Here is a 57,671-nt window from a genome sequence, read left to right on the forward strand (position 1 = left end):
TCCTTCTTCATCAAGCTTCTGAATGTATTCCTTCTGAAGTATCTCTGTAAACCCATCTATTGCCCTCAAAGGTGCTCGAAGATCATGAGAGACAGAATAGACAAATGCTTCAAGTTCCTCGTTGGCAGTTTTTAGCTGGACTGTTCGCTCTTCAACTAATCTTTCCAGTTGTTGTTTATACTTTTGCAATTCTTCCTCTGTCCTCTTACGCTCTGTGATATCCTCTGCAACTCCCTCAATCCAGCCTTTATCATGGTAAATTTTTGCTGAATACTTTGCCCAAAAAATAGAGCCGTCCTTCCGATAAAAGCGAGCTTCAAAATTTTCAACGAGCCCTTTTTCCTTTATCTCCTTTAACATCTTTTCCCGAGTCCCAGGGTCAACATAATTGGGTGATGTGACATATTCTCTAATAAATTCTTCCCTGCTATCATAACCAAACATTTTTGCAAGTTGCTCATTACTTTCAAGAATTTTCCCATCTGAAATCCTTGTTCTAAATAGACCTACTTGTGCATTCTGAAAAAGATTGCGATATGTCTCTTCGCTTTCCTTAAGTGCCTTTTGTGTTTTTCGTTCTTGAGTCTGATCCCTGAATACAAGCACTACGCCAGTATTGCCTTCTTCATCATGAATAGGTGCTCCACTGTCAGCAATAGGAATTTCTCTTCCATCTCTTGAAATTAAAAGAGTATGATTTGCAAGTCCTACAACTAATCCTTCCCTTAAGACCCTCTGAACAGGATTTTCAACCTTAGAGCGGGTATCTTCGTTAATAATATGAAAGACCTCTTCAAGCAGTTTGCCTGAGCCTTCTGTTTCTTTCCAACCTGTCAACTCTTCTGCAACCTTATTCATATGCCTGACAATACCTCTTGTATCGGTTGTAATGACTGCATCGCCAATACTGTAGAGTGTTGTGCGAAATTCTTCCTGAGCTTCTCGCAGGTATTTTTCTTTTAAAAATAAATCCCTGTATAAATCCTTTTGTCTGGAACGATATAACCATGACGTTCCTGTCGCAATCAACAGTACCATCATAATAGTAAAACCAATGATTGTTCCTGTTCGATAATAAAGCTCAGAATATATTTCCTTTTTATCGACTTTTGCAACCATATACCAGGGAGTCCCCGGAACACCGCGTATATAAGCAATTACCTCAACATCTCTATAGTCTTTACCTTCAAAAATACCTTCATACCCCAGGACTGCTTTTACTGATGGTATATTTTTTTCTGTAAGGGGTATACGTAATTTCATGGCAGTATTTTTTCTATGGCGTAGTTCGTTTAAAAAAAGCACATTTTCTCCTTCTCTCCGGACAAGTATAGTCTCTGCTGTTTTACTTGGTATTGGCCATGACTGGATAAGTGGATAAAGATAGTCTCCAGGAGCAATGCGGAATATTAATACGACAAACGGCACCTTCTTTCCGTCAAATACAGGAGCAAACATATCTATATGGATTCTGCTGTGCATAGAACAATAATAAAAATCAGAAAAAAGAATCTTTCCTTTCCTAATTGCTTCTGAGATTTTTTCTGATGTAATCGGATCAAATTTTTTATTTTCTGGAACGATTGAAAGTAGCAAATTCCCTTTTAAATTAGAAAGAAAAATATCTTCATATCCCCAATTGTTTTTAGCAAGACTCAATCGTTCAATAATATCGTCTTTTAATACCTGATCCTCAGGATTTTTAATCCATTCTTTAAACGCCCTTCGCATAAAAGGTGAATTTGAAATCACAGAGGCATCACCGTAACGTTCTTGGAACCATTTAGCAATCTGATCTGCTTTGAGTTTTGCAATTGCCTTAAGTTCGTTTTCTACAATTTGGCGATGAATCTTTTTTTCAGACAGGTAATACAGATAACCAGCGGCGATAAAGAATAAACTCACAATTACAACAACTGCTATAAGAAATTGTTTTTTCATAAAAATGATTTTCTTAGTCCAACTTCAATAATTATTTTTATTGGAGCATATCACTTTTTATCTCACAATTCAATTGGCTAATTGACCTGAAAAATGCAATTGACCATCCAGAGTTTCTATCATCTTATCGCTAAATAAATCTTCTCGCAACACCGGCATTATTTTAATTGCATTATTCGGGTGGAATACCTCGGATGTCTAAGACCGAAAATAAGCGAAAATACTATGTCTTGTTAGCTATAGTTTATATATAATCTGGTTTAAAAATTATGCACTAACCGCTTTTTCAGTCTCCTTAAGCCATAGAAGTCGTGAACCATTAATGACTGATGCGTTTATTGACTCTATCACTTCTTCAGGAGATATCTCCAGGCCTTCTTTCTTTATAAATAAACCGATTGGCAGCTTTTCTTTTATTTTAATTGCCTTTTTAACTTCAGCTTCAGTAACCTTTTTTATTGTTACTCCCATTTCCTTTGCAAGTTTAATGAAAATATCTTTATGGCTTTTTGATTCACCCTGCGGTTCTATTATCTTCGGTAGATATTTTATCCTTCCCAGATAATCTATCATTGTGCCAGCAGATTCGAAGAATGTTGCTGATGGAAGAACAACATCTGCCTGCTTTGCGAGCTCATTAAGATGTGAATTTTGTACAATGAGAAAATCTGTTTTCGGCCTTTTGTTAAGAGGAACTTCTCCAACTGTGTAAAGGACTTTCATTCCATCAGATATCATGTCCTGATATGTCTTACCCAGTGTAGTTAGACCCATAAGTATTACGCCGCGCGCATTACTTTCTAAGGGGACACAGATAATCTTACCCTTTATCAAAGCTATATTGGCAGATGCATCAAATAATGATGGAGAAGCAAGAATAACTGGACTTTTTGCTTCATGAATTAAGGTTGCTGCTTTTTCGATTTCTTCTGTAATCTCTACATTTTTAACTTCAGATATAAGTTTTTTATCTGCCTTGAGTCCTTTCTGAATTAGAGCCTTTATTATGCGCTTGATAATTGAAATCTCATTTCCTATAAGAGAAACATTTGCTACCTCTCCTATTTTTGCTTCAGATGAGTTGATAACAACAAGTTTCGCCCCACGATTAACCCTTCTTCTCACTGCAGCATCAATCGCAGGCAGAATCCTCTCCCACTGAGATGGATTGAGTCCTGAGAGGATTATAAGATCTGCATTATCTATTTCTGCTGTCTGAGATTTTCTTAGAGAATTACTCTCAGCGTAAAGGCTGACGGTTGTATCTATGTTCTTAGTCTTCACAACATCATGAGCAAACTTCTTTAGTGTTAGAGCATCTTCATTCTGTATTCCTGCAACACTTATAAAACCAGCCTCCTTACCAGCTTTTTTTAGTCTCTCAGCAACAAGATGAAGTGCATCATCCCACGTGGTCTCTTTGAGTTCTCCATCAACTTTTTTCATTGGCGCAGTAAGACGTGACCCTGCTTCAATACAGTCAAACCCATATCTTCCATAAGCACAGATATACCGTTCTGCTGAACCTGCTTTTGCTCCTGCATTAATTTTTTGAATCCTGCCATCATTGGTGCTGACTTTTATATCACAGGCGTTTCCGCATAAAAGACAAACAGAGTCTATTTTCTCATATTCCCATTCTCTTCCTTTTCTCCAGCGATCTGCTTCCAGAAGTGCATTCACAGGGCATGCATCAAGACAACTTCCGCAGAATGTACATCCAGATTCCTGAAGCGGTTTGTCATTTGCAGTAATAACTTTTGATTCGATACCCCTGCCCATAAATTCAAGAACATTTGTTCCCTGTTCTTTACATACCCGCACACATCTTCCACATAAGATACAATATTCCGGGTCTCTCTTTATAAAAGGATTTGCTTCATCTACTGGATAGCCAAACTTTTTTCTCATAAAAGAGGATTCTTTTAGTTCAAAATCATAGGCATATTTCTGGAGATTACATACTCCTGCCTTTGTGCACGTCATGCAATCCAGAGGATGCATAGACAGAATTAAATCTATTACAAATTTCCTGATTTCCTGAACTTTATCTGTCTTTGTATTCACGACCATTCCATCTTTAACTTTAGTATTACAGGCAATAACAGGCGCCTTTAGTCCTTCCACCTCAACAAGGCAAAGCCTGCAAGCTCCTATACCTTTCATTCCTTTCAGATAACAGAGATTCGGGATATGTATGCCTGCGAGTTCTGCAGCATCAATTAAATTCATCCCGGCCGGTGCTTCGATCTCTTTTCCATCTATCTGGAGTTTGACCAGTTTCTCCATCAAGTCCTCCTATTATTTTATTATATGATTATTCTTGGCTCACTAATTCTTCTTTGAGTTTTGTTACTACCTCAATAGCCCCTGTGGGACAGACCTTTACACATTCACCACATTTTGTACATCTTTTTTGTCTTATCTCAAAAGGCAGATATCCAGAAAGATATGGTTTTTTTGTCTCACCTATTATTGCATTGTATTTACATATTTCTGCACACTTCCCGCACATTATGCAAAGAACTGGATTTATTACATATTCGATCAGACTGATACATTCCTTTTTCTGGCAGTTACCGGATATATGTTCCTTGAATTCTTCTTCTCTGGATGTAATTATTTCAACAAGAAATCTTCCAGTATCTTTTCCTTTCTTACAAAAAGAAGCTTCACTCATAATTGACCCAATCCTCTTTAGGGCTTCTATATCTTTTTCGCTAACATCGTCAAGATGCTGACTTATCCTGAGCAGCCTGATTTTAGCTTCTCCTGTTCCGAGAGCACATGGATAACATTTTCCACACATAGGACCTGCAAGAAATTCCTGAATAAAATGTAAAGCACTCTGCACAGCACAAGCCTTCTGCTCTGCTTCTTTCTTTATATCTTCAATCTTTTTTTCCTTTTGCTCTGTTACAGTCTCTTCACTCATTGTGCCTCCAGAAAATCTTGAGAATTACTTCCCTTTAATTTCTCCCTTACTTATGGGATTAACAGACAGTGGAGTTGCTTCTTCAAATTTTATTGCTCCAAGGGGACATACATTATAACAATCGCCGCAACGTTTGCAAGCATAGCTATCGATTATATAACCTGTTGATGTCTGTTTTATAGCATTTACCCTGCAGACATCATTGCAACGTCCACACATATAACATATTTCCTTGTCAATAGTTGGAACAGGCTGAGAATTTATTTCGATGCTCCCAAGTGGGCATACCATATAACAAGCCTGACATCTTTGACAGTAAACCTGATCTATGTAAAAACCACCTTCTTTTGATTCCTTTATCGCATCAAACGGACACACATCCATACACCTCATGCACTGATAACATATATCAGTATTTATAGAGAGAATTCCAAGGCCAGAACATACTTTTGCCCTGCAGTATTTTTGAAAAACATGTTCTTCATATTCCTCACGGAAATATTTTATTGTTGATAAAACAGGATTTGGAGCTGAATTCCCAAGCCCGCACAGAGCAGCCTCTTTAACCTTTTTACCTAATTCCTCAAGCTTCTCGATATCTCCAGATTCTCCATTCCCCGATGTAATCTTTTCAAGTATCTGCATCATCTGGTAAGTTCCGATTCTGCATGGAGGGCATTTACCACATGATTCTGCCTGACAGAAGGATAGAAAGAATTTTGCAACATCAACCATGCAGTTATCTTCATCCATCACTACCATACCGCCCGAACCCATAATTGAACCTAATTTTGTTAATGAATCAAAGTCTACAGGTATATCAAGATATTTTTCTGGAATACATCCACCTGAAGGACCTCCTGTCTGAACTGCCTTAAATTTTTTATCATGGAGAATTCCACCACCAATATCGTATATAATTTCCCTCAGCGTTATTCCCATCGGAACTTCAATTAACCCTGTGTCCACAACCTTTCCTGTTAATGCAAATACTTTGGTACCGGGCGAATTCTGGGTCCCGATGCTGAGGAACCAGTCTGCACCTTTCTCAATAATATATGGAACACAAGCATATGTTTCTACATTATTAAGATTTGTAGGATAACCCCATACACCGCCTCCTTTTTCAGATAATCTTGGCGGTCTTGGCCTTGGAAATCCTCTATCTCCTTCTACAGATGCAACAAGGGCGGTTGATTCACCACATACAAAGGCGCCTGCACCTTGAGCTAACCTTATATCAAAACTTAAATCGGTTCCAAGTATATTTTCGCCCAAAAGTCCCACCTCTTCAGCCTGTTTTATAGCAATACCGAGGTTCTGAACAGCCAGAGGATATTCATGACGCACATAAATAATTCCGTGCCTTCCACCTATTGCATATGCACATAAAATCATGCCTTCAAGTAAACTGTGAGGATCACCTTCCATAACTGATCTATCCATAAAAGCTCCCGGATCACCCTCATCGCCATTTGCTATTACAAATTTTAAGCCAGGAGACCTTTTTGTATGTCTCCATTTTTTACCAGCAGGGAAACCAGCACCACCACGTCCTCTGAGATTTGCCTTATCAACCTCATCAAGAACCTGATCAGGAGTCATCTGAAGAAATGCTTTCTCCAGAGCTCTATAACCACCAATTGCAATGTAGTGATAAATATTAGTTGGATCTATTCTTCCATTATTGCGAAGTGCTACTCTTTTCTGTTTGCTATAAAAAGGAACCTCATTAATATGATATGCCCTTTCTCCATAAGTTTGGCGGTAAAGGAGATCCATTATGGGTTTTTCTCCCTCTATTGTCCGCACAATGATGTCTCTTGCCCTTTGAGGTTGAACCCTGTGGTAAAAATATTCCTGTGGCTCAACTATCATAACAGGGCCTTTCTGGCATAGACCCTGACAACCTGTTGATATTATTTCAACATCGGTTGCACTCTGGTTAGCAGCGTTTTTAAGTTCCTCTAATAGTTTTAAAGACTTATTTGCTTTACAGCCTGTTCCGCAACAAACTCTTATCCTCTTTTTCCCCGGTTCTAAGACACCGTCTTTTTGTAAATATTCACGGAGGCTAATAAGTTCTTTTACACTGTTTAATCTTTTCATTGTTTTTTCATTGTATCATTTAAGCATATTAACATCAACTCTGGATTCTACCATGTAAGATATCTCAGGAAGCAGATAAGAGATAAGGTCTCTAACCGTAATCATTCCCAGAATTGTATCTTCTTCAACAACTGGCAAATGCCTCTTATTCTTTCTGCTTGAAATAGCTATCGCTGCATTTATAGCCATCGAAGGACTGAATGTTGTAATATTTGTGTCCATTGCATCTTTAATAGTTTGATTTTTATTAATGGAGTAAATTTCATGGGGTTTTGATAAAAGTATATCTTTTAAAGTCATTTTACATCTCTTTTCCATTAATTCGACATTATTAGCAGGTATTTTAAGTTTCTCTTCAAGCTTTATATATTTTTCTTTTATAATCTTCACTGCACCAACAGGACAGACATGATAGCAGGCTTTACATCTCGTGCAGTAATGCATGACAATAAAAAAACTTCTTCTGGTCTCTTTTACTGCATCAAAAGCGCACGCCTGTTTACATAGTCCGCAGAGGATACATTCTTCTTGTTCGATTTTCAGCATCCCTATATTGCAGACCTTGGCTCTGCAATATTTATCATGTATATGTTCCTCGTATTCTTCACGGAAATATTTGATTATTGTAAGTATAGGATTCGGTGCACTCTGTCCAAGCCCACATAATGAACTTGCTTTAATATTCTTTCCTAATCTCTCAAGTTTTTCAATATCTCCAGGTTCACCCTTGCCTGATGTTATCTTTTCAAGTATCTGTAACATCTGGTATGTTCCAATTCTACATGGAATGCATTTTCCACAGGATTCAGATTGTGTGAATGAAAGGAAGAACTTAGCTACATCTACCATACAGTTATCTTCATCCATCACTACCATTCCGCCTGAACCCATAATAGAACCTACTTTATTAAGCGAATCAAAATCAACTGGTAGATCAAGATACTTTTCAGGAATACAACCACCTGAAGGACCTCCAGTCTGAACCGCTTTGAATTTTTTATTCCCCAGGATACCTCCTCCGATATCAAATATAATCTCTCTTAAAGTAATACCCATGGGAACCTCAACAAGTCCTGTATTTTTGACTTTTCCTGTCAAGGCAAATACCTTGGTTCCTGGAGAGTTTTCTGTTCCGATGCTAAGAAACCAGTCTGCCCCTTTTTCGATAATGGAAGGGATACACGCATATGTCTCAACGTTATTAAGGTTCGCAGGATAGCCCCATGGCCCTCCTCCTGGCTCTGAAACCCTTGGCGGTCTTGGATGAGGGAAGCCCCTCCTGCCTTCTATAGAAGCTATAAGTGCTGTTGCCTCACCACAAATAAAAGCGCCCGCACCCTCTCTTATATGAATAGTAAAATTAAGACCTGTTCCTAAAATGTTTTCTCCTAAAAGTCCCAACTTTTCAGCCTGTTCAATTGCAATCTTGAGATTTTTAACAGCAAGCGGATATTCATGACGAACATATATAAAACCGTAACTAGCCCCGATAGCATAAGCACATATAATCATGCCTTCAATAAGGCTATGGGGATCACCCTCCATGATAGACCTATCCATAAAAGCACCTGGATCTCCTTCATCTCCATTTGCAATAACCATCTTAATATTGCCAGGAGCCTTTTTCGTATGAGCCCATTTTACCCCTGCAGGGAAACCTGCACCACCTCTTCCCCTAATATTAGCCTTCTTTACTTCTTCAAGTACCTGATCAGGAGTCATTGAAGAGAACATCTTTTCAACAGCTTTATAGCCTCCAACAGCTATATAATGATAAATATTAGCAGGATCAATCTTGCCATTATTACTCAAAGCAATCCTCATCTGTTTCTTATAGAATGGAACATCTTCCATATTTTCAATTGGTTTATCGAGAAAATTACCTCTATAAAGAAGCTTCCTGACTGGAGAATCTTCAAAAAAGGTTGCAGAAATAATATCACGAACACTATGATGTTTTACTTTTTGATAAAAAAATTCATGAGGTTCAATACTCATCACAGGACCTTTCTGACAGAGTCCCTGGCATCCTGTAGTTACTATCTCTAAATCAATGCCGCTTTTCTCTGCTTCTTCTTTTAAACTTTCTGCCACTTCAAGGGATTTATTCGCCCTGCATGCCGTACCGCAGCAGTTCCTTATTCTGTTTTTCCCAGGAGCCAGTATTTCTTCTCTGGAGATGAGCTCACGTAAATCAGCAAGTTCACTAATTTTGTTTAGTCTGTGTATATTGTCTACTGTTATCATTTAATCCCGCAATTACTCTTTAATTAATTCAATACATCGTTTCTGCCATAAAACATATCTCTGGAAGTAAATATGAAATCAGATCCCTGTAAGTAATCATTCCTATAATCTTGTCCCCCTCGACAACAGGTAGATGTCTGATCCCTTTTCTTGAAGCTATAGCTACTGCAGAACTAATTTCAGTAGATGGATCAAAAGTTGTTATTTCCCTCGACTTTATTGATTCAAGAGTTTCATTAAATGGGATATTATTAAATACACACCGCACTATATCTCTCTCAGTAAACAGACTTACCAGTTTCTCATTTTCGTCAACAACAAATAATCCACTGATATTCCTCTGGGCCATTAAGTGCACTGCATCTGAAATTGTCAGATCTTTATGAATGGTTACAATCTCATATGGCCTTGCTTCCAAGATATGCTTTAGTTTCATTTTTCTTCTCCTTTCAACGAGCTCGATTGTTTCAAAAGGCAATTTTAACTCTTCTTCGAGTCTTATGTATTCCTGTTTCATTATCTTTACAGCTTTAACAGGACAAACATTATAGCAGGCCTTGCATTTTGTACAATAATTTCTGTCGATAAAGAAACTCCTTCTTGTCTCCTTTATGGCATCAAAAGCACATGCTTGCTTACAAAGACCGCAAAGTATGCATTCATTATGGTCAATCCAGAAAAATCCAAGATTGCATACTTTTGCCCTACAATATTTATCTCTTACATGCTCTTCGTATTCTTCCTGAAAATATTTAATAGTCGTAAGAACTGGATTCGGTGCACTCTTACCAAGACCACAGAGTGAACCTGATATAACGAGTTCCCCCAGTCTCTTTAACTTCTCAATATCTCCTGCTTCACCATTGCCTGAAGTTATCTTTTCAAGTAACTGCAACATCTGATATGTTCCAATCCTACAAGGTGGACACTTTCCGCATGATTCCGCCTGTGTGAAAGAAAGGAAAAATTTTGCAACATCAACCATGCAATTATCTTCATCCATAACAACCATACCACCAGATCCCATAATTGAACCTAATTTTGTTAATGAATCAAAGTCTACAGGTATATCAAGATATTTTTCTGGAATACATCCACCTGAAGGACCTCCAGTCTGAACTGCCTTGAATCTTTTATCACCTATAATGCCACCACCGATATCAAATATAATCTCTCTTAAAGTAATACCCATGGGAACCTCAACAAGTCCTGTATTTTTGACTTTACCAGCCAGTGAAAATACCTTTGTACCAGATGAACTTGATGTGCCTATATTTAAGAACCAGTCTGCACCGTTGTTGATGATCGGAGGGATACAGGCATAGGTTTCTATGTTATTAAGATTAGCAGGGTAACCCCAGGGTCCACCTCCTGGTTCTGATACCCTTGGTGGTCTCGCATGTGGATAACCTCTCCTGCCTTCTATTGATGCAACAAGTGCAGTTGCCTCTCCACAGACAAAGGCACCCGCCCCTTCCCTGATATGAACTGTAAAATCAAATCCAGTCCCGAGGATATTTTTTCCTAAAAGCCCTATTTCCTCTGCCTGCTTGATAGCTGTCTTTAATGTTTTAATGGCAAGAGGATATTCATGACGAACGTAAATGAACCCATATTGAGCATTAATTGCATAAGCACAGATGAGCATTCCTTCAAGAAGGCTATGGGGATCACCTTCCATGATAGACCTGTCCATAAAAGCACCAGGGTCCCCCTCATCACCATTGGCTATAACTATTTTTATATTACCGTCAGCCCTTTTAGCATGAGCCCATTTTACACCTGCCGGGAATCCTGCTCCTCCACGCCCTCTAATATTTGATTTTCTTACCTCTTCTATTACCTGTTCAGGACTCATCTCTAAGAGTATTTTTTCAATAGCCTTGTAACCATCGACTGCTATATAATGATAAATATTAAACGGATCTATCTCGCCTGTATTTCTGAGAGCAATCTTTAATTGTTTAGTATAGAAAGGAACTTCTTTCTGGGAAGCTTTTGGTGTATCAATAAAAGAATCACGGTATTGAAGTTCTCTGACGGGTTCTCTCATCACGAATGTTCTGTTAATAATATCTTGTGCTTTGTCAGCATGAACCTTCTGATAGAAAAAGCCATAAGGCTTAACTTTTATAAGAGGTCCTTTTTGACAGAGTCCCTGACACCCTGTCTTGATCACCTCAATCTGAAAATTACTCGTTGCCGCCTCTTTCTGCAATGCATCTGCCACTTTATGAGACCCCAGTGTACTGCAAGGCAACCCGCAGCAGACTTTGAGAATATTTTTATCAGGGCTGAAGATATCACTCCGAAGAATAGATCTGAGGTCTGCAAGCTCACTTATGGAATGCAATCTTTCCATGATACCAATTCCTTTTTAAATGTATTATTTTAAAGGCTTCTCTAATCTTCTTTTATCGATTTAATTAAGGCTTCTATTTTCTTCTCACCTATAAGTTCTCCTGTTACTTCATCATTGATGGTAGTAACAGGAGCAAGACCACAGCAACCCACACATCCAACTGTCTCAAGTGTCATAGCAAGATCATCAGTGGTATCTCCACTCTTTACATTGAATTCAGTTTCAAGAGCTGTTAAAATTTTCTTTGACCCTCTTACGTAACATGCTGTACCCAGACAGACTTTTACAATTTTCCTTCCTCTCGGTTTAAAATGAAACATCTTATAGAAACTTGCAACACTGTATATCTCGGACAATGCAATATTAAGCTTTTTGGAAAGCTTTCTCAAAACTTCTTCCGGTAGATAACCTTCTTCTTCCTGTATCTGCTGTAATGCATGGATGAGTATTCCTCTTCTCGCCTCCTGTTCACCGATTATTCTGCTAACTCCGCCAATCTGTTCATCAATATTAATCTCTTCTACATCCATATAACCTCCAAAATTCCAGTCACCGGTCATTAAGTCATCGGTCATTCTAAATATTGACTACTGACTAATGACTATTGACTTTCTTGATTATAATCCAAGATGTGGTTTTGCACCTTTTTCAAGCTCGCGCCTTGCAGCCATATCCATCAAAACTCTTTCTACCCCGAATCTGCCAGGTTGATATTTCCTGAGTTTCAGTGCATCCCTCGCTCTATCAATGTAATCTAAAGTGAGCTCAAGTATCTTTTCTGGATCAGGCTCGAAATGAAGCGCACCCTTAAATCTCTCAAACCATACTTCTGTCATTATCTTTGTCACTTCTTTGCTTGCTCCAACCGGGGATTCTCCTCCGAATATAACAGGTACACCTGATGCAACAAAATAGCATCCGATTGAAATTGCCTTTTCGGACATCCACTCGGGTGCAATGCCTACTGCCGGCATTCCTCCTATTTCGTCAGAAAGACCGCCTTCGGCAGCCATTGCAGCTGCTATAGTTAAAATCCTTGAATTATCCACACAAGAACCAAGGTGAAGAATAGGAGGAATTCCTATTGCTTCACATACCTCCCGTAAACCAGGCCCTGCATTTTCAAGAGCCATCTCTGGAGTAAGATATCCAGCAGTCCCGCAGGCATGTGAACCACAACCTGTTGATACTATAAGCACATCATTCTTAATTAATTCAATCGCAAGAAAACGATGAAGACCCTGTGACGGAACCCGTGGATTATCACATCCTGCAAGCCCAACAACACCACGAATTCTTCCAGCTATTATCGCATCATTCAAAGGCCTGAATGACGCGCGCCATCTCCCTCCTTGCATATATTCTATGTATTCATGTGAAAAACCTGCTATTACAGGAAATTTATCCGTAACATGACTGCCTTTACCTTTCCTGTTAGAAAAATTATCAATAGCTGTCCTGACTATCTGACGCGCTATCTCCCTTGCTCTGTGTTCGTCATATTCTATGTGTAAAGCACCCTGTATCTTTGCCTTATAAGAAGTAGTTATTACTTTTGTATGAAATTTCTGTGATAGTTCTGTCAGAGCAGGCATAATGCATTGCACATCAACTGTTATTGCATCAATAAGTCCTGTAAGAACAGCGAGTTCCTGATTGGTAAAACCGCCAGCAGTGGAAATACCATGCCGCATCAGTACTTCATTAGCTGTGCAGCACATGCCACCGAGATTTATTCCCTTTGCACCTTTTGTTTTTGCATATTCGATCATGTCTGGCTCGTTGACAACATCTACAATCACTTCTGCAAGTGAAGGTTCATGTCCGTGGACTACGAGGTTGACTTCATCCTCCTTGAAAATTCCGAAACTTGCTTCTGCTTTTACCGGATGAGGCGTTCCAAAAAGTATATCTGTTATATCTGTCGAAATCATACTTCCGCCCCACCCATCTGCAATTGATACTTTCAAAGCGCTCAGGAGAAGATTATCAGGGTCATGGTCAACACCCATATGAGTGCGATGCATTGCTTCTGTTATTTCTCTGTCAATACCTCTCGGAATGATTCCCCATTTCCTCCATCTTTCCTGTGTCTTCTTAGGTGCTCTCTTAATAAAGTTCAGTTCTCCTTTTTGTCTTCCAAAATCTTCAAGTAGCTTTGTTGCAACATCTCTTGCTACATCATTCACTTGACGTCCTTCAAATTCTATTTCGAGTATTTCAGCAATTCTGTATAGTTTTCTAACATCTGTTATTCTGAAGTCTTTTGTCTCACCATTTGCTACTGCAAGCAATATAAATACCATGTCTCTGGCATGATCAGAGTGTGCAGATGCACCTGCAACAGCCATCCTTAAAAAATTCCTTGCAGAAACTGTTGGTAGCGTTGCACCACATACTCCTCTTGCTTCATTTTCCGCATTTAGCCCCACGAATCTGCATGGTCCCATATGACATATTTTGCAACATGCCCCTGCAGCACCAATCGGACAGGGTTTGTTCTTTTCTGCCCGTTCAAAACATGTCTGTATATTTTGAGTTTCACCCCATTCTATAATTTCTTCAGATGCCTTATTTGCACTCTTTATAATTTTGTCCATATAACCTCCATCTAAATAAGCCATTAGTTAACTGTCATCAGTCATTGTCTTTTTACTCTTGACTAATGACTATTAACTGATAACTTTCTTTATAGCATCGGTTCCATCTCAAGTGCAGGATGTCCAACACTTGTAAGGAATTCGAGTAATTTTTCAGAGTCTTCACATATAGTCTCATCGGCTATCTTATCAAGCAGGTCTGGGACTCCTTCTTCTTCAGCTCTCTTGTTAAAAGCCTCTTTAAGGCCTTCTTTCAGATTCTTTGTCATCCAGACTATCCTTTTAATCCCACCATCTCCTGCAAGAAACTTCTTGCTGACAATAAAGTTTCTTCCTATACCCATAAATCCAGGATTCTGTGTTCCTCCCCCAACACTTCCTGCAAGTGTCGAGAATTTCATTCCAACAGGGGTCATACCAGTATGCCCGCGCTGGACAATCATAACGCCATTTGCTTCAGGAATTATTGCTACAATACATTCAAAGCAACCGCAGGAAGTCATTGGATTTTCCATAATTGTATATAGATTTAGCGTCTCAACTGAACCACCAGATGCCTTTTTCAGATAATCATCAATTCCAGAGTATCTGCCGTAACGCGCATCCAGAAGCTCTCCTTTTATTATAGGCTGGTTACCTCCGGTTGGATCAATCTCATACGCTGCCCTACAGTCAAGCCAGTTAAAAGCTCCGCATAGACCGAGCCTTTCTGGGCTTACAACACACACATGACTTGGAGCAAATGATTGACAGAGAAGACATGAATAGAAGGTATCTACTGCTTCATCGGTAAGACCACCGAGCCTCTGGTCTCTTTCTCTGTAAGCTTTCCTCGCCTCTTCCTGAATTCTCAGAACGTCTTCCTCATCAGTATAAAGAGTAACCTGAACTTTGTCTACAATAGTTTTGAATCTATTATGTATCATAGTTATATTAATGATTCCAAGATGTTCGAGAGTAAAGCCTTCCTTCTTGGCATTATGGCTAATTCTAAGCCAGTTAATATCACGCTGACCCATATGCCACACACCTTGTGCCTCATTGATATTGGAATGCACTTTTCGCTCTATGACCGATTCAAAATCTGTCTGCATTTTTCTTCCAGCAACATCTATTACAATACCAAGAGGCATTTGGCCACCCTTATTGTATTTCTCCTCCCAATCGTTTCCAACAATAATTACCTTGCCATCTTCTATTTCATCCATTTCCTTCATCCGCACCCATTCGAATGAGGGGGTTCTGTTACCACCGAACTCCATGAACATATCTTCTTTACGAATTCTTTCACCTTCAAATGCAGGACCATACGCAACAGGAATTGGTGGTTTTTCAACTATAATCTTTAAACCTCTGACCTCTATAGCCTTCTGGACAATCTTATCGTGATCCAGCTCTTTATCAACTTCTTCATAAATACATACACCTGTTGGATGTATGACAGGCACATCAGTATCACAGACCGCTGGGTATCCCATGTTTATTGCACCTGCACCTGTTGTCCATTTTATTTCGTCAAGATCCCCTAATACCAGGGCAAAAGCAAAAACCCTGTCTTTCGTATATTTGAGATGGGCTTTATAATCACCCGGCTTTTTACCTCCAAAAATAAGAGAAGCTCTTATTGACCAGTCCAATGGATATATCGTATGCTCTGTATCTGGTCCTACAGGCACGATCCGCGTCTCCCATCCCAGTTCTACACCTTTCCTGAGAAGCTGCTTTGTAACGCTGTTCCCATTAACATGGCCTGACAGAAAAGTAAGGATATTCTTTTCCTGAAGTTCTCGCACTATCTTTACAGCTGTGTCGTCATCTGGAGCTGCTCCAATAATAGCTGCAAAACCTGGCATAGTTCCATCAACAAGCTGAATGCCTAAATTCCTCTGAATAGTATCAGTAATAAATCCATTATAAACATATCCAGTCTCAGGGTCTGTAAAAGGTTCAAGATTATTTATATACCGAAGTGCCATTAGAATCTCTTCTGCGAAAAGTGATGCCATTCCTGAATCCAATGCTTCACCGAGATATGGTCTCCACAAGTTCTCTTCTGGTTCCGGGTGTAACATTTCTTTTGCCATCCCGAGTGCAACCCTCATATCTGATAGTGTCTTTACTGGAAAAGCTGTCATAGCATATATAAGTGGTAAATAAAAAGCTGTATCGGGAAACTCGAAAGTAAAATTTTCGCCTTTTTCTGATATATTTTTTTCGAGCATATCTTCTGCCTTCTTGACAAGTAAATGGGCACCTCTTATAGCGGCTGAGGCAATTAGCTTGGACATTACTTCCTCCTGTATTTAAAATTGAAAAGCAAAATTTAAAAAAATTTCTATTTCTATGCTGTCCTTACTCTTAAAAATGCAGGAATGCCATTTGCTTCTCTTGGTCCTACAGTGACTTTCCACCCATCAAGTTTATCTTCAATTGCCCCACTTAGTATTGCTACATATCCAGGAATTATTAATTCTCGATGTTTTATTTCTTTCTCTACTCCGCTTTCCTTGATGAATTGCGCAATCTTTCCTGCTGTAAATTTTCCGGCTGCCCACGCAGTAAGAACAGAAAGTCCTTCGCAGTCCATTACAGCAAGATAACTCGGGATCCTGCTGTTTTCTATTTCTCCTGAAACAATGAAGTATGTAAGTGAGAAATTAGTTGTTATCATAAGTGGGGAATCAGGAGTTGGTTCGCCAAGTTTATAAATTTTCTGTTCAACCTGCATAGGGACCTGTGGATCTGTGTAAATATTCTGTCTTAATGTAAACAGAACTATGTTCTTCCATTTTTCGATGCTGCTAAGAACAATAATTGAAGAGTACTTTATAGTAGCGAGACCTGCTATAAGTGCTTCTGTAAGACTGTCTTCTCGTTGAGCAAAAGTGATCACAGGGAATCCAAGTGGTTTAAAATTCTTTTTTATGGCTGATCTTCTTATCAATGTGTTATGTTCCAATATTTCGTTTGCCTTTCTTGCACCTGAATCTATTACCATATCAGATATTCCTGAAGATTGAAGCTTTTCTGTTAATGAAACGAGAGCTTCAAAACCACCATTAGTTGATGAGACAGTAACACCAGCAATTGCATTGTATTTTTTTACAATTGGCACTATCTGTTCAACATTGTCTTTGTTTACTCCATAAACTATAGGCCTTTTATCAGCACAAAGCTTCAACGCAGACTCAGCAGATTGCGGGTTAACTGTGCAAATAATCAGAGGCACTTCAGGTGCTTTTGTAATAATCGTCTTAACAGCATACTCAAACTTTCCTGCATCATTTGAATCATTAAAAAGGGCTATCGCATCTATCCTTAGTTTCTGTCCCACTCTGTCAATTTCTGAATGAAGCACTTCATCAACCTTCTTTATTATTTCAGACTCTGGAAGTGTGTCTTTAATCTCTAATGCAAATGCACAGGGATTAACAAATCTTTTATCGTGTCTAAAAAGGACAGTCTCTTCCCCCAATTTTATAGATCTTTCACCAATGCCAAAAGTGATAGGTCTTATTGGTGGTGCAGAAGCCTCTCCGAGTTTTTGTCTGGCTTCATCAGAGACATCAGGACATGCATCCAGCGACGCTTGCCTCTGTGCCAGTTTCATTGCAAAAGCAAGACACGTGGGAAATCCGCATTTTTTACAGTTTGTTTTTGGTAACAGCTTAAATATCTCAACACCGGTTAAAGCCATTCTTTTACCTCCGTTAACAACTTTCTACCCTATTAATTCGTCAATAATTTTCTCAACTCCTTCAACTGCTTTAGGATGCCTCATAATCAGAAGTTCAGCTCCTGCAATAAGCAATGACATTGCTGTAACAGCTTCCCATGCTATTCCTCTATCTGAAACATTCCCCCATTGTGGCACTTCATCTTCAGTGGCCTGAGTTTCTTTTACTTTCCATACATACATTCCTATATCCCCTAATAATGGTTGCTGCATAGTCACATCGTTCTGAGTGAGTGCTGCAAGTCGTATTCTCTCCATAACTGAATAGGTATATTCAAGTCCATAACCTAAGGCAGAACACATGGGATCGATAATAATTCTCTCTTTATCAAAACCCATCTGTGTAATAAGAATATTCAACTGTTTTGATAGATTAATATCAAGTTCGGACATAGCAATTAATTTATGGTTATGTGCCATAGCAGCAGCAGCGATCGTTTTGTAATTTGCTTCCTGCGCCTTCCCAATTATACAATTTCTTCCTTTTGCTGCCTCCGCAGCTGCAATCAAAATAGAAGCATCTTTCTCTGCATGGTTACTGCCAAGTATAATTAAAGGAACATCAACTGCTGAAAGGACTTCTCTTACCGTCTTAGCAGCATGTTCAGGTGGACTATTTTCTCTGTCTGGGTGTGTGCTTATCAACCTCAGCGCTATAGTTTTAGCATGCAAATCATTCTGACAAAACTTTGCCCATGATACAGGATCGTTTGATACACCATCATATAGTTTTTGTAAATTTTCAGGCCAGTCAATTGGAGGCACATCCTGTATTTCATAAGCGATTAAAGGTCTATTAGGACATGATCCATCAAAAACATGGAGGTTAAGGACATTCTCCCCTCCGAATTTTATTTCTTTTGGATCATCTCCGATAGATACTTGATAAACTTTCCCTGAATATGTCTCTTTCGGTGGGGTAAAAGCCATCTTATCCTCCAATTAGCAATTTTAATAATTCATTAAGAAACTTTATTTTAATAAATTAAAGTATGAGTATGCAATTTTTTATTAGCCCATTTTTTACACTCTGATAAATAATCCTAATGTATCTCTAAATAAGAATGAGCATAAAGAGTCCTTCCCATAATGACATTAATAGTCTTTACTGTTGGAGTAATCTCATGAGGATCAGCAATAACAGCAGTCAAACCTTCATACATCAAAAGTGAAAGGAAATGATTATTTAATATCGGCCTTATGTGTTTTGGGCACCCATTCGATACATTACTAAGACCTACTACTGTTTTCATTGGTGGATCATTAAGTTCTTGAAAAATCCTGACAGCCTTTATGACCTTCAATGCATGGTCCTGGGAAGTTGCCACTTGCAACACCAGAGGATCCAGATATAAGTCTTCAAGAGGAACACCATATTCTGAAGTTCTTGCCATAATTTCTGCTGCTAAAGCAGCTCTTTCTTCTGCATCTGCAGGCAAACCTCCTTTTCCAACAGTAAGACCTATTATCTGAGAATTATACTTTGCTGCAAGTTCGAGCATCGGAAACCTTTCGGGATCATTTGATGTTGAATTGATAAGAGGCCTGCCCCACTGATTATTATGCACCTTTAGCCCAGCTTCAATTGCTTTATAATTTGTTGTATCAAGACAAACGGGCAAAGGGACTACTTCTTGTATTGTAGTTACCATCCATTGCATCATTTCTTCGCCTTGGTCTTCAGCAGGTCCGATATTTGCGTCTATCATTCCCGCGCCAGCTTTCCACTGTGATATAGCAATATCCTGTATCGGTCCTTTATCCTTTTTCAATAATGCTTCTCTTACTCTTTTAGCAATGATACTTAATTTTTCTCCAATGATAAGCATAACTAAATATGCTCCTTTCTGATTTTCTGGGTAATCCAAAAATTGTATACCAGACAATCTTGATTTTCAAACTTGATTTTCAAAATTATGAAACCTCAATAAAATGCATAAGTCAAAAACAATAACATAAAAACATTTTTCAGGTAAAGAACTTCTATAAGCAATTGTTAAAAATATCCTTGATTATTTTCTAAAAATAATTATAAAATCGCAGAAATAATATTGACAAAGGTAGACGTTTATACTATCTTTTATGTTACGTTTTGAAATTTGGAAGGAGGTGAAAATTTAATGAAGAAAATTATAGCGTTAATCTTATCATTAGCCTTAATGGTAGCATTTACAATAGGGTGCAAACCAGCTGAAACACCAAAGCCTGAGGCACCAGCACCAGCTCCAGCTCCAGCTCCTGAGCAGGCACCAGCTCCAGCTCCAGCTCCTGAGCAGGCTCCAGCTCCAGCTCCTGAGAAGCCAGCTGAAGCTCCAGCAGGCAAATAGCAATTTAACAAAGAAGGGCAGTATAACTGCCCTTCTTTTTAATTGCTTTTTCATTACAAAAACTGGTATTTTACAATTATCCTACGATTTTTAATTTAAAGAGTGGGTTTACCCACTCTTTTGTTTTATATACTACTATTAACAGGTAATTTCATAAATGATTCAAGAAACGAAACAGAAAATAAAAGAATTAGCAACTCAGGTTGCTGAAGAATATGGAGTTGAAATCTTTGACATCGAGCTGCTCGGGACTGGAAAAATTTTACTAAGAGTGATTATTGATAAAGAGGGTGGTATTACACTTGATGACTGTGAAAGGTTCAGTAAGCGTCTCGGGGCTCTGCTCGATATTGAAGATCCAATCCCTGGTTCTTACACACTTGAAATTTCTTCACCTGGTCTCGACCGACCTCTAAAAAATATCAGGGATTTTCAGATTAGTTTGGGAAAATTGGCACGTATCATAACAACAGAAAAAATTGAAAATCAAAATTTTTTTATCGGATATATATCAGAAATAAATGATGATTATGTAAAATTAATAGTACATGGGAAGGAAATTAAAATCCCATTTGAAAAAATATCGAAAGCACGGCTGGAGATAGAAGTATAATGTCCAAAGAGCTTTGTTTTGTAATTGACCAAATAAGTAGAGAAAAGGGCATTTCGAGAGAGACGCTAATTGAAACACTGCGTTCAGCCCTACTTTCTGCTGTAAGGAAGAGGTTTGGAGGTAGGACAAATATTAATCTGCAGATAGATCCAAAGACCTGTGATATATTGGTGTTTGAAACAAAGTATATTGTATCAAAAGTATCAAATAAGGACGAGGAAATCTCATTGGAAGATGCAAACAAAATTTCACCTGAAGCATCGGTAGGAAACACTATCAATATACCATTGAATTTTCACGATTTCAGCAGAATCGCTGCTCAGACTGCAAAACAGGTTATATTCCAAAGGGTAAGAGAAGCTGAGAGAGATGTAATCTATAACGAATTCAAAGATAAGACAGGTGAGATAGTAAGCGGTGTTGTAATGAGAAAAGAAAAAGGATTTTTTTATTTAAATCTCGGGAAAACAGAAGCAATACTGCCTCTTAAAGAAATGCTTCCCAATGAGAATCTCAAAAGAGGAGATAACATACGAGCTTTAATACAAGATGTAAGAATTACTCCAAAAGGCCCTGCAATTCTGGTAACAAGGACAAGCCCACAGTTTGTCGCAGCCCTTTTCAAAATGGAGGTCCCTGAAATAAATGAAGGGCTTGTACTAATCAGGAACATAGTACGAGAACCGGGTGAAAGGACAAAAATTGCAGTCTATTCAAAGAATCCTTCTATTGACCCTGTCGGTGCTTGCGTGGGAATGAAAGGCACACGTGTTCAATCTATTGTAAGAGAACTCCGCGGTGAGAGAATAGACATCATTCCATGGACAGATGATCCAAGAGAACTCGTTGCAAGAGCACTCAGTCCTGCATCAGTGGACAGAATTGGCATAAACGAGGATACAAAAACAGCAATGGTAGTCGTTAATGACCAACAACTATCCCTTGCAATAGGTAAAAAAGGCCAAAATGTTAGACTTGCGATGAAACTAACCGGCTGGGATATTGATATCATTAGCGAAACAGAATATTCCAAAATGAGAATAGAAGAGGCGGATAAGACATTTTCACCTCCTTCTGCTGATGGATAAGGACCCTTCAGATTTTCAAATCCAGTATATAAAGGGTGTAGGCCCATATCGTGCAAAACTCCTAACTCGTCTCGGCATCAAAACAGTAAAAGATGCATTATATTACCTCCCTTACCGATATGAAGACAGAAGTAACATTCGTAAAATAAGCGACTTGAGATATAGCAGTCTTGAAACTGCGGCAGGTAAAATAGTTTCTGCTGAGGTCATAAAATTGCCAGGCAAAAACTTGAAAATATTTGAGCTGACTATCTATGACGGAAGCGGCATTCTGAAAGGCAAATGGTTTAACCAGCCTTATATGAAGAAAATTTTTAAATTGGGGCAGGAAATTTTACTCTGCGGCATTGTAAAAAGAAATCCTTATTGGGGGATTGGCTTTGAAATGGACAATCCTGAATATGAGATTATTACCGATGAAGATATCTCTATTCATATGAACCGTATTGTACCGATATACAGAGTGACAAGTGGACTGTCTGTAAGACAGATGCGGTCAATACTATACAACATCATCAATACATTTACAAAAACACTTTGTGATCATTTGCCTAAGGAGGTAAGGGAAAGGAATACCTTACCGGATTTATCAAAAAGTATATCAGAGGTCCATTTCCCAAGTTCAGTCACCGATATCGAAATCCTAAATAGATGGGCAACAGAATATCACAGAAGACTTTCTTTTGATGAACTTTTTATGCTCGAACTTGGCCTTGCAGTTATGAAAAAAGGCTTTACACAAGAAAAAGGCATCTCCTTCAATCCTGAAGGAAAACTCTTGAGAAAATTCATTGAGATACTTCCATTCAAACTAACCATGGCTCAGAAAAAAATATTCAATGAAATTCTCAGAGATATGAAAAAACCAAATCCAATGAATAGGCTTATTCAGGGCGATGTGGGATGTGGTAAAACAGTAGTTGCTTTAATGGCAATGCTCGTGGCAACAGAATGCGGCTATCAATCAACTCTGATGGCCCCAACAGAAATTCTTGCAGAACAGCACTATCTCAATATATATAAACTGTTAGAAGATCTCGGACTTAAAATATGCCTTTTGACTGGTAGCAAAAAGGATAGACCACTCGATAAGATAGCTGCTGGTGAGGTCGACATCATTGTTGGCACACATGCATTAATTCAAGAGTCAGTAACTTTTTCGAAGCTTGGACTTGTAGTCATAGATGAACAGCACAGATTCGGAGTTATACAGAGGTCTCTATTAAGAAAAAAAGGGATTAATCCTGATGTTCTTGTCATGACTGCCACACCTATCCCGAGGACACTTTCTCTTACACTTTATGGAGATTTAGATTACTCAATTATTGACGAACTTCCTCCAAACAGAAGACCTATAACTACAATACTTGTTAAATCATCACAAAAGGAATATATTTACAGACTCATAAAAGAAGAAGTCAAAAAGGGAAGACAGGTTTATGTTGTATATCCTATAATAGAAGAGTCTGAAAAAATCGATTTAAAGTCTGCAATCTTAGGGAAAAAAGCCTTCGAAAAAGTATTCCCCTATCTCAAGATAGGCCTGATTCATGGAAAAATGAAGGCTATTGAAAGAGAAACAATCATGACAGCATTCAAACATGGGGAAATACAGATACTTGTCAGCACAACTGTGATAGAGGTCGGAGTAGATGTGCCTAATGCCACCCTTATGGTTATAATACATGCTGAAAGATTCGGACTCTCACAGCTTCATCAACTAAGGGGCAGAATAGGAAGAAGTTCGCATAAATCTTATTGTATACTTGTTGCATATGAACCATATGGCGAGGAGGCTAAGAGGAGATTGAATATTATGGTTAAGACAAATGATGGCTTTAAGATTGCCGAAGAGGATTTAGCCATCAGAGGTCCAGGAGAGTTTTTTGGTACACGTCAATCAGGTGTGCCTGATCTCAAAATCGCCAATATTGTAAGAGATGCTTCACTTCTGAACGAAGCAAGAAAAGAAGCATTCAATATAATTGATATAGACCCTGAGTTGCTCAGTTTTCCCAGCCTGAAGAATTCACTTGAACAGTTCTGGCATGGAAAGATAGAATTGTTTAAAACAGGTTAAGGTAAAATCGCCATGTGGCAACGTTTAAAAAATAATTTCGACAATGGTATCAAAAAACTCAAATGGTTTTCATCAGCTCTGTCGGAAAGACTGAAGATAGAGATATCTGTAATGAAACTGCTTCATCAGTCTGAACAACTGGCTGAAAAAAAAGATGAATTGATGAAAGTAATCGGTCGTAGAGTATTTGAATTAAGACAACAATCCGAACGGTCTATAATTAATGACAGAATTATCTCGGAAGCACTTATTGAAATCGAACGGATTAATAGCGAAATAGAAGCCACAAAGAAGAAGGCTTCGGAAATAAGTAAAATAGAACCTTGATTGAGTATTTTATTCCATATATATTAAGCTTTTTACTTGGCTCTATCGTTGGTTCTTTCCTTAATGTCTGCATTTATAGAATTCCAAGAAATCTTTCGATTATTACACCTTCATCAAGATGTCCTTCCTGTAATACACCAATAAACGCCTTTGATAATATACCATTACTCAGCTATTTTTTCCTTCGAGGAAGATGTAGAATCTGTAAAAAACGAATATCGCTGAGATATCCACTTGTTGAATTACTGAATGCATTATTATATGTATTTATACTCTGGAGATTCGGAATAGGATGGCATATGCTCATCTATTGTCTTTTTTGTTCTACACTGATTGTGATAACTTTCATAGATCTTGAATTCCAGATAATACCCGACCGAATAACTTTACCGGGCATAGTTATAGGACTTATTACAGGTTCCTTTTTTCTCTTTGATCCTTTCCTGAGATACTCTCTTCTTGGATGGAAAGCATCCATTATTGGCTTCCTGACAGGGGGTGGATTATTTTATGCTATTGCAGTATTAAGCAAAGGTGGAATGGGAGGAGGAGACATCAAAATGATGGCAATGGTCGGTGCTATAATGGGATGGAAATCTGTACTCCTGACTACATTTATTGGCAGTCTTGCAGGAGCAATCTTTGGAATATTTCTCATGATATTCAGAGGAAAAGGTCGCAAGACTAAAATTCCCTTTGGACCATTCCTTGCCCTTGGAACACTTGCAACCCTGTTTTATGGACAGGAGATGTTTAACTTTTATTTTTACAGATAATTTATGAATATTGAGTTTATTTTTTTCAATTCTATTATTTTACTTATCCTGGCACTCATATCTTTCTTTCTAATAAGGGCTTTTTTTAAAGTATACAGTAGAAAAAAGAATTTAGATCAAAAGGATCTCTCAAAAGTAGGCTTCGTCGTGGACACCTTTCATGAACTTGTAGCCAAGCTGAAAGAGAAGGAAAAAGAACTCGAGATTCTTCGCAAAAAAGCTGAAGATAGGGCTACTGCAATCGAAGGTTATAATGAAAATATTCTTCAGAGTGTTCCAAGTGGGGTTATAAGCTTTGATGACAATCTGAGGATTACAAAGGTTAATCAATCTGCTGAAAAGATACTCGAAATGGATGGAAAGAGCATCATAGGCAAATATCATGAAGAAGTTTTGAACAAACCGATTACTGATATGCTAAATGAAAGAAAAATCACAGAAAGGGGTGAAATAAGTTATAAAACAAACTCAGGCAAAAGGATATGGTTGGGGCTTACAATTTCCCCACTAAAAGACAAGGAGGGAAAGACAATAGGTCAGATCCTCGTTTTTACCGATCTTACCCATCTCAAGTCATTCGAGGCTCAAATGGAATTGAGGGATAAACTCGCCAGTCTTGGTGAAATATCAGCCGGCATCGCTCACGAGTTAAGGAATCCGATGGCAGTAATTGCAGGATATACAAAACTTCTTTATAAAAAAGTGGATGAATCCATGAAAGCTACGGTCGGAGCTATATCAAAAGAGATATCAGTAATGGACAGAATTATTACGGATTTTCTCTCATTTGCAAAACCTCTTGAACTTACAATTTCTAATATTGATCTTAAGTCACTTATAGAGAAATGTATTTCTTCATTAAGGGAAGAAAGAACTGATATTAAATTTTTTCTAAATTTTCAGGAAATACCTTTAATTAAAGGTGATGAAGTTCTTCTCAGACAGGCATTCACAAATCTTATACAGAACTCGACCGAAGCAATGCCTCAAGGTGGTGAACTGAAAATAACTGCGGATAAGGATGATTATCTCAATGTATCTATTTCAGATTCAGGTCATGGAATTTCAGAGAATATAATTGACAAAATCTTTTTGCCATTTTTTACTACAAAAGAAAAAGGTACAGGACTTGGTCTTGCTATTGTCCACAAGATTATTATTTCCCACGGAGGCAGTATTTCTGTCACAAGCAATGAAAAAGGGACTACATTCAGAATCAGATTCCCTATAAAATAACCCTAAAAAAGGAGCAAACTATGTCAAAAATAACAATTCTTGATCTTCTTAAAAAAAAGAGTGAAAAAAGAAAGATTACGATGATTACTGCATATGATTATCCTTTTGCACGGATAGTTGACGAGGCGGGAATAGATGGTATTATAGTGGGTGATTCCGTTGGTATGGTTGTGCAAGGACTTGAAAACACTTTGCCGGTGACGATGGATGAAATGATATATCATACTAAAATTGTTTCAAAAGCAGTAAATAATGCAATGATCATCGGCGACCTTCCTTTTATGTCTTATCAAGCAAGCATAGAAGAAGGGGTAAGAAATGCAGGCAGATTTATAAAAGAAGCTGGGGCTACCTGTGTGAAAATAGAAGGTGGGGCCGAAGTGGCTGAACATATCAGAAGAATGACGAAATCAGATATTCCTGTTATGGCACATATCGGCCTCACACCTCAGTCCATTCACAGAATGGGTGGGTATAGAGTTCAGGGTAAAACTGAAGAAGCTGCGAGAAGATTAATTGAAGAAGCTCATATTGCCGAGGATGCTGGAGCTTGTTCACTACTTCTTGAGGCGATACCTATGAAACTTGCGAAAACTATTACCGATTCAATCTCCATACCAACTATTGGTATTGGCGCAGGGCCATATTGTGATGGTCAGGTTCTCGTCTTACATGATGTTCTGGGTCTATTTGAGAGGTTTTTACCAAAATTTGCAAAACGATATGTAAATCTGAAAGAAGAAGCATTAAAGGCAATTAAAACATATAAGGAAGAGGTCGAAAACGGCATCTTCCCTTCAGAAGAACAGAGTTTCAAATAACCTAACCCTGATTATTTATAAACTATGATTAAGCCAAATAATGCAGATATTGCTCGAAAATTTCGTTAACTCGATATCCCCCCTTCGTCCCCCCTTGGCAAGGGGAGAATTAAAGTCAGGCTTTATAGATTTTTTAATCGCATTTTTCGGGTTAAATACTATGTCCTGTATATATATTAAGAATTTATGAATGAATAAAATTGGCTAAATTAGCGAATAGAAATACCATGTGTCTTAAGCATATCAGTAAATGGTCTACCGAATATAAAAAGTTCGAACTCCACTTTAAGCCCCAATTCATTTTTTGCATACTCACGGATAGTAATATCTCTTTTTACAAGTTCAGATAATAATTCGAGATTCTTTTTATAATCTTTGCCTCGTTTTATAAGTGATACAAGATTACTAAATTCGTCACAAGAGCATTGTTGCTCATGAGCCTTAATAATATCCAGAATGGGATCATCAGGATTGATAATATCTGCACGGGAAAGGTTATCTTTTCCTATTATACTTATCAAGTCCGAAGGGTCCCAACACTTAAGCAGACGACATTCTATAAACCGATGTCTGTAAATCTTACATGATGAATCCTTTTCACTGAAAAAAATACAAGACCAGTTTTCATTTTTACCCAATACTTTTAATAATTCTTTCTGGTTTTTCCCCAGCTTTCTTGTAACAGGGTCATACACCATCTCTCCTTTTCTCAATGTTACAAGATGCTGATGACCAGCATATCCTGCCAATAATATTGCTTTGTCCTTATCATGCAAAACCGGGCCACCTCTTTTACAACATGTTCCACACCTTATACAGTATGACCTTAAGCTTTTTTCTTTTCTCCTTTGACGGTAAAAATTCATTTCTTTAAGATACGCTTCAAATTCTCTATTCTCGCTGAAAGTCCTTCTCTTAAAACAAAATCTCTATCTGACATGCCTGTAAGAAGATCATTTTCAAGTGAGTATAAAAGCTGTTCACCGAATCCTCGCTGCACACATATTTCGTCAATATGCTCATGGTCAGAAATATTCTGCTCTCTGGCCACGATTTGTGCAAATTCATGTGCAATGACTGCAGTTGTAATATCATCATCTACACGGTAAAGAACTGATATGGCATATACTTGCTCTTTACTCTCGTAAAGAAACTCAGGAGTAAACCCCAGAATTTTTTTGAATTCCTCAAGCTTGAGTGCCCAGGCTGTTGTAAAGCACATAAGTTCAAAATAAGGTTTTATAAGTGAAACCTTTTCCCTCACATCAGCAAAGTTCTCTCTTACTCTAAGAAAAATCTCGGTTGTCCTGTCTTGCATAATTTAAACCACATCTACTTAGCCAGCTCTCGGCAAAGGGAATATGGGGGTTAAGTAGTTTATTTTGATTCAGAAATTGAGTTGATATTAAGAAGGCGAAAATTTTATTTTTTCTTAAGAACAATTTTATGATTTAAGAGTGATATTTCCTTTATTTCTCCCTCGAAAACCTTCTGTTCTCCGAAAAGGCTTCGCAAATATATTTTGCCTTCTTCAGGCCTCATAATGTCTACACTTTCGAGGTAAAGCAATTCTTTTCCATCTTCATATATATAGGCATTAGCTTCACACATTTTCTTTCTCCTTTCCAAGATCCTTTCTTACTGTCTCAATAATTTTCTCTATCATATGCGGAAGGGGCTCTCTGTCGACCCCTATAATTTCAATACCTTCCTGATTCAGAGGTAATAGTATTTTTTTAGCGTCGCATGATGCAACTGCCTCTGCCATCTTTGGTGTCAATTCCCCTAACATTGCATTTGCAAGGACTATGCTCAAAGGACCTATAATAATATTAAATTTATTTGCATTCCTTACAATAGAATTTTCTCCTGTAGCACCTTTATTCGCTCTTGACTTCATCATGGCTGAAGTTGCAGCAGCATTAGTCCCAAGAGCAAAAATCTCGATTTCATCACCGAATTCATCTTTAAGCCTCTTTACAATGAGACTCCCGATTCCGCCACCCTGTCCGTCAATAACTGCTATTCTGAACACATGATAAGTATAAAAATATATTGTCTACCATGTCAAATTGTAGATTTTTCTTGACTTACTCTTTTAAATACATATAATTAATTAAACAAAAGGATTATTAAGGTGAACAAAAAGTATCCTTTATTTTTTATTTTTACAATCCTTTTTATTCCAGTATTCTTCTTTTATTTTGCCTCAATAGTTCATGCAGAGGAAGTTGATACCATTTATGAACAAACAATTACTAAGGCTGTAAATAAGATAGAAAATCGTGAATATGAAGAAGCAATTCAAGATCTGAGAAATATCTTACAGTCAAGATCTCAAGATGAAGAGGCAAATTTATACCTCGGTATAGCACTCAGCCGGACAGGAAATGAAGATGCTGAGGGAGTTCTGAAAAAAGCACTTTCTTTAAATCCAGAAAATCCGCGAACAAATCTTGAGCTCGGGATACTATATTATAAAAAAGCACTTTTTGATGAGGCAGAAGACTACTTTAAAACTGCAATAACAATCGCGCCAGATACAGAAATATCAGCAAGTGCAAATGAATATCTAAATTCTATCAAACAAAAAGAAAAAACCAAACAATGGGGACTGAGCATATCTGTTGGTGGACAATATGATTCTAATGTTATTCTCAATGCAGAAGATAACCCACTACCTGAAGGAATTTCACAGGAATCAGACTGGAAAGCAGTATTATATCTCAAAGGTATTTATAATTTCGTTATTGGGGGAAAATTTAATGTTCTCACAGGATATAATCTATATCAAAATTTCTATGCCAAACTTTCTGATTTCAATACAACCAGCCATCTGATAAAGCTTGAACCTACTTACAGACTCTCATCAATTATAACATTTAAGGGTCAATATGCTTTTCAGCACGTAAGCGTCGGAGGTGATTCATACGATTATTCACATTCTTTTTCTCCAATGCTTATTTTATCTCAAGGTAAAGGATTCTCTACAATCATTACATATAGATACTTAAAGACACATTTCATGGATACAGAGTTATTTGAAGAAAATTCAGATAGGACTGGTTTCAATAATCTTGTTGGAATAACACAGGAAATTCCATTGGGAAGCTCGGTCAGGTTACAGATTAGTTACCAGTATGATAAAGATTCAACAAGTAAGGATTTCTGGGACTATACCGGTAATAAGGGTTTAATAGGTGTTCAGATTAATTTATTGCATAATCTTATTATAAATCTTTCGGGCGAATACTATAATAAAGATTACGAAGGAATCTATCCTTCTGAAACGATAGAGAGAGAAGATGATATCAGCACAGCATCTTTTTTAATTATAAAAGAATTATCCAATATATTTAGTTTGACAATAGGTCAATTTTATACAAAAAATAAATCAAATATCGATATATTTGATTATGATCGAGCTATAACAAGCTTTTTCATTAATATGAGGTTTTAAATGAAGACTTGTAGATGTATTACAATGACTTTTATTTTAGTATTTATTGCATTATTCATTTATCAAAATGCTGACGCAAAGGTTGACATTGGTTCTTTTGTTGCTATAAGGGGCAAGGCAATAGTAGAAAGAGATAAAAAATCATTTGAGGCTAAACTTAGAGATGGTGTTCTTCTACACGATACTGTTTCAACACTTGAAGCTTCGAGAGTAAAAATGCTATTTATAGATGACAGTGTCCTGACACTTGGCGAGAAATCAAGAGTAATCATCAAAGAATTCGTCTATGGTAAGGAAAAAGGAAATAAATCTGTCGTTAATCTCATTGAAGGAAAAATGCGTTCCATTGTAGGGAAGACAAGTTTTGAGATTCACACACCAACAGCAGTGGCAGCAGCAAGAGGGACAGCTATACTTTCCGAAGCAGGGATAAAAGATGGTAAAAAGTTCACTATTTTTATATGTCTTGAGGGAGAATTTATTGTTAAAAGTTCATCTCCAGAAATAACAGGAAGCTTTCTTCTTACGCCTCACATGATGATAATAGTTTTTGAAGGAGAACCACTCACTCAACCTTTCTTAGCACCAGCTGGAGAAATAGAAAGGCTTTTAAAAGAAACAGAAATTTATACAGAACTCTCTATACCCGGGCCGGCTGAGATAATAGTCTTACCAAGAGCAATAACTCCTGAAGGAACGGAGGGTATAACTTCAACAGATATCCCCCCTCCCTTTGATCAACAACCTGTAGGAGTAGAAACAGGACCGAATACCACCCCCGTTAAAATTGATGTGGAATTCCCATGAGAAATCAGATGATAACTATGAAAAAAATATATATTCTATTAATTCTTGCTTTAATTACCATTAATATCTCTTGCGGAGGTGATGGAAGTTTATCATCTGATAGCTCCGGAATGACAAAGGTAACTATAAACTTAGGCGAAACAAGGATAGCCCAATCTGCTGGTAACCAGCCATCTACCGCTACAACTATACCATCACATGTGACAACTATAAGATTTGAAATTTCAGCACCGGATATGAATACTATCGAAAAAACCGTATCTATTTCCGGACAGGAGAGCATCTCTGAATCATTCATAGTCCCGAATGGCTTAAACAGACATTTTGTAGTAGAAGCATATAATATAAACAACCTCCTTATTTACACAGGAGATTCATATGCTGACCTCAATGGGTCACCTGTAAATATTACTATAGTCATGGTATCACTGGATCAGAATGTGCCTGCTTTTATCGGCGCAAAATCTTTGGAAAAAATATCTGAGACATCTGTATCATTATCATGGGAACCAGCTATTGATGATGTAACCCCACAGGATAAAATTGTCTATCTTATTTATCAACAAACCGAACCTTTCAACTTTTCGGAAGCAACTAATAAACTCTCAGCACAAGATGCGATGCAACCAACATATGTTACAGAACCTGGTGCAACGTCTTATATAATTACAGGCTTAACGCGGGGTATTATATATTATTTCCTCATCAGGGCAAAAGATGAAGCTGGAAATATTGATACGAATACCGATGTGCTTTCAATAGATTTAGCCGCACCTGTTTTTAATGGTATAACTTCTGCATCCGCAGTCTCAGAAACCGCAATAACATTGTCATGGGAACCTGCAACAGATGATTCAACCCCATCATCAGAGATCATTTATTTAATCTATATGGCAACAACACCAGGTGGAGAAAACTTTACAGAGCCAAACTTTATCACCACTCCAGGATCAACTCAATATACTGTAAGGAATCTAATAACAAATAGAATGTATTATTTTGTTGTGAGAGCAATGGACAGCGACGGAAATGTTGACTCAAATACCATAGAGAAGTCAGCCAAACCACTTCCTGATCTTTATCCAAGTGATGTATTTGGTAATGGATATTTTATAAGTTTTAAGGTTAATAACATAAGTTCAGTGCCTCTTTCTAACATATTAGTTGTGGTTCAGTATGAAGATACTTATTATGGAATTTCCTATTGCGAAACATTTACTATTTCAATTTCAGCCAGAAACTATGTTTATCTCTCAGTTGAAGATATCTGGTATAACACTTATATAATCCGAGTTGATCCTGAAAACACTATACCTGAAATAAATGAGACAAACAATACAGCATGCAGTGGTTTATATTGTACAAATCCACCTCCTTTATCTAATTGTTATTAATAGATCGCAGTTTCGAAAATCATTTACACATATTTCCTTAAAAAGTTTTCCTTTTTTAACTCTATTTATTCTTGTCTTACTGAATTATTCAATATTTCTGATGATATCGGATATAATATTTAGTCAGTTAAAAGGGAGGACATATTAAAAGTTTACCTGATAAAAAGGGTTATTTTGGAATATATGGTGGGAAATTTGTTCCAGAGACACTTATGCCAGCACTCAGCGAACTTGAAGATGCTTTTCTTTACTATAAAAAAGACAGGGACTTTTTAAATGAACTCAACCAATTACGGAAAACTTATATAGGCAGACCCACCCCGCTTTATTTTGCAAAAAGGTTTTCTGAACATCTTAAAGGTCCAAAGATCTATTTGAAGCGTGAAGACCTTGCACATACTGGTGCACATAAGATTAATAATGCAGTTGGTCAGGTACTACTTGCAAAAAAGATGGGAAAGAAAAGAGTAATTGCAGAGACAGGGGCAGGACAGCATGGAGTTGCCACAGCAACTGCTGCTGCACTTGTAGGGCTCGAGTGCGAAATCTATATGGGTTCTGTTGATATGAAACGTCAGGCCTTAAATGTTTTCAGAATGAAATTGCTTGGTTCTAAGGTAACAGAAGTTCCTACAGGTTCGAGAACTCTTAAGGATGCCATCAATGAAGCCTTACGAGACTGGACGACTAATGTCAGAAACACTCACTATGTCCTTGGAACTGTATTTGGACCTCATCCATTTCCGATTATGGTTAGAGAATTTCAATCAGTTATTGGTAAAGAGGCTCGGAAACAAATCCTTGATGCTGAAAATAGATTGCCTGATTATATTATTGCTTGTGTCGGTGGAGGGAGTAATGCAATGGGAATTTTTCACGAATTCCTTGAAAAAGAAGATATAACAATGATTGGTGTCGAAGCAGGAGGCATGGGAATCGAAACAGGCAAACATGCAGCAAGATTTGCAGGCGGTTCTCTCGGTGTATTTCAAGGTTGCAAAAGTTATCTTCTTCAAGATGATAACGGAAATGTTCTCGAGACTCATTCTGTCTCAGCTGGACTCGACTATGCATCCATAGGCCCAGAACATTCATATCTGAGAGACCTTAAACGTATTATTTATACATATGCAACTGATGATGAGGCATTGAATGCTTTTGAGCTACTGTCAGAAACTGAAGGAATAATACCAGCACTGGAATCAGCACATGCACTCGCAGAGGCAATAAAACGTGCTCCTGATCTTTCACATGAAAAAATTGTAATTGTAAATCTTTCAGGTCGAGGTGACAAAGATGTACAGCATGTCGCACAGATCAAGGGAATAGCATTTTAATGCCAGCAATCGCAAAAACATTCAGCAGGCTTAAGATAGAAGGAAGAAAGGCTTTCATTCCCTATATTATGGCTGGCGATCCTTCTATTGAAAAAACAGAAGAAATTCTTCATTTATTTAAAGAATGTGGGGCGGATATTGTGGAGTTGGGAGTGCCTTTTTCTGACCCATTAGCAGATGGGCCAACAATCCAGCGTGCGTCAGAACGTGCATTACAAAATGGTATTACCTTAAGAAAAATAATTTCTTTTGTTAGAAACATAAGACAAAATCTCCATATTCCAATCGTGCTTATGACATACTTTAACCCGGTTTTTAAATATGGTATTCAGGATTTTATCAGGGATGCAAACGACAGTGGTGTGAACGGTGTTATCATTCCTGATCTACCACCAGATGAAGCAACAGATTTCATTCAACTTGCAAAACATGCAAAAATAGACACAATTTTCCTGCTTGCGCCAACCTCTACAGAAAGCAGGATAAAAAAAGTTATAAAGGCATCAAGTGGTTTTATATACTATGTTTCTATAACTGGCATAACAGGAGCATCTCTTCTTTTCGATGGCTCAATGGACTTATTAATATCAAATATAAGGAAATACACGAATAAACCGGTTGCAGTAGGTTTTGGGATTTCTACTCCGGAAGAGGCTACTGCTGTCTCACGGATCTCTGATGGTATCATTATAGGAAGTGCCATTATCAAAAAGCTTCATGAAAGTCCTCTTGAATTAAAAAATTATCTTATAAGTCTGCGCGAGGCTATACAATGAACGATCTCATAAAAAAGCTCGAACAATTAAATACACTTATAGAACTTTCCTCACTGATTAATTCGACACTTGATACCAATGAGATAAGAAAGCGAACTATTGAGGCTGCTGTTAAACTTCTGGATGCTGAGACAGGTAGCCTGTTGCTGATTGACACGGAAACAGGAGAACTCTTCTTTGAGGTTGCTCTCGGAGAAAAAGGTGATGTGCTTAAAAAAATAAGACTCAAAAAAGGGGAAGGTATCGCAGGATGGGTTGCAGAGAGTGGGGAGTCAATAATTATTCATGATGTTCAATCAGACCCGAGATTTTTGAAAACAGCTGATGAAAAAAGTAAATTCATTACAAAAAATATGATATGTACTCCTGTCAAGTCAAAAGACTGCATCCTTGGGGTACTTGAAACAATTAATAAAAAAAATGGATCTTTTAACGAAGATGATAAAGAAATACTAATAGCCCTCTCAAATCAGGTTGCAATTGCAATCGAAAACGCAAATCTTTATCAGAAATTGAAAGAAACATTCTATAGCACAGCAGAAGCTCTTGCAGAGACAATAGAAAAAAGGGATCCATATACAGGAGGCCATACGCGCAGGGTAATGAACTACAGTTACAGTATCGGGAAAGCCATGGGACTTTCGAAAAATGATCTTGATAATCTTAAGCTTGCTGCAATTTTACATGATGTAGGAAAAATCGGAGTTAAAGACAGTATTCTTCTGAAAGAAGACAGACTCAGCCCTGAGGAAAATGAGAAAATGTGCATGCATTGTGAATATGGAGCAGAAATACTCGGTCATATAAAACATCTAAAAGATATCATTCCTGGAGTCAGGAATCATCATGAAAGAATTGACGGAAAAGGATATCCTGACAAACTGAAAAACGGTGATATCCCGCTCATAGCACGAATCATATCAGTTGCAGACACCTTTGATGCAATGACTACAGATAGACCTTATAGAAAGGCGTTGAGTCTTGAGACTGCGTTTGAAGAATTAAGAAAATATTCAGGGATTCAGTTTGATAAGGATGTTGTTAAGATCTTCATACAACTATGGGAAAAAGGGGAATTGAGTTTTCAACAAAAATCTTAAAAAACAATATATATAATCAATATGGCATGGTTTAAAAAGACAAAGGAATTAAAAGCAGAGAAAAAGGGGAAAATTCCAGAGGGTTTGTGGGTTAAATGTGAAGGATGCAAGGAGATTATTTATAAGAAAGAAATCGAAAAAAATCTCAAAGTATGTCCGAAATGCAATTACCATTTCAGAATTAGTGCACGCGAAAGATTAAAGCTACTTGTTGATGAAGGAAGTTTTGTTGAAATCAATGAAGGGCTCGAATCTGTTGATCCTCTCCATTTTAATGATAAGATTTCCTATAAAGACAGGCTAAAAGAGAACCAGAAAAAAACTAATTTAAGAGATGCTGTAATTTCTGGCAATGCACTTATAAAAGGATATCCAATCAGTCTTATTGTTATGGATTTCTCCTTTATGGGCGGAAGTATGGGATCTGTTGTCGGAGAAAAAGTAGCAAGGGCTGCAGAGAGAGCTATTGAAGAAAGGCATTCACTGCTTGCAGTCTCATCATCAGGTGGCGCAAGAATGCAGGAAGGAATCTTTTCACTAATGCAGATGGCAAAAGTTTCCTCTGTAATAGCCAGACTTAAAGATGCCGATCTTCTATATATATCAATATTATGTGACCCGACCTTTGGAGGTGTTACCGCAAGTTTTGCAAGTCTTGGAGACATTATTATTGCTGAACCTAAAAGTCTGATTGGTTTTGCCGGCCCACGGGTAATCGAGCAGACTATTAAACAACCATTACCAGATGATTTCCAGAGGGCTGATTTTCTTCTCGAACATGGCCTCATTGACATAATAGTAGATAGAAAAAACCTCAGGGATACGATCGCTAAGCTCTTTGAACTTCTTTTATGAGCTATAGCGAAACAGTCAATTATCTTTACAATCTTCAGAAATACGGCATTAAATTCGGACTTGAGAATATTCAGCGGCTAATGTCATCTCTCGATAATCCCCATAAAGCATTCCGTTTCGTTCATGTTGCTGGAACAAATGGTAAAGGCTCGACTTCAGCGATGATTGCATCGCTGCTTAAAAAAACTGGTTTAAAAGTGGGGCTCTTTACTTCACCACACCTTGTTAGTTTCACAGAGAGAATAAGGGTTAACGGAGATGAAATAACTGAAAATGAGGTAATCAGCCTCGCATCTCATATTAAAAAAGTTGTTGAAAAAATTGAGGATTTTTCGCCAACCTTTTTTGAAACAGTAACAGCAATGGCAATACTCTATTTCAAAGAAAAAAAGATTGACATAGCAGTCATGGAGGTTGGCATGGGCGGTAGGCTCGATGCAACAAATATAATACTTCCAGAAGTTTCTGTTATTACATCAATAAGTTTTGACCACAGGGAATTTCTCGGCGACTCTCTTGAAGATATCGCTCGTGAGAAGGCAGGTATTATCAAGAAAGGCATCCCGGTTGTAACAGCCAGGCAAGAAATTCCTGCCGATAAGTTGATAAAAAAAACTGCTGATCTGATGGGTTCGCCACTTTACATATATGGCAGAGATTTTGGAGGATTAATCAGGGCATCGGATATAAGAGGAATTACTATGAAATACTTTGATAATATAACATCTATCGATGATATCTTTATTCCACTTGCGGGAGAGCATCAGCTTATTAATTCATGTATTGCAATTAAATCTGTTCTTCTTTTAACAGAGAAACTTAAAAGAAACCTTTTACTCTCATCTGTGAAGCAAGCATTCTGCGATCTCAAATGGCCCGGAAGGCTGGAATTTATTGCGGCTGATCCTCCTGTTCTTATAGACGGCGCACATAATCCTTCTGCTGCAAAGGCTCTTTCAGACACATTAAAAACAACCTTTAAAAACAGGTTTAAAAAAATTATTATGATACTCGGTGTAATGGCTGATAAAGATATCAGCGGAATTATGGAACCCCTCCTCCCCTTAGCTGATGAGATTATCTTTACAACACCTGCATATAGCAGAGCTGCATCCCCTGAAAAACTTAAACAAGTTGCGAAATCATTGGGTTTCAGCAATATGCAAACTGCACAAACAGTTAAAGATGCAATAGAAACTGCCACACAACTCGCTCTTAGAAAACAGAATCCTCTTATTATGATAACAGGCTCTTTTTATACAATAGGTGAAGCAAAGGAAGTTCTCGGACAGAAAGGAGTTCTTACAAATCTGCGCGAATGAAAACAAGAGAAAAAAAACAAATACCTCAATTAAACTATAAGCACCTCAGACGTTTGATACTCGTGTCATTGCGAGCCCTCAAAATGCTTTCGGGGAACGAACATTACACTTGCAATGACAATTCTTATAGCTGGATTGTAGAAGTATTATTATTCATACTACCGACGTGTATCTTTGTCCTTCTTCTTTCACCTTCCCATGTTTATGCTGCAGAAGAGCAAACTAACATCGTTGCTGATAACCTTCAATATCTAAAAGAGACATCCACCTACATTGCTACCGGGAAAGTGAAGATTCAAAAGACTGATGTTGTTATTGAAGCTGATGAGATAATCTATAATGAACAGACCTCGGATATGGTTGCAACAGGGAATGTAACTTACAAAGACCCTGATGTTTCGATAAATGCAGATAAGGTATCTATGAACCTTAATAAAAAAACAGGGAAAATCCTTAATGCAAAAATCTTTTATAAAAAAGACAACTACCACATTTATGGAAAAGAGATTGAAAAAAAAGGCGAAAATTATTATTCAAGTCCAGAAGCTATGTTTACAACGTGCGATGGTCTGAATCCTTCATGGTGCTTTAAAGGAGAAGACATTGAGGCTATAGTTGGCGATACACTAAAAGCCAGAAATGCATCTTTTCGTATAAAAAATATTCCATTACTATACAGCCCTTATTTTAGTGCACCTGTTCTTGCAGACAGGGAAACAGGTCTTTTAATCCCGCTGATTGGATATAGCGACATAAGGGGCTTTAATTTGAATATCCCGTTTTACTGGGCAATCTCAGAGAATCGTGATGCAACATTTTATCTTGACATCTATACAAAGCGTGGATTGGGACAGGGGCTGGAATATCGGTATGTTGAACCTTTTAATATCAGGGGAGAATGGTGGCTTTATCACTTACAGGATAATGAACTCCGTAAAGACTATTACGAGTTCAAAGGAGTCCATAAGCATTTCTCCTCAAACAGTATCGGCGGATTTTTGAATGTAAATCTTGTGAATGAGAAAGACTTTTATAGAGAATTTAAAACAAACCTCGAGATACAGTCTAATCGCTTCCTTGAATCAATAGGTGAGATATCGATTCCGTTCACTCAATCACGTCTATTCTTTCTCTCACAATACTGGATTGACCTAAGAGAAAATACCTTACCTGTCTCACAAAAACTTCCTGAAGTTGGCCTTATTTTAAATAATCATGAGGTTGGTCCTGTATGGTTTTTCAATTCAGCAACTGTATCAAATCTATGGAGAGAAGAAGGATTACGCGGACAGAGGGTTGACCTATATCCGAGTATATTTCATACATTTGGAAGTGATCTCACTGTTTCGCAGATGTTATCTTTTCGTGAGACAGCATATTTTTTTCAAGATTACGATGAAGACAGTCTTCACAGGGAATCTCTGGAATACTCCATTAAAGTAAATACGAGATTTATGAAGAATTACAGTAAATTTATACATGTTATTGAACCAACTTTAAGTTATACTCTTATTTCAAATTCAGAGGAAGACATTCCGGTTTTTGATTCAACTGAATTTTTCAATAAGACTTCCTTAATCGAGCTTGCCCTGCTCAACAGGATTATTCAAAGTAAAGGTGAGTTTATTGTCTTCAGGGCATCACAGGGCTTTGATTCAAATAAAGGAGACAGACCCTTCCGGCCATTGAAATTTGAGTTGGGGATAAAACTACCTGTTCAATTAAGGCTCGAGGCCGATTATAACGTAAATACAGGCAGAATGACGAGCATCATTTCTGACATCAGGGCGACCATAAATGGAGTAACGTTATTTACTTCCCAGATATATAATAAGAAACATAATACAACATATTACCGTACAGGAATCGGAGTCCATCCATTTAAGCCCTTATATCTCCATGGAAGGTTCTGGTATGATGCTGAGGAAAATGAGACAAAAGAGATTGCGTTGAATATAAGATACCTGAGCCAGTGCTGGGGTTTATTAACCGAAGTCATAAAAAGACCCGATGATTTTATTATCTCCGTTATGTTTGAGCTGAAAGGGATAACAAATCTGTTCAAGCTTTATTAATTTTTCATTTTTCCTATTACCTTTTGAATAGTTTCAACGATTTCATCAACTGAGGTTTTTTCCGTATCCACAATCATTTCGGGATTGAGCGGTTCTTCATATGGAGCTGTTAATCCGGGCACGGGCCAGCCAGCGGCGCCCTTCTGATAAATATCTCTGGGTGCCTTGTGCGTATCAATCCTTTTTTGTTCGCGCTCCTTGCAGATTTGAATCGGGCATTTCAAATATATCTCTGCATATCGGGGAATTAATTGTCTTGCAAGGTCTCGCCATCTCCTCATATTTCCTGTTGCATCAATGATAACGTTGTGTCCAAGTTCAGTTAGCATCCAGGCTATAAAGACTATCGCACGATATAGTATTTCTCTCTCAGAATCAGAATATGTTGGTTCAGGCGTAACAACCTTTCTCAACTCATCCATCCTGAGTATAATAAATTCAGGATAAACATTCTTTAAGACCTCAGCCACTGTGCTCTTGCCGCTCCCGGGCAGCCCTGTTATCCAGATTGCCATTCCTTTCATTTCAGACAAAGCTTAGTATTTTTTTTATAGGAAATCAAGAACATTAATACCATCTAATATCCGCTCCCCCTTTATCCCCTTCCCTCAAGGGATGGAAGAAATTGCGGATACATTATAAAATTATGGGAAAGTAAGCCTTTTTGTATTCCATCACGGAAAAGTGATTGCGTTTATTAACAGTAATATGCTATTATCTTCCTGAAGCTTAAAGGAGTGTTTGTTGTATAGAATCATCAGAGCATTCTGAAGCAAGGTTTTTTATGACATTACCTCTTTATGCATGCTTCAAATTTTTTTTGAAAGGAGGGGTGTCATCATGGCAAAAGGTACTGTTAAGTGGTTTAATGAGTCAAAAGGCTATGGCTTTATCACCAAAGAAGATGGCGGTGATGTTTTTGCTCATTACTCAGCTATCGAAGGCAATGGGTTTAAAACCCTTGCTGAAGGCGATAAGGTGAGCTTTGATGTTGTTAATGGAGATAAAGGTCCAAAGGCAACAAAGATTGTAAAACTGTAATCTAAGAAACCAGGCTCTGATTAGACAGAGCCTGGTTTCCATCTCCCCAATGAACTAAAGCCCTCAAAAAGACTAAAGGCAAGAAAAAATTAGTATTTTCTATACTGTTAATTCATAATTTTTATATAAAATCATTGCAAAAATAAAAATTTAAGAGGATTTTTTATTAAAACCAAAGTATTGAACCGTTTATTGTGTTATACTAAAGACTTAAAATATAACGAATATGTCATATCGAGCATGGTTTGAATGCATAAACCCTGAGTGTAAAGCAACCTACCCGCTTAACTCAATTATTTATCGCTGTAAAGATTGCGGGGAATTATTGGAAGTTCGGCATGACATTCAAGCCCTTTCAAATATTGATCCAAAAGCATGGACAAAGCTCTTCGACGAACGTTATAAGTCCACAGAGTGGCCATATGGCTCAGGTGTATGGGGGAAAAAGGAATGGGTTCTACCAGAGATTAACAACGATAACATTGTTTCTCTTTACGAAGGAGGCACAAATCTTTTCTGGGCTGAACGGTTCGGAAAGATGTTAGGACTTGATGATCTCTGGATCAAACTCTGTGGCAACTCTCACAGTGGTTCATTTAAAGACCTTGGGATGACAGTGCTTGTATCCCAGGTAAAACAGATGATTAGTGAAGGTGCACCAATCAAGGCGGTTGCCTGCGCCTCTACAGGAGATACCTCAGCAGCACTGGCTGTATATTGTGCAGCAGCCGGAATACAATCTATCGTTCTTCTGCCTAAAGGCAAAATATCAATTGCACAGCTTGTTCAGCCTATCTCCAATGGCTCACTTGTATTGTCTCTGGACACTGATTTTGACGGTTGCATGCATGTTGTCAAGGAAATCACAAAAGACGAAACAATATATCTTGCAAATTCGATGAACTCCTTAAGAATCGAAGGTCAAAAAACTGTTGGCATTGAGATCATTCAGCAGTTCGACTGGGAAACCCCTGATGTTATTATCATCCCTGGAGGCAACCTTGGAAACGTCTCTGCACTTGGAAATGGGCTCCTTATGATGCGTGATCTTGGTCTGATTTCAAAACTACCGCGTATTGTTGTTGCACAGGCTGAACGAGCCAATCCACTTTATCGTTCATATCTTAAAAATTTTGAAACATTCGAGCCTATTGAAGCTCAAAAGACACTGGCCAGTGCTATTCAGATAGGCAATCCAGTAAGTGTTAATAAAGCTATCCGAACTCTTAAGCAGTTTAATGGTATTGTCGAACAGGCAACAGAACAAGAACTTGCCGATGCTGCTGCATTAGGGGATACCACTGGCATGTTCAACGACCCTCATACAGGGGTAGCGCTGGCAGTTTTGATTAAATTAATTACTTCAGGAAAGATTGACAAATCTGAACGTATTGTTGTTATCTCTACAGCTCACGGGCTTAAATTCACTGACTTCAAGGTTCGTTATCATGAGGGCACCCTTGAATTTCCGAGCCACTTTGCAAACAAACCCATCGAACTGCCACCCAGCATAGATGCAGTTAAGGAAGTTCTTCAGCAAGCTCTTAAGAAGAGGAGGAATCCCATGGCGAAAAAATCTTCAAAAACAAAAATTTGGAAACCAGCAACGCTCGCAATTCACGGCCTAAAAAGAATTCCTAAAGCACATTATTCGGTTTCCACTCCCATTGTTCAAACCTCTAATTACTATTTCGATTCCACTGCTGAAGTATTGGAGTTCATGAAAGCAAAAAAGGCTGGCAATCTGGTTCGTGAACATGAATATGGCCGATACGGGAATCCAACTCAACAGGAATGTGAACGGAAACTTGCTGCTATCGAAGGTGCTGAAAGGGCTATGCTTTTTGCTACAGGAATGAGTGCAGTGATTATGACCTTGCTTGCCTACATGAGACGAAACGGCCATATAATTTTCACAAATGATTGCTACCGTCAGACACGTGACTTTGCCACAAAGCTACAAGCAGAATTCGGGATTGAAGTCTCACTGGTAGACCCGAATGCTGATGCTATTTCGAGAGCAATTCAACCCAATACAAATATAATCTTCACTGAATCCCCGACAAATCCTTATCTTCGGGTATTGGATATTAAATCAGTTGTGAAAGTTGCGCAAAAGCACAATTTAATGACCATAATTGATGCAACACTGGCAACCCCTTATAATATCAAGCCTTTAGAAATGGGTGTGGATATTGTCATCCATTCTGCTACAAAATACCTTGGTGGCCACAATGACTTGCTGGCTGGGGTCGTGCTCGGGAAACAAGAAATTCTTAACGAACTTAATACTATGCAGCGCATGATAGGCGCTACCCCTGGTCCTTTTACCTGTTTTCTACTTGAACGTGGACTAAAAACCTTTGCACTCCGGATGGAACATCACAATAGGGCTGGCTTGACTATCGCCCGTATGCTTGAATCACATCCAAAAATTGAAAAGGTATGGTATCCAGGACTCGATTCTCATCCTGACCACAAAATTGCTGTTCAGCAAATGAGCGGATTTGGAAGTGTCATAACTTTTCTTATTAAAGGTGGGGCAAAAGAAACCCGAAAGTTTATTGATTCACTTGAGCTTTTTCTTATAACACCCAGTCTTGGAGGCAGTGAAAGTCTTGTTACCCAGATGGCAACCATGTCATTCTTTGATTACCCTGAGGAATACAGACGCTCAATCGGCATGGTAGATAATTTAGTACGCATTGCTCTGGGATTAGAAGATGTTGATGATCTTATCTTTGATTTAAATCAGGCATTAGACAAGATCTGAATATAGCTATTATCATCCTTCTACGATACTATACTCATTCCACATAAACCAGTTACCCGTGTCTGATAGAAATGAATGCGTATTCTCAAGAATTGAATAGTGCTCCTGCTCATCTTTTATAATACATTCAAAAAATTTCCTCTCCAAAGGATCACTTGCATTTGAAGCAGCCTGCTGATAGAATTTGATTGTCTCTTCCTCCATCTTCATAGCTATTTCAAGGGCATGTAAATCATCGGATGTTGAGGACACACGCTGTAACATTTCTTGCTTATTCTTCTCAAAAATACTCTTCATGTCCTGCAAAGGTGTTGTTTCAGATGGGCTAAATTCCTGACCATGCGTAACCTTGTTTGCACATGCGATATGATATTTCTCATCTTCTGCAATGCTCAGAAACATCTTCTTTCCGAATGGATTATTAGTTTTCGCCGCACATTTTGTATAGAAATCTATAGCCTCCTGCTCCATTTTCATAGCTATTTCAATAGCATTCATTTTTCCTCCTTGATAAGCACCTTGCTTTGTAAGTTTTTATGCCGAGTAGTTTTGCAGACTATATTAACATATAATAATCTAAAGCGTGCATGTAGCGAGCAGAAGCATCACCTATAACTTATAAAAAATAATTCTGATTTACAATTTAATGGTATTTATTCTATAGTAAAATAACTTTTAGAGTTATGGCACCCCCAGAGACTTTAAAAGCCTCTGGGGTTTTTTATTTAGACAGAAAAAAAGGAGAATAATCATGGAAAAGAAGCTTTACGTTGGAAATATCTCATTCAAGGCAACAGAAGAAGATATAAGAGAAATTTTTTCAAAAACAGGTGAAGTTGAATCAGTCAAGATAATAAAAGATATATATACAGGGAATCCAAAAGGTTTTGGGTTTGTTGAAATGGCTACTGCAGAAGATGCCCATAAAGCAGTAGAAGCACTAAATGGAACTATGTTTATGGAAAGAATACTATCTGTTGATGAAGCAAGACCTCAGAAAGCGCGGCAGAAAAGAAACTCTAAAAGTGGTTTTGAAAAAGGAAGAAGTAATTTTGGCAAAAACAGAGGCACTGGTAGGGGATGGAGATAAACGATCTTGGATATAAAAGTTTATGGTAATGATATAGAAAAAGCTCTCAAATCTCTTAAGCGTCAACTCCAGAAAGAAGGATTGTTTAAAGAGATCAAACAGAGAAGTTTTTTTGAAAAGCCTTCTGAAAAAGAGAAAAGAAAAAAAAGAGAAGCGAAAAGGAAAAGAATAAAAGCTTTGAGATTTAAAAGGTCTGTTTAACTTTTAAAAGGAGAAAAAAATGGGACAAGCAAAAATTGGTGATACTGTAAAAGTTCATTACACGGGCAAATTAAACGATGGAACCATATTTGATACCTCTGAAGGCCGTGAACCACTGAAATTTACGATTGGGGAAGGTCATATTATTCCAGGATTTGAGCAGGCGATAATTGGGATGAGCATCAATGAATCAAAGACCATTAAAATCCCCTCTGATAATGCATATGGTCCATATCGTAAAGAAATGGTAGTAGTAGTGCAACGAAATCAATTACCTTCTCATATAAAACCAGAAAAAGGTCTACATTTAAGGATTCCAGGTCCGGATGGACAGGGTTTTGTGGTAATTATAACTGACATGTCTGATTCGACTATTACGTTAGATGGAAATCATCCGCTTGCAGGGAAAGACCTTACATTTGATATTCAGCTAATAGAAATAGCCTGAAATGATTATTATTTTTTAGTCTCTTCGCAGAAACTTTAGTAAGCAAGGTTTATTTTGGTCAATCTGCTCCTTCAGAAATAACAGTGAGCAAAGACATCTCTTTCATTTTTTCCTCTATGAGATTTATAATAAAAAAAATTTAAAGACGATGCTAACAGGTTATAACACCAATATCGCCTATAAAAACAAAGTTTACCATATTCAGACTGAGGATAGTGGACAGAACAATCCAGTCATAGTATCCCTACTCTATTTCCAGGGTGCAATCCTTGCATCGAAAAAAACAAGCTATGCACATCTTTTGAATGATACCAATTTCAGAACAAAAGTCAGGGAGATGATGAAGGAACAGCATAAAACTATGATAAAAGAGCTTCTCGAGGGTAAACATACCCCTGATTTAAAAGAAAAAACTCTTGAAGAACAGCAAACAGAACAATCTCTCAAACAACCTGTTAAAAAAACTGATGAACAGGCTATTCAAAAACCTCAGAGTCTTGATGAAATACTTTTAAACTACATTATGAAAAGGGAAAAATAAATGAAAAAAGATATTACAGATTCAGTGATTAGCAATTTAAAAGAAAAAGCAAGGTCTCTCAGAATAGAAGTCCTGAGGATGCTTACCGATGCAGGCTCAGGTCATACCGGTGGATCATTATCAGCAGCAGATATTGTCACCGCACTTTATTTTTATAAAATGAAACATAACCCGGAAAATCCCCAATGGAGAGAACGGGACAGGTTCATTCTTTCTAAAGGTCATGCAGCACCGATACTTTATGCCGCACTTGCAATCTCAGGATATTTTGACAGAGCTTTACTTAAAACTTTGCGAAAACTTGGCAGTCCGTTGCAAGGACATCCATGTTCCAAGATGCTGGCTGGAATAGAAATCTCAACAGGTTCATTGGGACAGGGACTTTCAATTTCAAATGGTATTGCATTAGGTCTAAAGCTCGATGGGTTGACCTCACGCGTATACTGTCTTCTCGGAGATGGTGAGATTCAAGAGGGTCAAGTGTGGGAAGCTGCCATGACATCTTCACATTACAAACTTGATAATCTCTGCGCAATAATTGATAATAATGGGCTTCAAATAGATGGGCACTGTTGTGACGTCATGCATATCGAGCCAATTGTAAATAAATGGAGGGCATTCGGATGGCATGTCATTGATATAGATGGACATGACATGAAAGCTATAATTGAAGCCTTGAATCAGGCTGATAATGTTAAAAAGAAACCAACCATGATAGTTGCCAGGACAGTTAAAGGAAAGGGAGTATCAATATTTGAAGGTAAGGTTCAATACCATGGAATTGCACCAACACAAGAAGAACTCGAAATTGCAATAAAGGAGCTTGGGAGCTAATGGGAAAAATATTAGAGAATATAACAAACACACAAAGAAAACCAACTGCTACAAGAGATGCTTATGGAGAAGCACTTCTTGCATTAGGCAGAAAAAGATCAGATGTTGTTGTTCTTGATGCTGACCTGTCTGGTTCTACAAAGACTGGTAAATTTGCAAAAGCATTCCCTGATAGGTTTTTTAATCTTGGAGTTGCCGAACAAGACATGATTGGCACAGCAGGTGGGCTGGCATTGGCTGGTAAACTTCCATTTGCTTCTACATTCGCAATATTCGAAACTGGCAGGGCATGGGAACAGATACGTCAGACAATCTGTTACTCTAACCTCAATGTCAAACTTGTTGCAACACACAGTGGTATAACAGTTGGAGAGGATGGTGCATCCCATCAGGCAATAGAAGACGTTGCACTTATGAGAGTACTTCCAAATATGACAGTTATAGTTCCTTCGGACGGCAATGAAACCATGAAAGCAATAGAAGCAATAGCGGATTATTACGGACCTGTATATGTCCGGCTGGGCAGGCCAAAGGTTCCAAATGTCATGCCCGAGGACTATGAATTCAATATTGGCAAGGCTTATACTTTCCACATAGGGAAAGATGTGAATATCATTGCAATGGGTATCATGGTAGCAATGTCACTTGAGGCAGCAGAAATTCTGAAGGGAAAGGGAATAGATGCCGGGGTCATCAATATGTCAACAATAAAACCCATTGACACAGAAACAATAATAAGAGCTGCAAAATCATGTAAACTTATTGTAACCGCAGAAGAGCATTCTATCATAGGAGGACTCGGTGGTGCTGTTAGTGAATTTTTATCTGAACATTATCCAATTCTTATCAAAAGAATCGGCATAAAAGACAACTTTGGATGCTCTGGTCCTTCAGACGAATTATTGAAATTATACGGACTTACTCCTGAGCATATTATAAAAACAGTACTAAATTTTCTTAAAGAAAATAAAAAAGCAGGCAAATGAATTTCACATCTTAAAAATTTCGATTTCAAAGAATGATAAAATTCAATCAAGTTTCAAAACATTACGATACACATACAGCTTTAAGAAAGATAACTTTTTCCATTTCAAAAGGCGAGATGGTTTTTGTTACCGGGCCAAGCGGTTCTGGAAAAACCACACTTCTTAAACTTATCTATCTTGCAGAAAAACCTGATGAGGGAAATATTTCTGTTGGTGAATGGGAACTTAATAAACTCAAAGACTCAAGCATCCCTATATTGAGAAGAAATATCGGCGTAATTTTTCAGGACTTCAGACTTCTTTATAATAAGACTGTATTTGATAATGTTGCTATCTCTCTTCGGATAAGAGGAGAGGATGATAGGGATTTTAAGGCCAGTGTATTTGAGGCACTAAAATTAGTAGGTCTCAGACATAAGGCTGACTATTACCCAGGATATCTATCCGGAGGGGAACAGCAGCGTGTCTCAATAGCAAGAGCTATTGTCTCAGAACCAACTATACTCCTTGCTGATGAGCCCACAGGAAATGTTGACCCAGATACTTCTGCAGGAATAATAAGGACTTTTAAAGATATTAATGCTAAAGGAACAACTATTATAATTGCAACACATAATAGAGAACTTTTCAGAAATACTGGAAGAAGGGTGCTAAGGCTTGACTTTGGAAATCTCGTCGGCGAGGAAAAGGGTTAAATGAGACTTCCATATGCATTCAGACTCGCTTTTCAAAGCATTCTTCATGAGAAATGGATCAATCTTCTCTCTATATTTACTATAGCAACAGGTCTCCTTTTTACAGCGATCACAATGATTTCTATTTATAATATCCATTTGCTTACACAGAAACTTCCTGATAAATTTTCGATTATGGCATATTTGAAAGACAATATTTCTCAGAATGAGATTGATAATATAATCAACACAGCAAGAAAAAATAGTATTGTTGATAAAGTAATCCATATACCAAAAGAACAAGCCCTTAAAGAGCTTAAGAATACCTTAAAAAATACAGATTACATACTTGAAGGTCTTGGAGGCAATCCACTTCCTGATACCATAGAGATAAAACTTAAACGAGAATCTGTATCACCTGAGAATGTAAGAAATTTATCTATTAGTTTGAAAGATATATACGGCATAGATGAAGTAGAATACGGCGAACAGTTTTTGTCCTCCATATACTCCATCAATATGGGCATTCAGACAATTGGAATTGTTTTCATAATAATCATGTCTACTGGTATGATTTTCGTCTGTTATAGTACTGTTAAGATACTATTTTACAGAAAAAATATTGAGATAGAAACTTATAAACTATTAGGTGCTACAAAAGGGTTCATACGTGCGCCTTTTCTGATAGAGGGTGCAGTAATTGGGTTAGGCAGTGGTATTATAAGTCTTATTGAGATTTTTCTAATATATTATCTGTTTATTCTAAAATTCAGCCTTACAATGCCTTTATTTAAAGCTTTTATCTTCCCTGTAAATTTTTGCTTAATCCTTCCACTCACAGGTCTATTCATCGGGATAACTGGCGCAATTATAGCTATCGGGAGGATACGATATTAAAAGTTAATGATGTTAAAAAATCCAAGAGAAGAATATCTTATTAGAAAGAGAAATCTGATTGTTTCAGCTTTCAACTTAATATTAATTTTATTCACTCTTTTCTTTTTACATTGTCCTTTGCTGTTTGCTGAAACACCGGAGGCTGAATACAAAAAAATCCAAAAAGAAATAAAGACACATGAACAGAAGCTTAAAGAAGTAAAAAAGCGTGAATTCTCTGTTTTATCTGAAATTGAAAATACAAATAAACAATTGAAAAAAATTGACTCTGATCTAAAAAAATACAGGAATAAAATCATACAAACTAATAGCAAAATATCGGAAATTGAATTTGAAATATCTCAGCACAAAAGCAATATTGAAAGAAACAGCAAGTGGATAAAAAGAAAATTGAGAGCCATTCATAAATATGGATATTACTCAGATATTATGATGTTGTTTATGAATTCAACAGACATTTCGCAAATAATCAGAAATGGAAAATACTTACAGTATATTGTTAAAAAAGAACACGCCCAATTAAAACTTTACACTGAAACAGTTCAAAGCCTTAGCATGAAAGAAAAGCAATTGATGGCATTGCGAGAGGAACTTTTGAATGACACAAAAAGGGTTAAGGAGGAAGAACAATTACTTGCGCAACGAAAAAGAAGCAAAGAAATTTTTCTCGCCTCTATAAAATCTGAGGAATCTACATATAAAAAAATGCTTAAAGAACTAAAAGATGCTTCAAACCGGCTCATTGAGATTATACGGAAATCTGAAAAGACAGAGGATGAAGAAGGTTTCTCTACTACTAATTTTGCAAAACTTAGAGGAAAACTTCCTTGGCCAGTTGAAGGCAAGGTAGTTATACCGTATGGTTCTCAAAAAGACCCTCAATTTAATACTCCTATTTTTAGAAGTGGCACCTATATTAAAGCTGATAATGACAAAATTGCAAAAGCTGTCCATAGTGGGAAAGTAGTATTTGCTGAATGGTTTAAAGGTTATGGCCAACTCGTTATTGTCAACCATGGTAGTGGATATCACACATTATATGGCAGCCTTTCCGAGATTTTCACAAAAGTTGGAGATATAATAAAAGTTAGTCAGGCTATTGGAAGGATTGGGACTTCAGGTATAATAGATGTACCTGGCCTTTATTTTGAATTAAGATATAAAGGAAAACCCCTCGACCCGATAAGATGGTTGAAAAGTAGATAAATCTGGAGGAAAGAAAAATATGATTAAAAGGATTTTAGAGAAAAGAAAATTGCTAATAGTGATACTTATATTCACATTTGCAACTGCAGGTGTTTTTGCCGGAAGATGGACAATTCGAACTGTAATTGCAGAAGATGCATATGAAGACCTGAAAATTTTTACAGAATCCCTATCTATTGTTAGAAAAAACTATGTCGAAGAGGTAAAACCAAAAGACCTTGTTTATGGCGCTATTAAGGGTATGCTTGCATCACTCGATCCACATTCTGCCTTTATGACTCCTGAACAGTATAAAGAAATGCAAATAGACACTAAAGGAGAATTTGGCGGTGTCGGTATTCAGATAGGCATAAAGGATGGAATGCTTACGGTCATTGCACCAATTGAGGATACACCTGCCTATAAAGTTGGCATAAAAGCTGGTGATAAGATTATAAAAATAGATGATGAATTTACAAAAGACATGACCCTTCAAGATGCTGTAAATAAAATGAGAGGGATCCCATCAACAACAGTTAAGATTACCATAATTCGTGAAGGATGGAAAGAAACAAGAGATTTTGTTATAACACGTGAGATTATAAAAATTGATAGTGTTAAGACAAAAATTATTGAAGATAACATTGGATATGTAAAAATAAACCAATTTCAAGAGCAGACTGCCTCTGAACTCTCTGAGGGGTTAAAAAATTTATCAAAAAATAACATTGACTCAATAATTCTTGATTTGCGCAATAATCCAGGTGGGCTCCTCAATGCTGCAGTGGATGTCACAAGCCAATTTCTTCCAGAAGGAAAAATAATTGTATCAATAAAAGATAAAAAAGGTGAAAAGATAGAATATCGAAGTGAGAAATCTGATATTAATATATCACTTCCCATGATAGTCCTGGTTAATCAGGGTAGTGCAAGTGCATCTGAAATAGTTGCAGGTGCTCTCAAGGACTGGAATAGGGCTGTCATTATGGGAACACAGACATTTGGAAAAGGTTCTGTACAATCAGTAATTCCTCTTGGAGATGGCTCTGCTTTGAGGCTAACAACGGCAAGATATTATACACCAAAGGGCACATCAATACAGACAACAGGCATTACACCAGATATTCTTGTAAAATTGGTGATAAATGGAGAAGAAAAAGCAGGGCATCCAGCAATCCGTGAGAAAGACCTAAAAAGACATCTTGAAAATGATGAAAAAGAACAAAAACCTTCTGAACCCGAAGAGATAATTCCAATAGAAGTAGACGAAAATGAAGATATGCAGCTACAGAGAGCTATAGACCTTCTCAAAACATGGAAGGTCTTTAAACATTTACCCAAGGCATCATGACCAAGAATATTTATGTCAAGGATTATTATTGATATTGAAACAGTAGGAAAAGATTTTGAATCACTCGACAGACCTATACAGGAATACCTTTTGCGATATGCTGAATCTGAAGATGAGAAGGATGAAATAAAAGACCGCCTTTCTTTTTATCCTTTAACTGCGGAAATTGTCACAATTGGTCTATTAGATCCGGACAAAAATAAGGGATTTGTATTTTATCAAACTAAAGGTGATCCATTGCTTCCATTTGAAGAAGATAGCGTTCAATATGAAACAGGTACAGAAAAAGAAATCCTCGAAAAATTCTGGCATCTTATACCAACTTATAATCAAATCATTACCTTTAACGGTAGAAGTTTTGATTGCCCATTTATTCTGATCCGTTCCGCTATACATAAGATAAAGCCTAATAAGGAATTAATACCAAACAGATATAGTGACTCCCATATAGACCTACTCGATCAACTCACCTTTTTTGGTGTATCTCGCCGGAAGTTCAGTCTTGATATGTGGTGCAGGGCTTTCGGGATAAAAAGCCCCAAGGAAGATGGAATAACAGGTTATGAAATTAAGGACCTATTTAAAAAAGGCCGATTTCTTGATATCGCGAGATACTGTGTTGGAGATTTAAAAGCAACTGCTCAGCTTTTATCAATATGGGAAAATTATATAAAGTTTTAGTCACAGGACTATCTTTATATACTTTTATAGATAATCATTTACCCTTTGGTAGTCAAAATCATTGCTATCAAGAACATTATTTATGAACCTGAATATTAGCTCTCTCTGCTCTTGTGTGAGTTCAGGATAAAAAACAGGATTGGCAACAACTACTCCCCGAAATGCAAAAAAAGGTGCTAAAATTTTTGTAATATCTACGTCTTTAGATTTATCTATGTATTCATCAAAAAAAAGTGTAAGACTTTCAAGATATGAACCCCTAATATCACCATAATTTTTGATAGAAAAAAATATATAATTTATAGTTAGTGCTGTAATATCATCCGCTGGCTCACCCCATGGTCCACGACTCCTGTCAAGTAAAACAAAATCAGTACTTCTGACTCCTGATATCTGACTGCTACTCTCTTTAAACCATATATTGCCGGGATGAAAGTCTCCATGTATCTGTGATAAACGTTTATAAAGTGGCTTTAATTGATAAATATAATCAACTGATTTTTTAATTATTTCAGACATTCTCGCATAACTCAATGTTCCTTCTGGATAGGTATCAAGCACTCCCATAAGACACTCTCCATGTCCGATTGTATCTCTTAATTTCCTCCAATATAATGTTTTTGAATCTTTTCTAACACTATGGATTTCTGCAAGATACGAAGTCATAATTTCTATCTTTTTAATATCATAAGCATCAATATGATTCTTTCTTGAAAATTCATTCAGGTCATAAAAATAATTCATACCTTCTGCTTTTTCCATTAGAAGATAATATTCTTTTCCACCTCCAATTGATTTGATTGTTCCATCGTGCATTTCAGAGAGAACATCAATCGCCCTAACATGTTTTGGCAGGTTCTTATATTCATCAAGGTCGAGCAGGAATACCGAGGCTCTGTCCGATGGATAATCATGTCCTAACCCTTCAGAAAGGAGCGTCTTGATAACATATGATTTAACTCCTTCCAGACTCTCCAATTCTAAGAGAAAACCTGACCCCTGCACACCAGATCCAAGCTTTTTTACATTGACATTAATAATGCCCTTAAAATTTTCTATCAAATATTTCCTGATTGCATCTTCATTAATCATTTGAGATTATTTTTTGGCAGATTGTTATAATACGCAAATCGTTAACATATTCTTTATCCAGAATATTTTGACACCAATTAGCTACTTTAATTCTCCAAAATTTTCCTCATATCTTTTAGAGAATTCCTCAAAGGTATAGCGGTGCTCTTGTGTCCCATATTTTTCTATAGCATAAACTGCTGCAACCGTTCCCATTTTTGCAGCAGTCTGTATATCCTTACCGAGAACCATGCCTTTCAACAAACCCGCCCTGTATGCGTCGCCTGCACCTGTAGGATCAATAATATCTAAAGTTTTTATTGATGGAATTTCTATTATATATTCCTTTGTGCTAATTATTGACCCCTTCTCACCCAGTGTTGTAATGATTGTTTCAGTTAATTTTAACAATTGATGCTTTTCTAACCCCGTTAATCTCTTTATTATCTCAAGTTCGTAATCATTCGAAATCAACATCATTGAACCATCTATCCACTCCAAAAGATCTCTCGAATGCCATTTTGACAGGGATTGACCTGGGTCACAGATATACCTGACATCCCTGTCTTTACATTGCCTTGCATAAACCATCATATCTTCAATATTTCCTGGCGCAATAAGCACGAGAGAATCGTCAGGATTTTCACTATCCAATTGGTAACCTGAAGGATATTTCATTGCTCCGGGATTGAATCCTGTTATCTGATTATCTGCCTTATCTGTTGTTATATAAGCACCTGCTGTAAATTCCTCGTGTATTATCTTAATGCCATCTGTTGGTATATTATTAATTTTTAACCATTCAAAATAATTATGATAGTCTTTTCCGATCGTTGCAAGAATAAAAGGTCTTTCATTCAGTAGGCTCAGTGTGTATGCAATATTGCCTGCGGTTCCGCCAAATTTTTCAACCATACCGTTTACGTTGAAACAAACATTCAGTACATGTATTTTATCAGGCAGGATATAATCAGAAAACTTGCCTGGAAAGTCCATGATTCTGTCATATGCAAGAGATCCAGAAATATATATATTCACACAATAAACCGATTTCTTAATTTATCTTTGTAAAGTTCTAAGTTCATCCAGAAGAGTGTCTCTGTTTTTTAACAGTTCGGACTTTTTCTGCTGAATGTTAGATAATTCTTTTTGCAATGGCTCTATTTCATTTTCTAATTGTCTTAGTTGAAAGGTGTTATAAACCTTTTTACTTGATTTCTGATTTATTTCTGTAACAAGTCTTGACTCTTTCTCCTCAAGTGACCTAATTTCAGAGAGAATAGAATCCAGATCCTTCTGCAATGCATTTCGTCTAATATCTTTCTCATCAGAAGGAGCCGGCATATTGTTCGAACGTAGCGTCTCCTGTGTCTCTTTTGTTTCACTTCTTATGAAGTCTTTCATGGGTTCTTCGCTCTCTTCTATTTTTTCAATATCCTTCTTGTATAAAGTCATTGAGCCTGTGCTGAAATATATCGAAATTTCTTCCTGTCCCTCAGTATAAGAAATAACATCTGGAATCACAGAACCGTTTTTTAAATAAATTTTATAGGCAGCTTCGGAATAACCTGGCATCAAAAAAATCAAAAGCAATAAAATTATCTGAATCATTGAGACCTCCTTAATTCATACAAAATCTTTTCTGCAACTTTTTTATTGAAGCCTTTCAATTTAGCTATTTGATTAACATCAGCACTCTTTATACTTTCTATACTACCAAAAACTCTTAAAAGTTCAAGCCTTCTCTTTATTCCTACACCCGGAATCTTCCCAAGTGGAGATAATAGAATTTTTTTGCTCCTTAATTTCCTATGATACTCTATAGCAAATCTATGAGTCTCATCTCTTATTTTTTTAAGCATTAATGCCGCTTGACTTCTATCTTCAAGGCTTATCTCTGAAGTAATTTTTGTAAGGAAAGCCCTATCTGGATGTTTTGCTATAGCAACAAGAGAAGGAGTTTTTTTTAATATATTTATATTTCTTTCAATAACCTTGCTTGCTCTTTCAAGATGCCCTTTACCTCCGTCAATAATCACAAGGTCTGGCAGAGAACCACCGAGGTTGCCTATAATACGACTTATGATTTCTTCCATCATAGAATAATCATCAATCGTTTTTACCGATTTTACCTTCATTCTCCTGTACATATCTTTTTTGAACTCACCATCAGCCCAATAAACAAAGGCACCAACAGCCTCGTCACCTGATATAGATGAAACATCAAATGCTCCGATACTTTCAGGTTTCTTTTCGAGATATAATTTCTCCTTTATTTCTTCAAGAATTTCCTCTGTCTTCTCTATTTTCCTCGATCGCAAGACAAACTGTGCATTTTCAATTGCCATATCCAGAAGTTCCTTTTTCTTTCCCGATGTTGGCAGTATTATTTTTACCTGTTCTCCTCTACGGTGGGTCAACCACATCTCAAGTGATTCCATATCATCTGGTAATATTGATGTAACAATTTCTGTGGGAGGAATAATCTCCTTTGAATAAAATTGAGACAAGAAGGCGTGCATCATCTCCGAATCTGTAACATCTACATTTTTTCTGATTAAAAAATCTTTTGAACCGATCGTAATTCCTTTACGAATAAATAGCAATAGAATTACAACTTCTGTATCTTCTCTATAAAAACCAGCTATATCAATATCTTCAAGTTCAGGAACAATTACTTTCTGTGATAACCATACCTGTTCAATTGATTTAATTCTATCCCGCAGTTTTGCAGCATCTTCAAATTTCATCTCATCTGAAAGATTTATCATTCTCTTCTTGAGTACTCCAATAAGATCCTTTCTTTTACCACTAAGAAAAAGTCTTACTTCGTCTATGTGTTTCATATATTCTTCCCTGCTTATATAGCCTGCACATGGCGCAAAACACCTTCCCATCTGATATTGAATACATGGTCTTATTTTCTTATCAAGAACGAACCGACAGTGCCTTAAATAAAAATTCTTCCTGATAAAAGCAAGTGTCTCCCACATTGAGCTGGCTGGCACATATGGCCCAAAATATAATGCGCCATCCTTTTTTATCTTTCTTACAACTTCTAATTTTGGCCATTCCTCATTTATAGTTAATTTCAGATATGGGTAGTTCTTATCATCTCTGAGAATGATATTAAATTTTGGCCTGAACTGTTTTATGAGATTTGCTTCAAGCACAAAAGCTTCCAGCTCATTACTTGTAACGATATATGAAATATCACTCACCTCTCTCATCATAGAGACTTTACGATTGTCAAGGCTTGATGTTTGCTGAAAATAACTTCTGAGGCGGTTCTTAAGATTTTTTGCTTTTCCTACATATAGAGCTTTCTCTTTTGCATTTTTAAAAATATAGACACCAGTATTTGGAGGTATGGTTGAGATTTTAGGCAGCATAATAAATAATAAATTATTAAATCTTTAAACTTCTGTTCTATTCTGATTCTTCATTGAACATTCCTATTCGCCGGTACTTTTTATATCTCTCTTCGAGCAATTTATTAATGCTTTTTGCGCTTAACTCTTCTATAGCTGCTAAAATATATTCTATAATTTTTTTAGCCATACCTTCAGGATCT

The 57,671-nt window shown here is 37.3% G+C and carries 53 protein-coding genes (1 of these 53 running past the window's edge); 30 read left to right on the forward strand and 23 right to left on the reverse strand.

Annotated elements, in window-relative coordinates; genetic code table 11:
- The 12 genes from HXY53_03930 to HXY53_03985 all read right to left on the reverse strand — a co-directional run.
- Positions 1–1,941: PAS domain S-box protein (locus HXY53_03930; GenBank protein ID NWF75717.1), on the reverse strand; the 1,941-nt coding region annotated here is incomplete at its 3' end.
- Positions 1,942–2,208: 267 nt separating this feature from the next.
- A complete protein-coding gene (locus HXY53_03935) occupies positions 2,209–4,230 on the reverse strand; it encodes a molybdopterin-dependent oxidoreductase (GenBank protein NWF75718.1) in 2,022 nt (673 codons plus the stop codon).
- A 28-nt stretch (positions 4,231–4,258) separates the two neighbouring features.
- Positions 4,259–4,876 carry a 4Fe-4S binding protein gene (locus HXY53_03940; protein ID NWF75719.1) on the reverse strand — a complete coding sequence of 206 codons (618 nt, stop codon included), beginning with the start codon at positions 4,874–4,876 and terminating at the stop codon, positions 4,259–4,261.
- A gap of 24 nt (positions 4,877–4,900) precedes the next feature.
- Complete coding sequence (locus tag HXY53_03945; protein NWF75720.1) at positions 4,901–6,985, reverse strand: 4Fe-4S binding protein; 2,085 nt, start codon at positions 6,983–6,985, stop codon at positions 4,901–4,903.
- Positions 6,986–7,000: 15 nt separating this feature from the next.
- Positions 7,001–9,232, reverse strand: coding sequence for a CBS domain-containing protein (locus HXY53_03950; protein NWF75721.1), 2,232 nt, complete (start codon positions 9,230–9,232; stop codon positions 7,001–7,003).
- Positions 9,233–9,260: 28 nt separating this feature from the next.
- Positions 9,261–11,594, reverse strand: coding sequence for a CBS domain-containing protein (locus HXY53_03955; GenBank protein ID NWF75722.1), 2,334 nt, complete (start codon positions 11,592–11,594; stop codon positions 9,261–9,263).
- Positions 11,595–11,635: 41 nt separating this feature from the next.
- Positions 11,636–12,124: an NAD(P)H-dependent oxidoreductase subunit E gene (locus tag HXY53_03960; protein NWF75723.1), complete on the reverse strand. Its 489-nt coding sequence runs from the start codon at positions 12,122–12,124 to the stop codon at positions 11,636–11,638.
- Between the two features lie 87 nt (positions 12,125–12,211).
- Positions 12,212–14,218 carry an anaerobic carbon-monoxide dehydrogenase catalytic subunit gene (gene cooS, locus HXY53_03965; GenBank protein NWF75724.1) on the reverse strand — a complete coding sequence of 669 codons (2,007 nt, stop codon included), beginning with the start codon at positions 14,216–14,218 and terminating at the stop codon, positions 12,212–12,214.
- Between the two features lie 65 nt (positions 14,219–14,283).
- Positions 14,284–16,482: a CO dehydrogenase/CO-methylating acetyl-CoA synthase complex subunit beta gene (gene cdhC, locus HXY53_03970; protein NWF75725.1), complete on the reverse strand. Its 2,199-nt coding sequence runs from the start codon at positions 16,480–16,482 to the stop codon at positions 14,284–14,286.
- Positions 16,483–16,535: 53 nt separating this feature from the next.
- On the reverse strand, positions 16,536–17,891 hold the full coding sequence (locus HXY53_03975; protein ID NWF75726.1) for an acetyl-CoA decarbonylase/synthase complex subunit gamma: 1,356 nt from the start codon (positions 17,889–17,891) through the stop codon (positions 16,536–16,538).
- Between the two features lie 24 nt (positions 17,892–17,915).
- On the reverse strand, positions 17,916–18,860 hold the full coding sequence (locus tag HXY53_03980) for an acetyl-CoA decarbonylase/synthase complex subunit delta (GenBank protein NWF75727.1): 945 nt from the start codon (positions 18,858–18,860) through the stop codon (positions 17,916–17,918).
- Between the two features lie 113 nt (positions 18,861–18,973).
- The gene (locus tag HXY53_03985; protein ID NWF75728.1) at positions 18,974–19,759 is read right to left on the reverse strand and encodes a dihydropteroate synthase; all 786 of its coding nucleotides are present in this window, start codon (positions 19,757–19,759) and stop codon (positions 18,974–18,976) included.
- A 291-nt stretch (positions 19,760–20,050) separates the two neighbouring features.
- On the opposite strand from HXY53_03985, the gene HXY53_03990 reads away from it, so the two are divergent.
- The 8 genes from HXY53_03990 (at position 20,051) to panB (ending at position 27,198) form a co-directional block, all read left to right on the forward strand.
- Positions 20,051–20,257 (forward strand): hypothetical protein, encoded by a 207-nt coding sequence (locus HXY53_03990; GenBank protein ID NWF75729.1) that lies wholly within the window; start codon positions 20,051–20,053, stop codon positions 20,255–20,257.
- A gap of 157 nt (positions 20,258–20,414) precedes the next feature.
- Positions 20,415–20,870, forward strand: coding sequence for a ribosome maturation factor RimP (locus HXY53_03995; protein ID NWF75730.1), 456 nt, complete (start codon positions 20,415–20,417; stop codon positions 20,868–20,870).
- Positions 20,870–21,958 (forward strand): transcription termination/antitermination protein NusA, encoded by a 1,089-nt coding sequence (nusA, locus tag HXY53_04000; GenBank protein ID NWF75731.1) that lies wholly within the window; start codon positions 20,870–20,872, stop codon positions 21,956–21,958. Before HXY53_03995 ends, nusA begins: the two co-directional genes overlap by 1 nt.
- On the forward strand, positions 21,951–24,038 hold the full coding sequence (gene recG, locus HXY53_04005) for an ATP-dependent DNA helicase RecG (GenBank protein ID NWF75732.1): 2,088 nt from the start codon (positions 21,951–21,953) through the stop codon (positions 24,036–24,038). Before nusA ends, recG begins: the two co-directional genes overlap by 8 nt.
- A 12-nt stretch (positions 24,039–24,050) precedes the next feature.
- A complete protein-coding gene (locus HXY53_04010; GenBank protein ID NWF75733.1) occupies positions 24,051–24,365 on the forward strand; it encodes a hypothetical protein in 315 nt (104 codons plus the stop codon).
- Positions 24,365–25,141: a prepilin peptidase gene (locus HXY53_04015; protein NWF75734.1), complete on the forward strand. Its 777-nt coding sequence runs from the start codon at positions 24,365–24,367 to the stop codon at positions 25,139–25,141. Before HXY53_04010 ends, HXY53_04015 begins: the two co-directional genes overlap by 1 nt.
- A gap of 147 nt (positions 25,142–25,288) precedes the next feature.
- Positions 25,289–26,377 (forward strand): PAS domain-containing protein, encoded by a 1,089-nt coding sequence (locus HXY53_04020; GenBank protein NWF75735.1) that lies wholly within the window; start codon positions 25,289–25,291, stop codon positions 26,375–26,377.
- A gap of 20 nt (positions 26,378–26,397) precedes the next feature.
- The gene (gene panB, locus HXY53_04025) at positions 26,398–27,198 is read left to right on the forward strand and encodes a 3-methyl-2-oxobutanoate hydroxymethyltransferase (protein ID NWF75736.1); all 801 of its coding nucleotides are present in this window, start codon (positions 26,398–26,400) and stop codon (positions 27,196–27,198) included.
- A 209-nt stretch (positions 27,199–27,407) separates the two neighbouring features.
- Here panB and HXY53_04030 read toward each other — a convergent pair whose 3' ends face one another.
- The 4 genes from HXY53_04030 to HXY53_04045 form a co-directional block, all read right to left on the reverse strand.
- On the reverse strand, positions 27,408–28,064 hold the full coding sequence (locus HXY53_04030) for a YkgJ family cysteine cluster protein (GenBank protein ID NWF75737.1): 657 nt from the start codon (positions 28,062–28,064) through the stop codon (positions 27,408–27,410).
- Positions 28,061–28,516 (reverse strand): hypothetical protein, encoded by a 456-nt coding sequence (locus HXY53_04035; protein NWF75738.1) that lies wholly within the window; start codon positions 28,514–28,516, stop codon positions 28,061–28,063. Before HXY53_04035 ends, HXY53_04030 begins: the two co-directional genes overlap by 4 nt.
- Positions 28,517–28,620: 104 nt before the next feature.
- Positions 28,621–28,809, reverse strand: coding sequence for a CooT family nickel-binding protein (locus HXY53_04040; protein ID NWF75739.1), 189 nt, complete (start codon positions 28,807–28,809; stop codon positions 28,621–28,623).
- The gene (locus HXY53_04045; protein ID NWF75740.1) at positions 28,802–29,233 is read right to left on the reverse strand and encodes a DUF3842 family protein; all 432 of its coding nucleotides are present in this window, start codon (positions 29,231–29,233) and stop codon (positions 28,802–28,804) included. Before HXY53_04045 ends, HXY53_04040 begins: the two co-directional genes overlap by 8 nt.
- Before the next feature lie 102 nt (positions 29,234–29,335).
- Here HXY53_04045 and HXY53_04050 point away from each other — a divergent pair, with 102 nt between their 5' ends.
- The 9 genes from HXY53_04050 to HXY53_04090 all read left to right on the forward strand — a co-directional run bounded on the left by HXY53_04050 (position 29,336) and on the right by HXY53_04090 (position 40,324).
- A complete protein-coding gene (locus HXY53_04050) occupies positions 29,336–30,658 on the forward strand; it encodes a tetratricopeptide repeat protein (GenBank protein ID NWF75741.1) in 1,323 nt (440 codons plus the stop codon).
- Positions 30,659–31,465 (forward strand): FecR domain-containing protein, encoded by an 807-nt coding sequence (locus tag HXY53_04055; protein NWF75742.1) that lies wholly within the window; start codon positions 30,659–30,661, stop codon positions 31,463–31,465.
- A 17-nt stretch (positions 31,466–31,482) separates the two neighbouring features.
- Positions 31,483–32,859, forward strand: coding sequence for a fibronectin type III domain-containing protein (locus HXY53_04060; protein ID NWF75743.1), 1,377 nt, complete (start codon positions 31,483–31,485; stop codon positions 32,857–32,859).
- Positions 32,860–33,002: 143 nt separating this feature from the next.
- Complete coding sequence (gene trpB, locus HXY53_04065) at positions 33,003–34,196, forward strand: tryptophan synthase subunit beta (protein ID NWF75744.1); 1,194 nt, start codon at positions 33,003–33,005, stop codon at positions 34,194–34,196.
- Positions 34,196–34,972, forward strand: coding sequence for a tryptophan synthase subunit alpha (locus HXY53_04070; GenBank protein NWF75745.1), 777 nt, complete (start codon positions 34,196–34,198; stop codon positions 34,970–34,972). Before trpB ends, HXY53_04070 begins: the two co-directional genes overlap by 1 nt.
- Complete coding sequence (locus HXY53_04075; protein ID NWF75746.1) at positions 34,969–36,072, forward strand: HD-GYP domain-containing protein; 1,104 nt, start codon at positions 34,969–34,971, stop codon at positions 36,070–36,072. The genes HXY53_04070 and HXY53_04075 overlap by 4 nt, the downstream gene beginning before the upstream one ends.
- Before the next feature lie 21 nt (positions 36,073–36,093).
- On the forward strand, positions 36,094–36,927 hold the full coding sequence (locus tag HXY53_04080) for an acetyl-CoA carboxylase carboxyltransferase subunit beta (GenBank protein ID NWF75747.1): 834 nt from the start codon (positions 36,094–36,096) through the stop codon (positions 36,925–36,927).
- Positions 36,924–38,249, forward strand: coding sequence for a bifunctional folylpolyglutamate synthase/dihydrofolate synthase (locus HXY53_04085; protein ID NWF75748.1), 1,326 nt, complete (start codon positions 36,924–36,926; stop codon positions 38,247–38,249). The genes HXY53_04080 and HXY53_04085 overlap by 4 nt, the downstream gene beginning before the upstream one ends.
- A gap of 83 nt (positions 38,250–38,332) precedes the next feature.
- On the forward strand, positions 38,333–40,324 hold the full coding sequence (locus HXY53_04090) for an LPS-assembly protein LptD (protein ID NWF75749.1): 1,992 nt from the start codon (positions 38,333–38,335) through the stop codon (positions 40,322–40,324).
- Here HXY53_04090 and HXY53_04095 read toward each other — a convergent pair.
- Entirely contained in the window at positions 40,321–40,839 is a 519-nt protein-coding gene (locus tag HXY53_04095; GenBank protein ID NWF75750.1) for an adenylyl-sulfate kinase, read from the reverse strand. The genes HXY53_04090 and HXY53_04095 overlap by 4 nt on opposite strands.
- Before the next feature lie 325 nt (positions 40,840–41,164).
- Between HXY53_04095 and HXY53_04100 the strand changes: the two genes are divergently transcribed.
- The gene (locus tag HXY53_04100; GenBank protein ID NWF75751.1) at positions 41,165–41,365 is read left to right on the forward strand and encodes a cold-shock protein; all 201 of its coding nucleotides are present in this window, start codon (positions 41,165–41,167) and stop codon (positions 41,363–41,365) included.
- A 226-nt stretch (positions 41,366–41,591) separates the two neighbouring features.
- Positions 41,592–44,138 (forward strand): threonine synthase, encoded by a 2,547-nt coding sequence (thrC, locus tag HXY53_04105; GenBank protein NWF75752.1) that lies wholly within the window; start codon positions 41,592–41,594, stop codon positions 44,136–44,138.
- Positions 44,139–44,150: 12 nt separating this feature from the next.
- On the opposite strand, the gene HXY53_04110 is transcribed toward thrC, so the two are convergent.
- Positions 44,151–44,636 carry a ferritin family protein gene (locus HXY53_04110; GenBank protein NWF75753.1) on the reverse strand — a complete coding sequence of 162 codons (486 nt, stop codon included), beginning with the start codon at positions 44,634–44,636 and terminating at the stop codon, positions 44,151–44,153.
- 253 nt (positions 44,637–44,889) lie between these two features.
- Here HXY53_04110 and HXY53_04115 point away from each other — a divergent pair, with 253 nt between their 5' ends.
- The 11 genes from HXY53_04115 to HXY53_04165 all read left to right on the forward strand — a co-directional run bounded on the left by HXY53_04115 (position 44,890) and on the right by HXY53_04165 (position 53,026).
- Positions 44,890–45,228: an RNA-binding protein gene (locus tag HXY53_04115; protein ID NWF75754.1), complete on the forward strand. Its 339-nt coding sequence runs from the start codon at positions 44,890–44,892 to the stop codon at positions 45,226–45,228.
- 6 nt (positions 45,229–45,234) lie between these two features.
- A complete protein-coding gene (locus tag HXY53_04120) occupies positions 45,235–45,429 on the forward strand; it encodes a 30S ribosomal protein S21 (protein NWF75755.1) in 195 nt (64 codons plus the stop codon).
- Between the two features lie 19 nt (positions 45,430–45,448).
- On the forward strand, positions 45,449–45,877 hold the full coding sequence (locus tag HXY53_04125; protein NWF75756.1) for a peptidylprolyl isomerase: 429 nt from the start codon (positions 45,449–45,451) through the stop codon (positions 45,875–45,877).
- A gap of 148 nt (positions 45,878–46,025) precedes the next feature.
- Positions 46,026–46,418, forward strand: coding sequence for a hypothetical protein (locus HXY53_04130; GenBank protein ID NWF75757.1), 393 nt, complete (start codon positions 46,026–46,028; stop codon positions 46,416–46,418).
- Positions 46,419–47,252, forward strand: coding sequence for a transketolase (locus HXY53_04135; protein NWF75758.1), 834 nt, complete (start codon positions 46,419–46,421; stop codon positions 47,250–47,252).
- Complete coding sequence (locus HXY53_04140; protein ID NWF75759.1) at positions 47,252–48,238, forward strand: transketolase family protein; 987 nt, start codon at positions 47,252–47,254, stop codon at positions 48,236–48,238. Before HXY53_04135 ends, HXY53_04140 begins: the two co-directional genes overlap by 1 nt.
- Positions 48,239–48,270: 32 nt before the next feature.
- Positions 48,271–48,933, forward strand: a complete 663-nt coding sequence (gene ftsE / locus HXY53_04145) for a cell division ATP-binding protein FtsE (GenBank protein NWF75760.1) — start codon at positions 48,271–48,273, stop codon at positions 48,931–48,933.
- Complete coding sequence (locus HXY53_04150; protein ID NWF75761.1) at positions 48,934–49,809, forward strand: ABC transporter permease; 876 nt, start codon at positions 48,934–48,936, stop codon at positions 49,807–49,809.
- Positions 49,810–49,815: 6 nt separating this feature from the next.
- Entirely contained in the window at positions 49,816–51,015 is a 1,200-nt protein-coding gene (locus tag HXY53_04155) for a peptidoglycan DD-metalloendopeptidase family protein (protein ID NWF75762.1), read from the forward strand.
- A 19-nt stretch (positions 51,016–51,034) separates the two neighbouring features.
- Entirely contained in the window at positions 51,035–52,345 is a 1,311-nt protein-coding gene (locus tag HXY53_04160) for a S41 family peptidase (GenBank protein NWF75763.1), read from the forward strand.
- A 12-nt stretch (positions 52,346–52,357) separates the two neighbouring features.
- Entirely contained in the window at positions 52,358–53,026 is a 669-nt protein-coding gene (locus HXY53_04165; GenBank protein NWF75764.1) for a ribonuclease H-like domain-containing protein, read from the forward strand.
- 24 nt (positions 53,027–53,050) lie between these two features.
- On the opposite strand, the gene HXY53_04170 is transcribed toward HXY53_04165, so the two are convergent.
- The 5 genes from HXY53_04170 to HXY53_04190 all read right to left on the reverse strand — a co-directional run.
- The gene (locus HXY53_04170) at positions 53,051–54,118 is read right to left on the reverse strand and encodes an aminoglycoside phosphotransferase family protein (protein ID NWF75765.1); all 1,068 of its coding nucleotides are present in this window, start codon (positions 54,116–54,118) and stop codon (positions 53,051–53,053) included.
- Between the two features lie 81 nt (positions 54,119–54,199).
- Positions 54,200–55,135, reverse strand: a complete 936-nt coding sequence (locus HXY53_04175) for a carbohydrate kinase family protein (protein NWF75766.1) — start codon at positions 55,133–55,135, stop codon at positions 54,200–54,202.
- A gap of 21 nt (positions 55,136–55,156) precedes the next feature.
- Positions 55,157–55,708, reverse strand: a complete 552-nt coding sequence (locus HXY53_04180) for a hypothetical protein (GenBank protein NWF75767.1) — start codon at positions 55,706–55,708, stop codon at positions 55,157–55,159.
- Positions 55,705–57,489 carry an excinuclease ABC subunit UvrC gene (uvrC, locus tag HXY53_04185; protein ID NWF75768.1) on the reverse strand — a complete coding sequence of 595 codons (1,785 nt, stop codon included), beginning with the start codon at positions 57,487–57,489 and terminating at the stop codon, positions 55,705–55,707. Before uvrC ends, HXY53_04180 begins: the two co-directional genes overlap by 4 nt.
- Positions 57,490–57,526: 37 nt before the next feature.
- Positions 57,527–57,671, reverse strand: the 3' end of a protein-coding gene (locus tag HXY53_04190) for an acetyl-CoA carboxylase carboxyltransferase subunit alpha (GenBank protein ID NWF75769.1). The gene runs 836 nt beyond the window's last position; the window shows 145 of its 981 coding nt (coding positions 837–981); its start codon lies off the right edge, out of view; it ends in the stop codon at positions 57,527–57,529.

The sequence above is a fragment of the Nitrospirota bacterium genome (assembly GCA_013388455.1).
Classification (GTDB): domain Bacteria; phylum Nitrospirota; class Thermodesulfovibrionia; order Thermodesulfovibrionales; family SM23-35; genus JACAFF01.

What these genes read in the sequence shown, in the direction of transcription:
- HXY53_03935 (NWF75718.1), bottom strand. Translation starts at nt 4,230, where the DNA reads ATGGAGAAACTGGTCAAACTCCAGATAGATGGAAAAGAGATCGAAGCA.
- HXY53_03940 (NWF75719.1), bottom strand. Translation starts at nt 4,876, where the DNA reads ATGAGTGAAGAGACTGTAACAGAGCAAAAGGAAAAAAAGATTGAAGAT.
- HXY53_03945 (NWF75720.1), bottom strand. Translation starts at nt 6,985, where the DNA reads ATGAAAAGATTAAACAGTGTAAAAGAACTTATTAGCCTCCGTGAATAT.
- HXY53_03950 (NWF75721.1), bottom strand. Translation starts at nt 9,232, where the DNA reads ATGATAACAGTAGACAATATACACAGACTAAACAAAATTAGTGAACTT.
- HXY53_03955 (NWF75722.1), bottom strand. Translation starts at nt 11,594, where the DNA reads ATGGAAAGATTGCATTCCATAAGTGAGCTTGCAGACCTCAGATCTATT.
- HXY53_03960 (NWF75723.1), bottom strand. Translation starts at nt 12,124, where the DNA reads ATGGATGTAGAAGAGATTAATATTGATGAACAGATTGGCGGAGTTAGC.
- cooS (NWF75724.1), bottom strand. Translation starts at nt 14,218, where the DNA reads ATGGCTTATTTAGATGGAGGTTATATGGACAAAATTATAAAGAGTGCA.
- cdhC (NWF75725.1), bottom strand. Translation starts at nt 16,482, where the DNA reads ATGTCCAAGCTAATTGCCTCAGCCGCTATAAGAGGTGCCCATTTACTT.
- HXY53_03975 (NWF75726.1), bottom strand. Translation starts at nt 17,891, where the DNA reads ATGGCTTTAACCGGTGTTGAGATATTTAAGCTGTTACCAAAAACAAAC.
- HXY53_03980 (NWF75727.1), bottom strand. Translation starts at nt 18,860, where the DNA reads ATGGCTTTTACCCCACCGAAAGAGACATATTCAGGGAAAGTTTATCAA.
- HXY53_03985 (NWF75728.1), bottom strand. Translation starts at nt 19,759, where the DNA reads ATGCTTATCATTGGAGAAAAATTAAGTATCATTGCTAAAAGAGTAAGA.
- HXY53_03990 (NWF75729.1), top strand. Translation starts at nt 20,051, where the DNA reads ATGAAGAAAATTATAGCGTTAATCTTATCATTAGCCTTAATGGTAGCA.
- HXY53_03995 (NWF75730.1), top strand. Translation starts at nt 20,415, where the DNA reads ATGATTCAAGAAACGAAACAGAAAATAAAAGAATTAGCAACTCAGGTT.
- nusA (NWF75731.1), top strand. Translation starts at nt 20,870, where the DNA reads ATGTCCAAAGAGCTTTGTTTTGTAATTGACCAAATAAGTAGAGAAAAG.
- recG (NWF75732.1), top strand. Translation starts at nt 21,951, where the DNA reads ATGGATAAGGACCCTTCAGATTTTCAAATCCAGTATATAAAGGGTGTA.
- HXY53_04010 (NWF75733.1), top strand. Translation starts at nt 24,051, where the DNA reads ATGTGGCAACGTTTAAAAAATAATTTCGACAATGGTATCAAAAAACTC.
- panB (NWF75736.1), top strand. Translation starts at nt 26,398, where the DNA reads ATGTCAAAAATAACAATTCTTGATCTTCTTAAAAAAAAGAGTGAAAAA.
- HXY53_04030 (NWF75737.1), bottom strand. Translation starts at nt 28,064, where the DNA reads ATGAATTTTTACCGTCAAAGGAGAAAAGAAAAAAGCTTAAGGTCATAC.
- HXY53_04035 (NWF75738.1), bottom strand. Translation starts at nt 28,516, where the DNA reads ATGCAAGACAGGACAACCGAGATTTTTCTTAGAGTAAGAGAGAACTTT.
- HXY53_04040 (NWF75739.1), bottom strand. Translation starts at nt 28,809, where the DNA reads ATGTGTGAAGCTAATGCCTATATATATGAAGATGGAAAAGAATTGCTT.
- HXY53_04055 (NWF75742.1), top strand. Translation starts at nt 30,659, where the DNA reads ATGAAGACTTGTAGATGTATTACAATGACTTTTATTTTAGTATTTATT.
- HXY53_04060 (NWF75743.1), top strand. Translation starts at nt 31,483, where the DNA reads ATGAAAAAAATATATATTCTATTAATTCTTGCTTTAATTACCATTAAT.
- HXY53_04070 (NWF75745.1), top strand. Translation starts at nt 34,196, where the DNA reads ATGCCAGCAATCGCAAAAACATTCAGCAGGCTTAAGATAGAAGGAAGA.
- HXY53_04075 (NWF75746.1), top strand. Translation starts at nt 34,969, where the DNA reads ATGAACGATCTCATAAAAAAGCTCGAACAATTAAATACACTTATAGAA.
- HXY53_04080 (NWF75747.1), top strand. Translation starts at nt 36,094, where the DNA reads ATGGCATGGTTTAAAAAGACAAAGGAATTAAAAGCAGAGAAAAAGGGG.
- HXY53_04085 (NWF75748.1), top strand. Translation starts at nt 36,924, where the DNA reads ATGAGCTATAGCGAAACAGTCAATTATCTTTACAATCTTCAGAAATAC.
- HXY53_04090 (NWF75749.1), top strand. Translation starts at nt 38,333, where the DNA reads ATGCTTTCGGGGAACGAACATTACACTTGCAATGACAATTCTTATAGC.
- HXY53_04095 (NWF75750.1), bottom strand. Translation starts at nt 40,839, where the DNA reads ATGGCAATCTGGATAACAGGGCTGCCCGGGAGCGGCAAGAGCACAGTG.
- HXY53_04100 (NWF75751.1), top strand. Translation starts at nt 41,165, where the DNA reads ATGGCAAAAGGTACTGTTAAGTGGTTTAATGAGTCAAAAGGCTATGGC.
- thrC (NWF75752.1), top strand. Translation starts at nt 41,592, where the DNA reads ATGTCATATCGAGCATGGTTTGAATGCATAAACCCTGAGTGTAAAGCA.
- HXY53_04110 (NWF75753.1), bottom strand. Translation starts at nt 44,636, where the DNA reads ATGAATGCTATTGAAATAGCTATGAAAATGGAGCAGGAGGCTATAGAT.
- HXY53_04115 (NWF75754.1), top strand. Translation starts at nt 44,890, where the DNA reads ATGGAAAAGAAGCTTTACGTTGGAAATATCTCATTCAAGGCAACAGAA.
- HXY53_04125 (NWF75756.1), top strand. Translation starts at nt 45,449, where the DNA reads ATGGGACAAGCAAAAATTGGTGATACTGTAAAAGTTCATTACACGGGC.
- HXY53_04130 (NWF75757.1), top strand. Translation starts at nt 46,026, where the DNA reads ATGCTAACAGGTTATAACACCAATATCGCCTATAAAAACAAAGTTTAC.
- HXY53_04135 (NWF75758.1), top strand. Translation starts at nt 46,419, where the DNA reads ATGAAAAAAGATATTACAGATTCAGTGATTAGCAATTTAAAAGAAAAA.
- HXY53_04140 (NWF75759.1), top strand. Translation starts at nt 47,252, where the DNA reads ATGGGAAAAATATTAGAGAATATAACAAACACACAAAGAAAACCAACT.
- ftsE (NWF75760.1), top strand. Translation starts at nt 48,271, where the DNA reads ATGATAAAATTCAATCAAGTTTCAAAACATTACGATACACATACAGCT.
- HXY53_04150 (NWF75761.1), top strand. Translation starts at nt 48,934, where the DNA reads ATGAGACTTCCATATGCATTCAGACTCGCTTTTCAAAGCATTCTTCAT.
- HXY53_04155 (NWF75762.1), top strand. Translation starts at nt 49,816, where the DNA reads ATGATGTTAAAAAATCCAAGAGAAGAATATCTTATTAGAAAGAGAAAT.
- HXY53_04160 (NWF75763.1), top strand. Translation starts at nt 51,035, where the DNA reads ATGATTAAAAGGATTTTAGAGAAAAGAAAATTGCTAATAGTGATACTT.
- HXY53_04165 (NWF75764.1), top strand. Translation starts at nt 52,358, where the DNA reads ATGTCAAGGATTATTATTGATATTGAAACAGTAGGAAAAGATTTTGAA.
- HXY53_04170 (NWF75765.1), bottom strand. Translation starts at nt 54,118, where the DNA reads ATGATTAATGAAGATGCAATCAGGAAATATTTGATAGAAAATTTTAAG.
- HXY53_04180 (NWF75767.1), bottom strand. Translation starts at nt 55,708, where the DNA reads ATGATTCAGATAATTTTATTGCTTTTGATTTTTTTGATGCCAGGTTAT.
- uvrC (NWF75768.1), bottom strand. Translation starts at nt 57,489, where the DNA reads ATGCTGCCTAAAATCTCAACCATACCTCCAAATACTGGTGTCTATATT.